This window comes from Kitasatospora sp. NPDC088548 (assembly GCF_044753005.1).
In the GTDB taxonomy this organism is placed as follows: domain Bacteria; phylum Actinomycetota; class Actinomycetes; order Streptomycetales; family Streptomycetaceae; genus Kitasatospora.
This window is the reverse complement of sequence record NZ_JBIVMI010000019.1, coordinates 58,804-116,474: the sequence shown is the minus strand read 5'-3', so window position 1 is coordinate 116,474 and position 57,671 is coordinate 58,804. Positions and strand designations below refer to the sequence as shown.

Here is a 57,671-nt window from a genome sequence, read left to right as displayed (position 1 = left end):
GGGCTCGGCTCCGGGACGCAGTACCCGCTCAAGCTGGCGGCGGCGCTGGTCTCCACCATCCCCGTCGCGATCCTCTTCTTCTGCTTCCAGCGCTACTTCGTGCGCGGCGCCAACTCGGGCTCGCTCAAGGAGTGAACCCGGCCGCCCGTCCGCCGTACCGACCGACCCCTGAACCATCCTGGAGAACCACGTGGCCGCCCGTATCGAGGACTACGCGCTGATCGGCGACATGCAGACCGCCGCCCTGGTCGGCCGGGACGGCTCGGTCGACTGGCTCTGCCTGCCCCGCTTCGACTCCCCCGCCGTCTTCGCCGGCCTCCTGGGGACGGACGAGCACGGCTTCTGGCGGATCGGCCCGGCCGGCGCGCCGTCGGCCGACGCACCGCCCGCCGGCCGGCGCCGCTACCGGGGCGACTCGCTGGTGCTGGAGCAGGAGTGGGACACCGCCGAAGGCACCGTCCGGGTGGTCGACTTCATGCCGCCGCGCGGCACCGCCCCGCAGCTGATCCGGATCGTCGAGGGCGTGGCCGGCACCGTCCGGATGCGCTCGGCGCTGCGGATGCGGTTCAGCTACGGCCGGATCGTGCCCTGGGTGCGCAAGGTCTCGGACGGTGACCAGACCCGTACGGTCGCCGTCGCCGGGCCCGACTCGGTGTGGCTGGACGGCGAGGCCGAGACCTACGGCCAGGACCTCACCACCTACGCCGACTTCACCGTCACCGCCGGTGAGCGGATCGCCTTCGCGCTCACCTGGCAGGCCTCCCACCTGGAGGCTCCGAAGGCCCCGGACGCCGAGGAGGCGCTGGCCGTCACCGAGGAGTTCTGGCGCGACTGGGCCGGCCAGTGCACCTACCAGGGCCCCTACCGCGAGGCCGTGATCCGCTCGCTGATCACCCTCAAGGCCCTCACCTACGCCCCGACCGGTGGCATCGTCGCCGCCCCCACCACCTCACTGCCCGAGTCCATCGGCGGCGTCCGCAACTGGGACTACCGCTACACCTGGCTGCGCGACGCCACCATCACCCTCTCCTCACTGCTGCGCACCGGCTACCGCGACGAGGCCCGCGCCTGGCGCGAGTGGCTGCTGCGCGCGGTGGCCGGGGACCCGGAGAACCTGCAGATCATGTACGGCATCGCCGGGGAAAGGGAGTTGGCCGAGTCCGAGCTCGACTGGCTGCCGGGCTACGAGGGCTCCCGGCCCGTCCGGGTCGGCAACGGCGCGGCCGGGCAGCTCCAGCTCGACGTCTACGGCGAGGTCGTCGAGGCCCTGCACCTCGCCCACAGCACCGGACTGGCCCGCGACGACCACGCCCACCTGCTGCAACTCCGGCTGATCTCCTGGCTGGAGGAGCACTGGCGCGAGCCGGACGAGGGCATCTGGGAGGTGCGCGGCCCGCGCCGCCACTTCGTCCACTCCAAGGTGATGGCCTGGGTCGCCGTCGACCGCACCATCAAGCTGCTGGAACAGACGCCCCACGAGGGCCCGTTGGAGCGCTGGCGCACGCTGCGCGACACCATCCACCAGGACGTCTGCACCCACGGCTACGACGCGGAGCGCAACACCTTCACCCAGTCCTACGGTTCGCGGGAGCTGGACGCCTCGCTGCTGCTGATCCCCCAGGTCGGCTTCCTCCCGCCGGACGACAAGCGCGTCATCGGCACCGTCGAGGCGATCCAGCGCGAACTCTCCACCCCGGACGGCTTCGTGCTCCGCTACCCCACCAGCGGGGGCGTGGACGGCCTGCCCGGCGACGAGGGCGCCTTCCTGGCCTGCTCGTTCTGGCTGGCCGACGCCCTGGCGATGATCGGGCGGGCCGACGAGGCACACGAGCTCTTCGACAAGCTGCTGGCCATCCGCAACGACCTCGGCCTGCTCGCCGAGGAGTGGGACCCGCGCGAGAAGCGCCAGGTCGGCAACTTCCCGCAGGCGTTCAGCCACGTCCCGCTGATCGACACCGCCCTGCGGCTCAGCTGAGCCCGGCCTGGAACGAGCGCGCGGAAGGGGAAGTCGGCCGGTCCGACTTCCCCTTCCGCGTTTCCGGCGGAGTCCGGGGGTGTCAGGCCGACGGGTCCACCAGTCCGGCGCGGTAGGCGGTGATCACCAGTTGGACGCGGTCCCGGGCGGCGAGCTTGGCCAGCAGGTGCCCGACATGGGTCTTGACCGTGCCGGTGCTGACGTACAGCTCCTCGGCGATCTCGGTGTTGGTCAGCCCGCGCCCGATCAGCGTCAGCACCTCCGCCTCCCGCCCGGTGATCACCCGCAGCAGCCGCTCCTGTTCACCGCCCCGGGCACCGGCCGACGACGGCGTGGGCCGGGCGGCGAACTCGCGGATCAGTCGGCGGGTGACGCTGGGGGCGAGCAGGGCCTCACCGGCGGCGACCACCCGGATCGCGGCCAGCAGGTCCTCCGGCGGGGTGGACTTGAGCAGGAAGCCGGAGGCCCCGGCGCGCAGCGCGCCGTAGATGTACTCGTCGAGGTCGAAGGTGGTGAGGATCAGGATGCGCACGCCGCTGTCGGCGGTGATCAGCCGGGTGGCCTCCAGACCGTCCGTGCCGGGCATCCGGATGTCCATCAGCACCACGTCCGGGTGCTCGACGCGGGCCAGCCGGACGGCCTGGGCGCCGTCGGCGGCCTCGCCGACGACCTCGAAGCCGTCGGCGGCGGCGACGATCCCGCTCAGGCCGACGCGCACCAGGGTCTGGTCGTCGGCGACGACGACGCGGATCGGCGGACCGTCGCTCATGCCGCATCCGCCCCGGGCGCACCGGCCGGCCCGGCCAGCGGGAGGACGGCGCGGACCCGGAACCCGCCGCCGGGCAGCGGACCGGCGTCCAGCGTGCCCTCGTACAGCCCGACCCGCTCGGCCATCCCGGCCAGGCCGTGCCCGCCGGCCTCGACCGGCCCGCCGCGCCCGGCGTCGGTCACCTCCAGCGCCAGCGCCTCCTCCCCGTAGTCGACGTTCACCCGGGCCGACGCGGCGTGTGCGTGCTTGACGACGTTGGTCAGCGTCTCCTGGACGATCCGGAACGCGGACAGCTCCACCCCCGCAGACAGCTCCCGGACTTGGCCGCGCACCCGCAGCTCGACCTTCAGCCCGGCCTCGGCGCAGCTCGCCACCAGCCGGTCCAGGTCGGCCAGGCGGGGCGCGGGGGGCGGCACGGCGGCCTCGGCACCGGCGTCGCGCAGGACGGTCAGCAGTCCGCGCATCTCCACCATGGCGTCCCGGCTCACCGCCTGGATCGCGGCCAGCGCCTGCTCGGCCTGTGCCGGGTCCCGGCCGATGACGAAACGGCCGTAGCCGGCCTGGACGTTGACCACGCTCATGCTGTGCGCGATGACGTCGTGCAGCTCCCTGGCCAACTGGATCCGCTCCTGGGCGAGTTCGGCCTTGGCGACGTCGGCCTGGTGCTCGCGCAGCGCGGCACTGTACGAGCGGTAGCGGGCCAGCGCGGAGCCGAGCGACCAGGCCGTGACCACCGCCAGCGCGGCCAGCACCAGGTTGTTCCACAGCTCCCGCGAGCCGAACTCGCTCAGCCCGGCGCCGACCAGGCCGAGCACCATGACGGCGGCGCCGAGGCGCGGCGGGCGGGTCGCCGCCACCAGGTAGACGGTCGTCATCGCGGCGATCTCCACCTGGAAGCCGGCCAGGTTGGCGACGGTCAGCTGCCCGGCCACCGCGACGACGACCGCCCACGCGGCGAAGACCGCCCCGGCCGCGAACAGCGGGCCGAGCCGGCGCAGCCCCATGGCCACGCCCACCGCCACCACGCACCCCAGCACCGTCACCAGCTCGGCCGGGGCCGGCTTCGGGTATCCCCGGTGGTGCGGGTCGAACACCCGGTAGGCGTCCAGCACCCGCACCCAGGTGATCAGGGTCAGGACCAGGGAGAACATCACGTCGATCGCCACCCACTGGCCGCGACGCAGCCTCTTGGTCACCGGCGGGTGCGGGGCGTTGGACATTTCCCCAGGCTATCGGCGGGCCCGCGGTCGCGGCATCCCCCGGCAGGCCTATGACCACGGGCGGAGGCCGGGCCCCGCGGGAGGCGGCGGTTCCGCCCGCGGTGGGACGACCGGGCCGGGCGTGGACGGGAGCGTGGAGCCGTCAGGGGAGCCACGCCAGTGGAACCACGTCGACGGAAAGGCACGACGATGATCGAGGTACGCGACCTCACCAAGCGCTACGGGGACGCCGTCGCGGTGGACGGGCTGTCCTTCACCGTCCGGCCGGGGCGGGTCACCGGATTCCTCGGGCCGAACGGCGCGGGCAAGTCCACGACACTGCGGATGATCCTGGGCCTGGATGCCCCGACCCGAGGTCGGGCACTCGTCAACGACCGGCCGTACGCCTCGATGCGGTACCCGCTGCGCGAGGTCGGGGCGCTGCTGGACGCCGGCGCCGTCCACCCGTCCCGCTCGGCCTACCACCACCTGCTCGGGATCGCCGTCACCAACGGCATCGGCGCCCGCCGGGTCCGCGAGGTGCTGGCCCGTACCGGCCTGGAGCAGGTGGCCCGACGCGGGGTCGGGCGGTTCTCCCTGGGCATGAAGCAGCGCCTCGGCATCGCCGGCGCCCTGCTCGGCGATCCGCCGGTCCTGCTGTTCGACGAGCCGGTCAACGGCCTCGACCCCGAGGGCGTCCACTGGATCCGCGGCCTGATGAAGGACCTGGCCGCCGAGGGCCGGACGGTCCTGATCTCCAGCCACCTGATGAGCGAGATGGCCGTCACCGCCGACCACCTGGTCATCATCGGCCGCGGTCGGCTCGTCGCCGACCAGCCCACCGCCGAGTTCCTCGGCGACAACGCGCGCACCGACGTCCTGGTCCGCACCTCGCAGCCGGCCGCGCTGGCCGGGCTGCTGCGCGGGGCCGGGGCGGCCGTGGCGGAGGAGCCCGGCGGAGCGCTGGCCGTCAGCGGACTGGAACCGGCGGCGATCGGCGACCTGGCCGCCACGCACCGCCTCGGCGTCCACGAACTCACCGTCCGGCACGCCTCCTTGGAGCAGGCGTTCATGGACGTCACCGGCGACGCGGTCGACTACCGCGCCGCCCGGACCGGCGCCGCCGCGATGTTCAGGAGGAAGCAGACATGACCGCCCCGACCACCCGTGGCGCCCTGGCCGGAGAGTGGGTCAAACTGCGCAGCGTCCGCGCGACCTACCTGTCCGCGCTCGTCGCGCTGGCCGCCGCACTGTTCATCGGCCTGATCGACTACGGCAGCGCCGCCGACAACTGGGACGCCTGGACCGCCGAGCAGCGCGCCCGCTTCGACCCGGTCCGGTACGGCTTCTCCGGCGGCTTCTACGTCGCCGTCCTGGCGATCGGCACCCTGGGGACCCTGGCCGCCTCCAGCGAGTACACCACCGGCCAGATCCGCACCACCCTGGCGGCCGTGCCCCGGCGCGGCCAGGTGCTCGCCGCCAAGGCCCTGGTCGTCGGCGGCGCGGCCACGCTGCTCGGACAGGTCCTGGCGTTCCTGACCTTCCTGCTCGGTCAGCGGGCCATCGACGGCAAGCACCTCGCGGTGTCGCTCTCCGCCCCCGGCGTGCTGCGCGCGGTCGTCGGCTGCGGGGTGTTCCTGTCGGCGTTCGCCCTCATCGGCCTCGCGCTCGGCTTCGTCATCCGGCACACCGCCGGCGCGGTCGCGGCGCTGTTCGGCCTCTTCTTCCTGTCGCCGATGCTGCTCGCGCCGTTCGGTGACGGCGTTTCGAGGTTCGGCCTGCAGAGCGCCTTCGAGGGTCTGGGCACCACCGTCGCCTCGGCGGGCGGCGACACCCGGCTCGGCGCGGCCGGCTGCTTCGCGGCCCTCGCCGCCTACCTCGCCGCCGCCCTCACCGCGGCCGCCCTCACCCTCAGCCGTCGCGACGCGTAGCCGGCCGGCCGGCTGCTGCCTGGAGGAGCCCCCGAACGGGAAGTCGGACCCGCCGACTTCCCGTTCCGCGTTTCAGGCGGCTCGCCGGCCGTGGGGGCGGAGGAGTTCAGCCCTGGCCGGCCTGTCGCTCATGGAGCAGGCCCTTTCGCAGGAGTTCGGTGATCCGCAGGACCTGGGAGGTACGGGCCGAGCCGAGGTTGATCAGGTAGGCACCGGTCAACCGCCCGTAGTCCCAGTCCACTTCGAGGGAGGGCAACTTGGCGTCACCGAGAGCGAGGACGGCCGTCAGCTCCTCGACGGCGAAGGCGGCCTCGCGGCGCTGCTCGGCGGTCGCCCGGTTGAGGATCGGCCCCATCAGACCGTCTCCCGGTGCGACTCGAACCCCCGCCAGGCCTTCTCCGCGACGGAGAAGGAGGAGAAGCCGCACAGCGATCCGTCGCCGTCTCTCAGCCACTCCCCCGTGATCTCGTTGCGCACCCGGTAGAGCCGGGCGGCGGGATCCCAACGGATCCCGTAGCCGTGGAGCCTGGTGGCCTGAACTCGGACACGATCCATACGAACCCTCCGTACTCGGAATTTCACGGTCTGTGTCCATGTTGGCCTGAAGGCAGCTACCATCGGAAGCCGCGATCTACTTGACCTCGGCCTCGGCGAATGTTGGGGAAACCGCCTTGAACAAGAAGACCCTTGACCCGACCTCATCCCCCTGGGCCCCCTTCGGCGTGCAGCTCCGCAGGTCACGCGAGGGCCGCGGACTCACGCAGGCCCAACTGGCCCGCAAGTGCAAGTACGACCCGTCGTACGTCTCGTTCGTCGAACTTGCGCAGCGCCCGCCGAGTGAGCAGTTCGCTGCCCGGGCGGACGCGGTCCTGGAAACCGGCGGGACACTGTCGCTGATGTACTGGCAGCACCGGCACACGGCCCTGGTCCCGGGCTTCCCGGAGTACGCCAACTACGAGTCGCGGGCCGCCGAGATCCGGCTGTTCGAGATCGGTGTCATTCCAGGGCTGTTGCAGACCAAGGAGTACGCGACCGCTTTGGAAGCGGGGATCGTCAGGAACGGCGGTGCCACCCAGGAACAGGCCGACGAGCGGGTGAACTTTCTGATGACTCGGCAGCAGTGTCTGGAACGAACGCCGCCGCCCCTCGTCCACGCGGTCCTCGATGAGAGTTGCATCCGGCGACCAATCGGGGGGCGGGAGGTGATGATCGCGCAGCTCCTGCACCTTGAGGAGTCGGCCAAGCGGCCAAACGTCCTCATCCAGGTGGCGCCGTTCAGTCTGGGCGAAGACCGACCGTTCATGCGCATGGTGTTCCTCCTTACCATGCCTGATCGCAAGGTGCTCGGATACACCGAAAACGAGCAGCGCGGACACCTCACCCGCGATATCGAGAGCGTCATGCCGCTGGTCAAGGGCTACGATCGGCTGCAGATCGAGGCGCTGAGCCAAGCCGCATCCGTGGCGATGATCCGCGCGGTACGGAAGGACTTTGAGGATGGACATTGACCTGGGCAATGCCCTCTGGAGGAAGAGTTCGTACAGCGGTGGCGGTGGTGCATGCATCGAGACTGCCGAGGGGTACATCAACGTCGTACCTGTCCGTGACTCCAAGGACCCGAGCGGCCCCGCCCTCCTCTTCCCGGCATCCTCCTGGCAGTCCTTCATCACTGCCGTCCGCACTGGCGAGTTCGACACCCACTGACCGCCCCGGCCCCGCCGCGCCAGGCGGTGGGGCACCCCGGCCTCCCGGAGTGGATAGTCGAACCCGTCGGTGTGCACGTAGTAGATCTGTACGAAGATCCGCCACCGGCATCGCCCGACCGAGCCGGACAGGGGCCGGCGACGGTCAGCGCATCCAACGCCGTACGCACGCTCTCCCCGGCCAACCCCAACCGGTTCAAATCCCGTACCGCGCCGATGACCTGAGTAAGTCCGTGTACTGCTTTCCCCCGACGGTGATCAACCCGTCCTCGCGGCCGTGCTCGACCGACCGGGCCCGGAACTTGGCCGGCATCGTGAAATCGAACTCTCGATCCACAGATTCCAGGCCAAGAGCATATTTCCGGTCGATCGCGCGGACCGCCGGCTCCGCAGTCTGGCGGTCGGCCAGGGTCTCGGCGAACCGCGACACCGTGACCGCGGCGACAGACCCGGCATTCCACACACCCCGAACGCGAGTGCGAACGGCTCCGCCCGAGAACACCTCCTCGGGCTTCTCCCGCAACCACATCGCCAGAGTCCCCTGGGGAACGCGCCGCAACCTGCGCCGCGTGTTCAGGGACCTCTGGCTGCCCCCCAGCGACCGTCTGTCCACGAGACGCCCACACGAACGTCCCAGCGGCATCACGGCCGAACTTCAAAGCCGCCATCGGGCCACCAGGAGACAGTCCCGGGGGCCTCGGCCCCCCGGACGCCCCGCCCGGCAAGAGCCAGGCGGGGGCGTCCGTGAGGCAACAGAGCGCCGATCGCGGCGTGGTCCAGCTCCCCGGCGATGTCTCGGTGTCGGTCAGACCACCGTGTCGTGACGCCGGACCACGCTATTGCCGCTCGCGGAGAAAGGTCTGGACCGAGCGCGTTCCCGATCCATCAGGGTGTCCGAGGACTGCGGCCCTGGCCTTCTGGAGAAGGCCTGGATCAGTAGTCCTCGTAGCCGCCCTCGTGGCCGCCCTCGCGACCACCCTCGTGGCCTCGGACTACCCGGAAGCTGGCCACCACTCCGTGCTCGACGAAGACACCCTCGGTGCAACGCGGGTCCACACCGTCGCTGGAGCTGCGGGGCCCAACGGTGGCGATGGGGGCACCATCGTCACAGACCGCCCCGCGGAAGACCTCGACGGTCTTGTGGCTGTCGTTGCGGATGTTCAGGCTCTTGGCGCCCAGGCCGCTGACCACGGTGATGCAGCCGCCCGAGTGAGCGGAGTAGGTCCGCTCGTTGATGTGGATGCGGCCCTCCTCGTGGTGCTTCCGGTGCCCCTTGCCCTCGTGGCCCTTGCCCTCGTAGCCCTTGCCCTCGTGGCCCTTGCCCTCGTTGCCCTTGCCCTCATTTCCCATGCCGTCGTTGACGAAGGACGCCTGTGCGGGAGCGACCGCCTGCTGGACGACCGGGGCCGCCTGGGTCATCGGCTGGGAAGCGGCCGAGGCGTAGGTGAGGCCGGTCGCGGCCAGGGCCGCGGCGGTTCCTACGGCCGCGGTGATGACGGTTGCGCGGGTGATCTGCATGGAACTTTTCTCCTGATCCTTGTACTGGTCGACTGGGCCGCCGACCTCGTGATTTGAACGTACCGAGGGCGGTCATATCGGGCATATCGAAGGACCGGCACAGGGGGGGCCGAACGGGTGGCGGGGCAAGGATTCAGAGAACTGATGGATCGTCATATAAGTTAGAAAATATGACGATTGACTGGCGGTTGATCCTTCCGAGTGATCCCTGATGCCCACTCACTCCTCCGGCGGCAGAACGCCCGAAACCGCCGACGCGACGAGGTGAGCCGCCTTCAGGGAACGAGACGCCCCAAGGGGGAGAGCTCTGCCCGCCGACGCCGGCGGCGGGCAGGGCTCGGAGGCCGGACCCACGTCGCGCTCGCCGGCTGTTCCCGCAGGTCACCGCCATCAGCCGGGCGGGCCAGGCCCCGGCCGACGACGTACGGAGATCACATCCGGGGTGTCAGGCCACAGCCGAAGCGTCCCGGTAGAGCACGGTGCGGAAGATCCCGGAGACCGTGGCCCCCACCAGGAGCGCGCCCATCAGGAGCAGGGCGGCGAGCAGTCCGCCCGCGATGGCGGGCCCCGCGCTGTTCGACTCCACCCCGAGCATGAATGCCACGAATCCGATGACCACGGCGAGGGCCACGGGCAGCGCGATCCACAGCGAGCCGTACACCTGCCGGGAGAAGGTCCCGCGCACCATCCACGCCGACCGGCGGGTGCCCTCCGCCACCCCGACGAACGCCCTGGTCAGCGCGGATCCGGGCCCATTGACGCCGGGCGGTCCTTCGTCACTGCCGTCCGCACGGGCGGGTTCGGCTCTCACTGGCCGCCCTGGCCCGCCACCCCGGGCGCGGCGTTCGACACGAAGAGGCTCAGCCGGTAGGTGGTCGGCTGCGTCAGGCGCCCGCAGAACGTGTCGATCCGCACCGCCGTCCAGTCGATCTGCGTGTCCGACGCTTGGAGACGGCGGAGGTGAGCGCGCCACTCCGGCTCGTCCTGGGTCTCGAAGAGCACTTCCCAGGAGCCCGTGTCAGGCGCAAAGCGAGCGGCAGCCCTCTGCATCTCGTCCTGCTGCTGACGTCTTCTCTTCCGCTGCCCTGGCATCGGCCCAGCGTCGCTGACCTTCACCGTCGCAGCAAGGCTGTCCGACCCGGCGCGGGACGGCAGGGCCCACACGAACCGTCAGCACGAGAAGTCGGGATCGTCGACTCCCTGCTCCACCCTTCGCTGACGGGGGCGGCGTCAGGGGCGGCCTTCGGTGATGCCGAGGCGGTGTGCCGTCGGCAGCGGCAGCAGGTAGGGGCGCTCGGGTGGGAGGAGGCGCTGGGCCTTCGCCGGGTGGCCGTTCTGGACCAGGGCGGCGATCTTGCGGACCTGCGGGGTGAGGTCGGTGAGGTCGACGATCCAGTCGTCGACGTAGCTGCGGATCAGCGATCTGCCGATGCCGACCTGGATGCTGTAGTGGTTCAGCGCCGCACCCCTCGGCGACCGCTCCGGGTCCCACTGGACGTGGACCTCGGCCTGGGCCACGGCGGCCGGATCGGCGGTGGTCAGGACGGCCCGGGAGAGCGCTTCCTCCCATCCCTCCCGGGTGATCCGAACGGCGAGGATGCGTTCCTGGCCCGGCTTCCGGCCCCAGTTGCTGCGGTGCATCAGCCAGGTGAAGGACGGCTTGATCCACGTCATCCGCTGGAACGAGAACGGCGGCACGAACCGGCCCGCCTTCAGGGCCGGCTCGGCGACGACGGGCGCGTACGCCTGGTAGACGACGATCGTCCGGGCGTCGTGGTCGGCGCGGATCCGGTGCTGGGGCTGCATGCGCGCCTACCGCCCCACCGGGCCGGCCTCGGCGGCCAGCCGGTCACGGGTGCTCATCAGGATGCGGCCCAGCATGTTCTTGCCCGTCCCCGTGCGGCCGCGCCCCCAGTAGTGGTCGGCGCCGGTGTCCTCGACGATCCGGTCGGTGCCGGTGGACAGCAGGACGGCCCGGATGTCCTCGTGGGTGCGGAACTCGGCGTCCACGACCCGCCGCATCACGTCGTCCTTCACCCGCTCCCAGTCGCGCCGCAGCGGCTTGGACGTGTCCCGCCCCAGCTGGGCGGCGCGCAGCGGCGTCGGGGCCTTGCGGATGAGGTCGGCGTGGCGGGTGCCGGTGAACTTCTGCGCCTGGAAGCAGTGCTCGGAGGTGGGCCAGAACCGCCCGTCGAGCTCGACCCCGTGTGCCGAGAAGTTCGAGAAGCAGCCGTACGGCACCTCGTCGGCTCCGTAGAAGTAGATCGGCATCGGGTCTCCGTCCGGGCGCGCGGCACCCATCAGGATGCGGCGGTGAGCGGCGGTGAGATCGTATGCCGCGCCCACGCCCGGGCGCGTCTGCTTTTCCACCCGCCCCCGCTCCCGGCGCTTCCGCAGAGTACGGAAGCAGCGGGAGCGGGAACGGAACGGCCCGGATCAGGCGCCGTCAGCAGCCGACCAGCCGCAGCGGAACAGCGGGTCGCGGGTGTCGAACGGCACGTCCTCGCGGGAGGCCTCGACGGCGGCCATCGAGGAGGGCAGGTCGAAGGGCAGGACCCCGCGCGCCGGGGCGAGTCCGAGGGCGGCCTCCAGCACCAGGTCGTCGTCGGCGCCGAACTCGCCGATCAGCATGGCGGCTTCGCCCGCGAGCGGGGTGAGCACGGCGGGCCGGTCGAGATGGACGACGAAGCAGGTGGGCACGGTGGCGGCGATCGCGCGCAGACGCTCCGCCTCCTCCGCCGGGAACTCCAACGACCCGCTGTGGAAGAAGCGTTCGAGGAGGCCCTCGCGCTGCTCGTAGGGCGCCTTGAGCCGGACGACGGCCGCGTCGGCGTCCTCCGGGCGGGCGACCACCGCGCCGTGGCGGGCGGCGACGGCCGGGTCGATCTCCTCCAGGTACAGCCGCCGACCTGCCAGTGGCCGCCCGGCGATGTGGACCAGCGAACGCTCCTGCACCCGGCGGCCCAGCTCGCGCCCGGCCGGGGCGCCGACGAGGGCGGCCGCGGCGTCGGGGTCGACGTACGGGTCGTCGAAGAGGCCGAGCCGGAACTTGTCACGCAGGATCCGCCGGGCGGACTCGTCGATCCGGGCCTCGCTCACCGCGCCCGAACGGACGGCGTCGAGGACGAGCCCGGGGTCGGTCTCGCCGCCGAGCTGGTCGGCGCCCGCGTCCAGGGTGAGCACCACCTGCTCGGCCACCGACAGCTCCTCGACGCCCCAGTGGCGCGGCGGGAGGGCGGCCATGCCGGGGATCGCCATGCCGGTGATGGCGTTGAAGTCGGTGCAGACCACGCCGTCGAAGCCGTACTTGCCGCGCAGCAGGCCGGTGATGACGTCCCGGTTGAAGTTGGCGCCGACCTCGGCCAGCCCGGTGCCGGAGGGGATCGCGTAGGCGGGCATGATCTGCGCCGTGCCCACCGCGAAGGCGGCCTCGAACGGGCGCAGGTGCTGGTCCAGCGCGCCGCCGGGGTAGACCAGCCGGCGGCCGGCCGCGAAGTGCGAGTCCTCGCCGGCGGCCTGGGGGCCGCCGCCGGGGAAGTGCTTGGTCATGCAGGCGACGCTGTCCGGGCCGATGCTCTCGCCCTGGAGGCCGCGGATGTAGGCGGTGATCATCCGGACGGCGCGCTCCGGGTCCTCGCCGAAGGTGCCGCTGATCCGCGCCCAGCGCGGCTCGGTGGCGAGGTCGGCCATCGGGTGGATGGCCAGGCGGATGCCGACGGCGCGCAGCTCACGGCCGATCAGCCGGGCGTACTCCTCGACCAGCGCCGGGTCGTCGGTGGCGGCGAGGCCGATCGGTTCGGGGCCGGCGCTGAAGCCGCCGCCGACGAAGGCGGTGGCGGGGTTGGCGGTGAAGCCGTGCCGGGGGTCGGAGGCGAGGGTGACGGGGATGCCGAGGCGTTCGGCGGCGGCGAGGTCCTGGACGTGGTTGTTCCACTCGGCCATCGCGCGGGCGTCGGGGACGGCCATCATGGCGAAGGCGGTGAGGCCGCGTCCGTTGATCAGCTCGGCTCCGGTGGGGAACGGGAGTTCCGGGCTGGTACCGGGCATCATCCGGCCGTGGAACATCAGGGCGGCCTTCTCGGCGAGCGTCATCCGGCCGAGCAGGTCCTCGACGCGCTCCTCGACGGGCAGCCTCGGGTCCTCGTAGGGCTCCATGGTGCCGTTGTGGTTGAGGTCGCGGAACGGGGTGCCGTCGTGATGACGGAGCCGGGCCGTCATGCGACGGCCTCCGTCCCAGCGGCGGCAACGGCCGCGTCGGCGGCGACGCCGGCCTTGGCGCGGAAGGCCTCGATCGTGGCGGGGACCACGCCGCAGTGCGCCAGGAAGGCCTCCGTACCGCCGTACCGGGTGTCGACCAGCTCCAGGAAGGCAACCATCGCGCCGGCGGGGGCCTCCAGCAGCGGGGCCGGGACGGTGAGCGTGCCGGCCTGGTAGTCGTTCATGGCGCTGCGGTTGCGATCGGCGAGGTTGGCCCAGATCTGCGTCAGCGCCTCGTTGGTGCGGGCGTAGTCGGCAACGATCTCCTCGGCGGGGACGCCGACCAGGTCGAGCAGCAGGGCGATCAGCAGGCCGGTACGGTCCTTGCCGGCGGCGCAGTGCAGCAGCACGCCGCCGGGGCGGGTGGCGGCCTCGACGGCGGCGACGACGGCCTCGGGCGCGGACTCGGCCATCAGCAGGTAGAAGGCGCCGAGGTCGGCGGCGGTGGTCATCTCCCGCATGGACGCGTCCAGGGCGTCGCTGGTGGGCTGGATGCGCGCCGCGACGACCTGGATCCCGGCGGCCTCGGCCTCGGCCCAGTCGGCCGGCCTGGCCTCGGCGTCGCCGCGCAGGTCGACGATCGTGCGGATGCCGGCCTCACACAGCTGGGCGAGAATCGCCGGGGCGGCGGCCGCGTGCGGCTGGGCGGAGCGGTGGACGGCGCCGGGGCGGATCCAGCGGCTGTCGGGGTCGGCGAGGACGGCGGGGTCGCGGAAGTTGACCAGGGACATGGGGGGCCTTTCGGGTGGCACTGGCTTTCGGGTGGAGCTGCGAAAAACGAAGACATCTAGATGTCTAGATGTGTAACGGCTACCGGGGGTGCCCGGCAAGCGGCGGCGAGATGAACATCGGGTCAAGGGCTGGTGCTTCTACGGGCGGACGGCATCCCGGGCGCCCGGCTCCGTAGGATCTGGCGCGTGGCAACGCACCGAACCAGCACCCCGCTGTACCGCCGGCTGGCCCGGCAGCTCCAGGAGCGGATCGACGCCGGGACGTACCCGGCCGGCGCCCGGCTGCCCAGCGAGCCGGAGCTGAGCGCGGAGTTCGACGTCAACCGGCTGACCGTCCGACAGGCCGTGGCCGAGCTGGAGCGGGCCGGGACCATCGAGATCCGGCGCGGGGTGGGCACCTTCGTGCGCCCGCCCGCCGTCCGGGTCTCGATCGACGTGGACCCGCGCAGCCAGCGGGTGGACCTCGGCAGCGTCCACGCGGCGCTGCACTCCCGGGACGGCGAGGAGGTGGTCGCGGCGCCGCCGGTGACCGGCTCCGCCGAGGACCTGGAGGCGGCCGGGCGGCTGGGCCGGGCGCCGGGCGAACTGTCCCGGCTGGAGAGCGTGATCCGGCTGGGCGCGGAGGTCCGGACGGTCAGCAGCTACTGGCTGCCGTCCGCCCTGCTGCCGCCCGGCTTCGACCGGCCCGGCCTCCGGGGCAATCTGGTGCCGGAGCTGGCCCGGGCGGCCGGGATCGAGCTGGAGTACGACTGGCGGGCCTTCGGCGCGATCGGCGCGGACCTCGCCGACGCCGAACTGCTGGGCCTGCCGGTCGGCACGCCGCTGCTGGTCCGCGAGGGCGTCAGCTGCACACCGGACGGCGCCCCGGCGCTGTACGTCCGGCGCCGGATCGTCGGCAGCAGCGCCCGGTTCGTGCTGCACTACCGCGAGCACCCCGACCGCTAGCGCCCCCGGCCCGGGTACCGCGGGACCGGCCGGCCTCACCCGTCCGCCCGGGGGCCGGGACCCGGCGGCACCAGCGTGCGGAACGCCTCCTCCCAGGCCTCCGGCAGCCATGGCTCCGAACTCCCGACCATGATGTGGCGCCGCGTCATCGCCCCGAGCGCGGCCCCGAGCGCGTGCGCCCGCAGGTCCTCGTCGGGATCGGTGCCCAGGCGCCCGGCCGCGGCCTCGATCGTCCGCTGGACGAACGTGTCGACCTGGAGGATCGCGTGGTCGTGCACGGACCGGACGTCGAGGAAGCGCCGGCGCAGCAGCCGGCGCCGGGCGGTGTGCTCGGCGGGCTCCTCCAGCCGGCCGCCGGTCGCGGTCAGGGCGTGCCAGAACGCCTCCCAGAGGCCGAGGGCGGCGGGGGCGGCGGCGAACTCGTCGATGATCTGCCGACCGAAGTCCCAGCCGAAGAGCAGGGACTCCTTGCTGGGGTAGTACCGGAAGAAGGTGCGGTGGGCGACGTCCGCGCGCCGGCAGATCTGGTCCACGGTGGTGCGCTCGAAGCCCTGCTCCTCGAAGAGGTCCAGCGCCGCCGTGCGGATCGCCTCGCGCGTCCGCGCCTTCTTGCGGTCGCGCAGCCCGGTCTCGACGACGGCCTCCGCCCCGACCACCACCCCGTCCACGGTCTCCGCCACGGTTTCGGCCCCCTGCCCCTGCATGTTCCCTGGCCCTGCCCTTCTCCGACGGTTCTCCGTCACTCGTACGCAATCACGCCTGGCGCGGCCCGCTCAAGGCGAGCGCCAAGTCGTCGACACCTCGTCACGTGAAGTTTGCACAACTGCCTTTTGGCAGTTGTGCCACTTCCGAATGGTGGTCTGCGGCGGCAGCCCCACGCTGTCGGCCCCCACCTTCGATCCGAGGAACACCGAGGAACCATGAAGCGGAACAAGCACGTTCTGGCAGCGGCCATCTGCACGGTCACCATCGCCCTCACCGCCGGCGCCTGCTCGGCCTCCGACACCGCGGTGTCCGGCGGCTCCGCCCAGGCCGCCCCGGCCACCGACGGCCAGGCGACCGACGGCGGCACGCTGAAGATCGGCCTGGACCGCCCCTTCGCCAAGCTCGACCCGGCCGACAGCACGCTGACCTCGCTGCCCGTGCTGGTCCTGGCCAACGCGCTGTACGACCCGCTGATGGTCAACGGCGACAACGGCACCGTGCAGCCCTACCTGGCCAAGGGGTTCACCCCCAACGCGGACGCCACCGCCTGGACCCTGGAGCTGCGCGAGGGCGTGAAGTTCAGCGACGGCAAGCCGCTGGACGCCCAGGCCGTGGTCGACCACGTCAACCGGCTGGCCAAGCCGGAGAGCAAGTGCTCCTGCGCCACCGACGCCGCCACCATCGGCGGCATGACGGTGAACAGCCCGACCAGCGTCGTCTTCACCCTCAAGACCCCGAACGCGGCCTTCCCCAACCTGTTCACCCGCTCCCTCGGCTACGTCTCCGAGGCCCCGAACGGGGACGCCCCGGCGGTCGGCTCCGGCCCGTACACCGTGGAGAGCGTGCAGCCGGGCGTCTCGGTGACCGTCGCCCGCAACGCCTCCTACTGGGGCGACAAGGGTCACGCCGAGAAGATCGTCTACCGGGTGCTGGCCGACTCCGACAGCCGCTACCAGTCGCTGCGCTCCGGCGACGCCGACCTGATCTGGGCCGAGACGCCCGCCCAGCTGAAGCAGGCCGCCGGGGACGGGCTGCGCGTCGCCACCGGCCCCAGCTCCACCTCCACCATCCTGTTCAACACCAAGGCCGCGCCCTTCGACGACCCGCGCGTGCGCCAGGCCATCCAGTACGCCATCGACCGCGAGGCCCTGGAGAAGGTCGTCTACCTCGGCCAGGGCAAGGTCTCGGACGGTCCGATCGGCTCCGTCTCCCCCTACCACTCGGCCGCCGCCACGTACCCGGCCCGCGACGTGACCAAGGCCCGCGCCCTGCTCGCCGAGTCCGGCCACCCGGACCTCTCCTTCGAGTACCAGGTCGACAACCGCCCCGAGGGCCAGCAGCGCGCCACCGTGATCCAGCAGATGCTGGGCGAGGCCGGTGTGAAGGTGACCGTCAAGCCGATGGACCCGGCCACCCTGGGCACCTCGCTGATGCAGCGCACGTTCCAGGTGCAGGACTTCATGACCAGCCTGTTCGGCGACACCGACACCGCGCTGGCCAACCTGTACGCCCCCGGCTCCCCGTACAACTTCACCGGCTGGAGCAACCCGCAGGCCACGCAGTCGATCGCGGCCGGGCGCGCCGCCCTGGACCCGGCCCAGCGCACCGCCGCCTACAACGAGGCCGCCAAGGCCGTCGTGGCCGAGGCCCCGATGCTGTTCCTCACCGAGAACGCGGCCGGCTTCGTGGCCACCAGCAAGGTCGGCGGCCTGCCCGACCTCTCCAAGCGGGCCGTCGTCAACGTCTCCCCGGCCACCCTCTGGGTGAAGAAGTGACGCCCCGGATCCTCGGCCTCGCCGGACGGGCCGGCCGCGCCGCCGCCGTCCTGCTGCTGGTCACCGTCGCGGCGCTCAGCCTGCCGCACCTGATGCCCGGCTCCCCCGCCGTCGCCGCCCTCGGCCCCACCGCCACCCCCGAGCAGATCGCCGCCTACGAGGCCAAGCTCGGCCTGGACGAGAACGTGCTCACCGCCGCCTGGCGATGGCTCGGCGACGCCCTGCACGGCGACCTCGGGCACTCGCTCACCAGCGGCGCCGCCGTCACCTCCGAGCTGGCCGACCGGATCCCGGTCACCCTCGAACTCTTCGTCTCCGCCCAGCTGGTGGCGCTCTGCCTGGCCGTGCCCGTCGCGCTGCTCTCGGCCTGGCGGCCGGGCGGCGCGGTGGACCGGATCGCCACCGCGGGCGCCTTCGTCTGGCTCGCCGTACCGGGCTTCGTGCTCGCCCTGCTGCTGATCTGGATCACCGCCGTACAGCTGCGGATCCTGCCCGCCACCGGCTGGGTGCCGTTCGCCGAGGACCCGGTGGAGAACCTCCGGCACCTGGTGCTGCCCGCACTCACCCTGGGCCTCACCGAGGCCGCCGTCTTCACCCGCACCCTGCGCGGGCAGCTGCTGGACACCCTCGACCAGACGTACGTCGCCGCCGCCCGCAGCCGGGGCATGGGCACCGTAAGGCTGCTGCTGCGGCGCGCGCTGCGGCCGTCCTCGCTGCCGCTGGTCACCCTGCTCGGCATCGGCGTGGGCACCTCGCTCGGCGGCTCGGTGCTGGTCGAGACGCTGTTCGCGGTGCCCGGCGTCGGCAGCCTCGCCTCCAACGCCATCGGCGCCCGCGACTTCCCCGTCATCCAGGCCGTGGTGGTGGTCAGCGCGCTCGGCGTGGTCGCGGCCACCCTCGCGGTGGACCTGCTGTACCGCAAGCTCGACCCGAGGATCGCCCATGACCACCGTTGAGAGCACCCTGGCGCCGCCGACCGCGCCCGCCCGCAAGCGCCGCCGGCGGCCCCCGGCGGGTGTCCTCGCCGCGGCCGCCTGGCTGGCCGTGGTCGCGCTCGCCGCGCTGCTGCTGCCGCTGCTGCCCGGCTTCGACCCGCTGCACGGCGACTTCGCCGCCCCCTCGGCCGCGCCCGGCCCCGGGCACTGGCTGGGCACCGACGCCTCCGGGCGGGACGTCCTCCAGCGGACGATCGCCGGGGCCCGCGCCTCCTTCGCGGTGGCCGGGCTGACCGTCGCCGTCGGCCTGCTCGGCGGGGGCGCGCTCGGGGTGGCCGCCGGCTGGTTCCGCGGCCCGGTCGACAAGGCCATCGGCTTCGCCACCGACCTGCTGATGTCCGTCCCCACCCTGATCCTGGTGATGATCGCGGTCTCGCTGCGCGGCCCCAGCCTGCCCGTGATCGGCACGCTGATCGGCCTGTTCACCGTGCCGGCCTTCACCCGGGTGGTGCGCGCCGTGGTGCTGTCGCTCAGCGAGCGCGGGTTCGTCCAGGCCGCCCGGATGATCGGCACCTCCCCGGCCCGCATCCTGCGCCGCGAGGTCGTCCCGCACGTCGCGTCGGCCGCGCTGACCTTCGCCTTCACCGCCACCACGGTCGCCATCGTCGCCGAGGGCTCGCTCAGCTTCCTCGGTTTCGGCCTGCGCCCGCCGGAGCCGTCCTGGGGCGGCATCATCGCCGAGGGCCGGACCACGCTGGGCAGCGCGCCGTGGATCTCGCTCGCCCCGGCGGCGGTGCTCTGCCTGACCGTCCTCGCCCTCAACTACCTCGGCGAGCGCCTGCGTTCGCCCGCCCAGAAGGGACAGTCCCGCTGATGGCCACCCCGGTCCTGGACGTCCGCTCGCTCAACACCGTGATCCACGCCCCCGACGGCCGCGCGCTGCACATCCTGCACGACGTCAGTCTCACCATCGACGCCGGCGAATGCCTGGGCGTGGTCGGCGAGTCCGGCTCCGGCAAGTCCGTGCTCGCCCGCACCGTCCTGGGGGTGCACGGCCGCACCACCCGGGTCGAGTCCACCGGGCAGGTGCTGCTCAGCGGCGAGGACCTGCTCACCGCCGCCGCCGCCCGGCGCGCCGAACTGCTCGGCACCGGCGTCGCCATGGTCCACCAGGACCCGATGACCTCGCTCAACCCGGTGGTGCGGATCGCCGACCAGGTCACCGAGTCGCTCACCAACCGGAAGCGGCTCGGCCGCCGCGCCCGGCGGCAGACCGCCACCGAACTGCTCGCCGCCGTCGACGTCCCCGACCCGGCCCGGCGGGCCCGCGCCTACCCGCACGAGCTCTCCGGCGGCCTGCGCCAGCGCGTCGGCATCGCCGCCGCGCTGGCCGGCAGCCCCGCCCTGCTGCTCGCCGACGAACCCACCACCGCCCTGGACGTCACCGTCCAGCGCACCGTGCTCGACCTGCTCGACCGGCACCGCGAGACCCGCGGCCTCGCCACCCTGCTGATCACCCATGACATCGGCCTGCTGTACGGGCGCGCCCGCCGGATCGCCGTGATGTACGGCGGCCGGGTGGTGGAGAGCGGCCCCACCGAGTCCATCACCGAACGGCCCGCCCACCCGTACACCGCCGCACTGCTGCGCTCGGTGCCGCGCGTCACCGGGCCGCTGCGGCGCACCCTGCCCGCCATCGCCGGCTCCCCGCCCGACCTCGCCAAGCCGGCCACCGGCTGCCCGTTCGCCCCGCGCTGCGAACGCGCCGCCGCCGTCTGCACCACGGCCGCGCCGCCCGTCCACCGGGCCGGGCCCGCGCACACGGCCGCCTGCCACTTCCCCCTCTCCCCCCTCGCTCCTCTCGGCACCTCGGAGGCCGCCGCATGACCACCGTCCTGCACGCCACCGGCCTGACGGTGGTGCACCGCACCCGGTCCGGCCCGCTGCACGCCGTCAGCGGGGTCGGCCTCGAACTGCGGCAGCGCCGCACCCTCGCCCTGGTCGGCGAGTCCGGCTCCGGCAAGAGCAGCATCGCCAAGGCCCTGCTCCGGCTGCCCCCGCCCACCTCCGGCACCGTCACCCTGGACGGCACCGACCTCGGCTCGCTCTCCGCCCGCGCGCTGCGGGCGCTGCGGCCCCGGATGCAGATGGTGTTCCAGGACCCGATCTCCTCCCTCAACCCCCGCCGCCGGGTGCGCGACCTGGTCGCCGAACCGCTCGACGCCCACCCCGACCCGGCCCGCGACCGCGAGGCCGTCATCGACGAACAGCTGGACGCCGTCGGCCTCTCCCCCGCCCTGTTCGGCGACCGCCGGCCGGGCCAGCTCTCCGGCGGCCAGGCGCAGCGCGTCGCCATCGCCCGGGCGCTGGCCGCCGAACCGCGGGTGCTGATCGCCGACGAGGCCGTCTCCGCGCTCGATGTCTCCGCCCAGGCCACCGTGCTCAACCTGCTGCGCCGGCTCACCGACGAGCGCGGCCTGGCCAGCCTGTTCATCTCGCACGACCTCGGTGTGGTCCGGGCGGTCAGCGACGACGTCGCCGTCCTCCAGCTCGGCCGGATCTGCGAGCAGGGCCCGACCGAGGAGGTGCTGGCCGCCCCCGCCCACCCGTACACCGCCGCCCTGCTCGCCGCCGTCCCCGAGCCCGGCCGCCCGCTCGGCGACACCGGTCTGCTCCCCGCCGACCCGCCGTCCCCGCTGGACCCGCCGTCGGGCTGCCGCTTCCGCACCCGCTGCCCACTGGCGGACGAGCGCTGCGCCACCGAGGCACCGGCCCTGCGCGCGGTGTCCCCCGGGCGGACGGTCGCCTGCCACCGGCCACTGCTGCCGGTCGACTGAGGCGGAGGGTGCCGACGCTCCGGGTTGCCTGCGATTCCCCCCGGCAGGTCCGACCGTCCACCGCTGCGGACAGGATGCGAAAACCGGCCGGTCATCCGCCTCCGGACCCCCGCCACCACCGGGCCCCGCACCCCGCTCCAGGCCCCGCCCCGGCGGCGGTCCGGCCGTGGGAATCCGGTAAAATTCCGGCCGGATCATCAGGCGTTTTCCGGGGCGGAGCAGAGCGGCATGGCGGCGGGAGACAATCAGGACACACCCGCCGAACTGAGCCGCTGCTACCTCGGCCTGCTCGCCGACGTCTCCCGCACCGGACGGCTGCTGCGCCGCGCCGAGCTGGAGAGCCTGCGCGCGCTCGGCGAGCGCAGCGCCGAGGCCGGGCACGGGCTGCGCGAGGTGGTCGCCCAGTGCCTCGCCGCCACCCGGCAGGCCTGGCAGACGCTCCCCGGCATCTCCACCGCCGCCACCGTCAGCGAGCTGCGCCGGACGGGCGACGCCGTACTGGCCGCCACCGAAGCCGCGCTCGCCGCGCTCGGCGAGGGCCACGAACGGGCGCAGCGGCTGGCGGTCCGTCAGGAGGAGTCCGCCCGGCGGGAGTTCATCGACGACCTGCTGCACGGCCGCAGCGACCTCGGTCTGCTGGCCGAGCGCGCCGAGCGGTTCGGGCTGCGGCTGGCGGGCGCGTACGCCGTCGCGGTCGCGGTCGGCGACGATCCGTACCCTGACGTCCATCCGCTGGCGCACCGGGTGGAGCGGGAGCTGGTCGGCCGGTTCGGCGAGCGGGACATGCTGCTGGCCGGCAAGGACGGCCGGCTGGTCTGCATCGCGCCCGACAGCGAGCGCGCGGTGCTGGAGGCCTTCGCCGAGCTGGCGCTCCGCCCGGGCCCCGGCTACCGCCCGGTGCTGCGGGTGGCGACCGGCCGCCGGCACTCGGGCGCCAGCGGCGTGCTGCGCAGCTACGAGGAGGCACTCGGCGCGCTGGACTACGCCGCCCGGCTCGGTCTGTCCGCCCAGCAGCTGAGGGCCGAGGAGCTGCTGGTGTTCCCGGTGCTGATGCGGGACCGGGCGGCCATGGCCGACCTGGTGCGCAGCGTGCTGGGCCCGCTGGTGGAGGCCCGGGGCGGCGCGCGGCCGCTGCTGGACACCATCGCGGTGCAGGCCGAGGCGGGGTACGTCAACGCCGAGGCGGCCCGCCGGCTGGGGCTGAGCGTCCGCACGCTGGGCTACCGGCTGGAACGCATCAAGGCGTTGACCGGTTACGACCCGGCGGACGCGCTGCACCGCTTCACCCTGGAGACGGCCGCGATGGGCGCCCGGCTGCTCAGCTGGCCGGAGCAGCCGCTGTAGGGCTTGTCCGACACGCCCCGGGCGGGCGGTACGGCCCGGCCCGCGCGTTCCAGGGTGTCAAGAGGGCGTCAAGATTGCCGGATCCTGGCAATGTGCGAACAGCCCTTCGACTGTCACGATCTCCGTGGCGCCGAGGTGGCGCCGCCGGAGAGAGCACGGGGGGCGGGGCGCGATGGGGGGATTCGTCGAGGCCGCGCTGGGCTTTCCGGCGGCGCTGTTCAGCTTCGCGCTGGTGGTGGTCATCGGGTACTGGTTGCTGGTCGTACTCGGTGGCATCGGGGTCGACGCCCTGCACGGGGGACATGGCGTCGATCCCCACGTCGGCGCCCCGCATGTGGGGCACGGTGTCGGCCACCACGACGGCGTCCCGCACGGGGGCGACGACGCCGGCCACCACGGGGGCACGGTGGCCGGGCTGGGACTGGGCGGGGTACCCGTGACGGTGGCGGTCTCGCTGCTGGTCGCGCTCGCCTGGTTCGTCAGCCTGGCCGGCTCCGCCCTCACCTCGGGGGCCGTCGAGCGCGCCGGTGTGCTGGTGGTCGCCCTGGCGGCGTCCTGGACCGGTACCCGGCTGCTGCTGAAACCGATCTCGCGGCTCTTCCCCGAGGACCGGCCCGCCACCCGCGGCGACTTCGTCGGCCGGGTCTGCGTGATCCGCACCGGCCGGGTGACGGCCGACTTCGGGCAGGCGGAGGTCACCGCCGACGACGGCTCCACCGCCACCGTCCAGGTCAGGTCGCTGACCGACGAGCCCGGCCTCGCGGCCGGCCGGACGGCCCTGATCTTCGACTACGACGCCGACGGCGAGCACTTCCTGGTGGCGCCGTTCGATCCGGCGCACCCCGGCCGCTGACCCCGCCCGGCTCCACCGGGCCCGCTCCACCCGACCCGCTCCACCCCGCCTTCTCCGCAGAGCTTCTCCGCAAGGCCTCTTCGCAAGACCTCTTCTGCAAAGGACACCGTGATGGACACCATCGCTGTGGGATTCGGCGTACTTGTCGCCGTCGTGCTGCTCATCGTGCTCGCCATGCTGCTGTTCGTCGGCCGGCTCTTCCGGAAGGTCGAGCAGGGCAAGGCGCTGATCATCTCCCGGACGAAGAAGGTCGACGTCACCTTCACCGGCACGATCGTCCTCCCGGTGCTGCACAAGGCCGAGCTGATGGACATCTCGGTGAAGACGGTGGAGATCCACCGCACCGGCCGGGACGGCCTGATCTGCCGGGACAACATCCGCGCCGACATCCGGATCTCCTTCTTCGTCCGGGTGAACAAGACCGTCGAGGACGTCATCAAGGTCGCCCAGGCGATCGGCACCGTGCGGGCCAGCGACCCGAACGCGGTGCAGGAGTTCTTCGCGGCGAAGTTCTCGGAGGCGCTGAAGACCGTCGGCAAGCAGCTCGACTTCACCGATCTCTACACCCACCGGCACGAGTTCCGGGACCAGATCATCGCGGTGATCGGCACCGACCTCAACGGGTACACCCTTGAGGACGCGGCCATCGACCACCTCGAACAGACCCCGATGAACCAGCTGGACTCCAACAACATCCTGGACGCCCAGGGCATCCGCAAGATCACCGAGCTGACCGCGATCGAGCACGTGCGCACCAACGAGTACCAGCGCACCGAGGAGAAGGAGATCACCCGGCAGAACGTGGACGCCCGCGAGGCCGTCCTCGAACTGGAGCGCCGTCAGGCGGACGCCGAGATCCGCCAGCGCCGGGAGATCGAGACCCTGCGGGCCAAGGAGGAGGCCGCGGTCGCCCGCGTCCAGGAGGAGGAGCGGCTCAACGCGCAGAGCGCCTTCCTGCGGACGGAGGAGCAGCTCGGCGTCCAGCGGGAGAACCAGGCCCGTGAGGTCGCGGTGGCGCAGAAGAACCGCGAGCGGGTGATCGCGGTGGAGACCGAGCGGATCGAGAAGGACCGCCTGCTGGAGGTGATCGGCCGCGACCGGGAGACCGAACTCGCCCGGATCGCCAAGGACAAGGAGGTCGAGTCGCAGAAGCGCGAGATCGCCGACGTGGTCCGCGAGCGGGTCGCGGTGGACCGGACCGTGGCCGAGCAGGAGGAGTCGATCAAGTCGCTGCGCGCGGTCGAGGAGGCCGAGCGGATGCGCAAGTCCGTGGTCATCCAGGCCGAGGCCGAGGCGCAGGAGAAGCTGGTCAAGGACATCAAGGCCGCCGAGGCCGCCGAGCAGGCCGCCGGCCACAAGGCCCGCGAGTCGCTGCTGCTGGCCGAGGCCCGGCAGCAGGCCGCCGAGCTGGACGCGGCCGCCAAGATCCGGCTCGCCGAGGGCATCCGGGCCGAGGCCGCCGCCGAGGGCCTGGCCCAGGTGCAGGTCCGCGAGCAGGAGGCCGCCGCGATCGAGAAGGTCGGCCGCGCCGAGGCCGTCGTGCTGGCCGAGAAGGCGCAGGCCGCCGCGCTGGAGATCGGCGCCAAGCTGAAGGCCGAGGCCGAGGGCCTCACCGAGAAGGCCGCCGCGATGGCCAGGCTGGACGAGGCCTCCCGCGGGCACGAGGAGTACCGGCTGCGGCTGGCCGCCGAGAAGGACGTCCGGCTGGCCGGTCTCGACACCCAGCGGCAGATCGCCGAGGCGCAGGCCACGCTGGTCGCGGCCGGGCTGGAGAAGGCCAACATCGACATCGTCGGCGGGGACGGGATCTTCTTCGACCGCCTGGTGCAGTCGGTGACGGCGGGCAAGAGCGTGGACGCGTTCGTCGCCCACTCCGACACCGCGCGCGCCCTGGCCGGGCCGTGGCTGGACGGCAGCGCCAGCTTCACCGACGACCTCACCCGGGTGCTGTCCTCCGTCTCCACCGCCGATGTGCAGAACCTCACCGTGTCCGCGCTGCTGATGAAGCTGATCGGCTCGGGGGCCGGCGAGCAGGCCGGTCAGCTGCGGCAACTGCTCTCCTCCGCGCAGAAGCTGGGCATCGCCGAGACGCCGATCGCGGCGCTCGCCGCGGCCAACGGTTCCAAGTAGCGCTCGCGGCAAGGGGAGAGACCAGCGTGGACGTCCTCGACACGGGCGCACGGCCCGACGCGGGTACCCGGCTCGACGCCGGCACCTACGAGGTGCTGCGGGACCGGCTCGCCCGGGCCGCCGCCGAACTGGCCGAGCGCGCCGGGGAGCTCAACGCCCGCCGGGCGGAGGAGTTCGGCGGGCGCGAGCTGCGGCTCACCGGCACCGGCCGGCTCACCACCGCCCGGGCCTGCGTCGCCCGGGACCTCACGGCGGCCGGCGGCCTGCTGCTGCTCGGCCACCGGCCGGCCGACGGCGCGGCCGCGGGCGGGCCGCCCGGCGTCGAGGACGTCCTCACCCTGCACCACCCCGACCTCACCGAGGCGGGCCCGCCGTCCGAGACGCAGCCCGGAGCACCGTCCGGATCGCCGTCCGCCGCTTCCTTCCTGGCGGACCCCCGGCTGCGGCAGGACGTCGCCGAACTCCACCGCTACTACCGCGACGCCCGGCTGGAGCAGCTGCGCCCGGTCGGCGGCCGTCTGCTCGCCGTCTTCCGCACCGGCCCCGCCGCCGGGGACGTCCGCGTGCTGCGCTGGCGGACCGGCGACGGCGACACCCCCGCCTACCTGGACGGGCACGGCGAACGCGACCACACCCCCGCCGACGGCCGGCAGGTCGGGTGGACCGCGCTCACCCGGGACGACCAGCTCCCCGGCCGGCCGCCCCGGGTCTCCCTCGGCGGCGACCTGCTGCTCGCCACCGAGGGCGGCACCCTCACCCTCACCACCCCCGCCGGCGACCTCCTCCACCGGGAGCCGCTGGACGAGGCACTGCAGACCCTCGCCGACGCGCAGATCGCCCACGCCCGGATCGGCACCCTGCTGCTGGTACGGGTCCGCCCCTACCAGGAGGAGACCGTCCGCCACCTGGTCTGCCACCTGCCCACCGGCCGGGTCACCCGGATCGACGCGCTCGGCCAGGCCTGCCTGCGGCTCCCCGGCGACCAGGGCGTCGCCTTCCCCGGCGGCTGCCACCTCGCCGACGGCACCGTCCGCACCTTCGACCAGCCGGTCGACGGGCTCGCCTACGAACGGACGATCGCCGCGCCCAACGGCGAGGACGTGCTGTACGTCTTCCGCGCCCCCGCCGACGGCCGCACCCTGCTGCTCCCCTACAACAGCGTCCGCCAGGAGGCCGCCGCCCCGCTGCTCTGCCAGGGCTTCGCGCTGCTCGACGACGGCACGCTCACCGCCCTGCGCCCCAACACCGACGGGCCCACCCGCCTCCACCCGGTGCAGCTCTGGCAGACGCCGTTCACCAGCGAGCGGTACGCCGCCGCGCAGCCCGCCGGCGCGGGGCCGCTCGCCCGGATCGGCAACGCCGACCTGGTCCGCGGCCTCGCCGACTGCCTCTCGCTGGCCCGGCTGGCCGCCGCCGGCGCCGACACCCCGGCCGGCCACCAGGCCGTCCTGGCCGCCTGCACCCGCACCGCCGACCGCCACCACTGGCTCGGCGAACCGGGCCTCGGCGACCTGCACCGGCCGCTCGCCGAGATCCGCGACACCGCCCGGCAGGTCATCGCCGAGTACGAGACCGTCGCCGAACTCACCGCCCACGCCGCCCGGCAGACCGAACAGGCCACCGAACACGTCGAAGGCCTGCTCCGGGTCGTCCGCGGCGAGACCCTCGCCGACGCCACCGCCTGGGTCGACCGGCTCACCGCCCTGCGCCGGGCCCAGGGCCGGGTGGAGGCCCTGCGCGACCTGCCGCGCGCCGACCCCGAGCGGATCGACCGGCTCGCCGCCCACCTCGCCGGGGGCCTGACCGAGGCCGCCGAACGCGCCGTCACCCACCTCGCCGAGCCGGACGCCTTCACCGGCCACCGGCAGCGGGCCACCGCACTCGCCGACACCTGCGCCGCCCTCACCACGGCCGCCGGGGCCGGACCGCTCGGCGAGGAACTGACCGCGCAGAGCGAGGCCCTGCAGACCGTCTCCGAACTGGTCACCACCCTCGACCTCGCCGACGCCACCACCCGCACCGGCATCCTGGACCGGCTCGCCGACGTCCTCGGCCTGCTCAACCGGGCCCGCGCCACCCTCACCACCCGGCGCCGCGAACTGCGCACCCGCGAGGCCGCCGCCGAGTTCGCCGCCGAGACGGCCCTGCTCGCCCAGGCCACCACCGCCGCCCTCGCCGCCGCCGACACCCCGCAGGCCTGCGACGACCAGCTCGGCCGACTCCTGCTGCGGATCGAGCAGTTGGAGACCCGCTTCGCCGACGCCGACCCGGCGCTCACCGAACACCTCACCGACCGCCGCACCGAGATCCACGACGCGCTCACCACCCGCCGCCAGCACCTGCTCGACGACCGGGCCCGCCGGGCCGACCGGCTGGCCGCCTCCGGCGACCGCATCCTCGACACCCTGCGCCGCCGCCTCGCCGCCCTCACCACCGCGGCCGAGATCGACGCCGCGCTCGCCGCCGACCCGACCGCCGTCAAGCTGCGCGAACTCTGCTCCCAGCTGGCCGCGTCGGGCGACCAGGTGCGGTCCGAGGAGCTGGCCGGCCGGCTCCGCGCCGCCCGCGGCCAGGCCCACCGGGCCCTGCGCGACCGCGCCGACCTCGCCGGCGACGGCCCCGGCACCCTGCGGCTCGGCCGCCACCTGTTCGCCGTCACCACCCAGCGGCCCGAACTCACCTTCGTCCCCTGGCAGGGCCGCCCCGCCTTCGCCCTCACCGGCACCGACTACCGCTCCCCCGTCACCGACCCCGCCTTCGCGGCCACCGAGCGGTACTGGGAGCAGCCGCTGGTCTCCGAGAGCGCCCGGATCTACCGGGGCGAGTACCTCGCCGCCGGCCTGCTCCTCGCCGCCGAGTCCGACGGCCTCGACCCACTGCACGAGGCCGCCGCCGACGGCACGCTGGACGAACTCGTCCGCCGGGCCGCCGAGCAGCGGCACGACGAGGGCTACCAGCGCGGCGTCCACGACCACGACGCCACCACCATCCTCCGCGCGCTGCTGCGACTGCACGCCGAGGCCGGCCTGCTGCGCCACCCCGCCGGGGCGCGCGCCGCCGCACAGCTGTACTGGGCGTACGGCGCCGACGAACGGCAGCGGCTGGTCTGGCGCACCCGGGCCCGGTCGCTGGGGCTGGCCCGCAGCGCCTTCGGGCCGGTCCCCGCGCTGGACGCACTGGCCCGTGAACTGGACGCGGCCGTGGGAGAGTTCACCCAGGCCGCCGAGCCCGCCGGACGCTACCTCGTCGAGGAACTGGCCCGCGCCGACCTCGCCTTCGCCACCCCGCCCGCCGTCACCGCGCTGCTCGACAAGTTCCACGCCGCGCCCGAGGCGACCGGCCTCACCGAGGCCCTCGCCGCCCTGCCCGACGACCCGGCTCTCCTCCCCGCCCGGCGCCAGCTCGCGCACGCCTGGCTGGAGGCCGGCACCGCGGCCACCGGCGTCCGGGCCGCCGCCGACGACCTCGCCGAGGCGGCGGCCACGCTGCTCTGCCCCGGCCTCCCCCGCTACCCCGCAGGCGGCGCCGTCACCACCCGGCTCACCGGCCTGCTCGGCGACCACCCCCGGCTCCCCGGCGGCGGCCTCGACCTCAGACTGGACGAACTCCTCGCCCGGGCGACCGACTTCACCACCCACGACGTCCCGGCGTACCGCGCCTACCAGCGCCTGCGCACCGACCTGCTGGCCGCCGAGCACGACCGGCTCCGGCTGGAGCAGTACCGCCCGGCACCGCTCAACGGCTTCGTCCGCAACCGGCTGATCGACGAGGTCTACCTGCCGCTGGTCGGCGACAACCTCGCCAAGCAGCTGGGCACGGCCCAGGCCCCCGGCAGCCACGCCCCGGCGGACCGCAGCGGCCTGCTGCTGCTCGTCTCCCCGCCCGGCTACGGCAAGACCACCCTCGTCGAGTACCTGGCCGAACGGCTCGGTCTGCTCCTGGTCAAGGTCGACGGCCCCGCCCTCGGCCACCGGGTCACCTCCCTCGACCCGGCCGAGGCCCCCAACGCCACCGCCCGCCGCGAGGTCGAGAAGCTCAACTTCGCCCTCCACGCGGGCAACAACGTGCTGCTCTACCTCGACGACATCCAGCACACCTCGGCCGAGTTCCTGCAACGGTTCATCCCGCTCTGCGACGCCCAGCGCCGCGTCGACGGCGTCCGGGACGGCCGGGCCCGCGAGTGGGACCTGCGCGGCAAGCGCTTCGCGGTCGTCATGGCCGCCAACCCGTACACCGAGACCGGCCGGCTCTTCCGGCTGCCCGACATGCTCGCCAACCGCGCCGACGTCTGGAACCTCGGCGACGTCATCGCGGGCCGCACCGACCTCTTCGCGCTGAGCTTCGTCGAGAACGCGCTCACCGCCAGCCCCCACCTCGCCCCGCTGGCCACCGCCGACCGCGCCGACCTGGACACCCTGCTGCGCCGCGCCGCCGGCGAACCGGCCCCCGGCGAGCTCAGCCGGCCCTGGCCGCCCGCCGAGACCGACCGGATGACCGCCGTCCTGGCCGGCCTGCTGCGGCTGCGCGAGACGGTCCTGACGGTCAACCGCGCCTACATCGCATCCGCCGCCCAGGACGACCGCACCCGCACCGAACCCCCGTTCCGGCTCCAGGGCTCCTACCGCAACATGGCCAAACTCGCCCAGCGCCTCGCCCCCGCCATGACCGACGCCGAACTCGACGCCCTCCTCACCGACCACTACCGCGCCGAGGCCCAGTCCCTGGGCGCCGAAACCGAGGCCCAGCTCCTCAAACTGGCCGAACTCCGGGGCACCCTGACCCCCGAACAGTCGGTCCGCTGGCAGGAGTTGAAAGCCACCTGGACCGGCGCGCAATAGTCCGACTTTCCCGGCCCGGCGGCACGACCGCGCCCTCACGCGATAGGTTCGGCCCGCCCGGCCGGAAGGGCCGGGCGGCGCTGCGGGGGTGCGGTTACTGGACGGTGGGGAGCTTCGCGGTCAGCGCGGTGGGCACCCGCACCACGTCGTCGAGGCTGTACTTGCCCGGGCCGAAGTCCGCGGCCGTCAGGCCCTTCTTCGCCCCACCGGTCACCAGCCAGACCGTCGTGCTGTCCGGCGAGACCAGCAGCGTCCCGTTCACCGGAGCGGCCTTCGCCGCCGCCTGCGACAGCCACGCACCCGGAACACCACGCAGCGGCAGCTGGTCGTACCCGAAGGCCGTGTAGTCCGCGCCGCTCAGCGGCACCGCCACCCCACCGGCCGTCACATAGATCGTCGAGTTCCCACCGGCCGCATCCCGCACGATCGTCCGGTTCGGAATCACCGCACCCGCCCGACCCGCGAGCCACTGTCCCGGAACACCCATCAACGGCCGGATGTCATACCCGTTGGCGGTCCACTCCGCACCACCGATCGGCAGCGCCACACCGTTCTGGATCACATACCGGCTGGAATCGGTACCCGCCTGGTCCATGACCACCGTGTCGTCCGGGACGGAGCGCTGGACGGCACCCCGGAGCCACTGGCCGGGGACGCCCATCAGCGGGCGGACGTCGTACCCGTTGGCGGTCCACTCCGCGCCGCCGATGGGCAGCGCGGCGCCGCCCAGCATCACGTAGCGGCTGGAGTCGGTCCCCGACTGGTCCATGACCACCGTCCCGGACGCCACCGGGTTGGCCAGCGCCCCCTGCAGCCAGGAGGTCGGCACGCCCATCAGCGGCCGGGTGTTGTAGCCGTAGGCGGTCCACTCCGCGGCGCTGATCGGCAGCGCGGTGCCGCCGACCGTCACGTAGCGGCTCGGGTCGTTGCCCGCCTGGTCGTAGACCACCGTCCCGGCCGAGGGTGCGCCGGCGAGCGCGTTGAAGGACGCGTCGGTGACGTTGACGATCTTCGAGAGGTCGTAGCCGTCGGCGGCCACGTCCGAGCCGGTGATCGCCAGGCCGGCACCGTCGACGATGACCTTGACCGTCGAACCGCCCGGCGCCTTGACCAGCGTTCCGGGCGGCAGCGCCGCCGGGTTGTCGTTCAGCCCGGGTGCGGTGGGGCTGTCGACGACGCCGTTGTCGTGAACCGGGAAGTAGGTTCCGTGGCCGGCGAAGTAGGGGTAGGGGATCGTCCGGTGCCAGACCCCGGAACCGCTGAACTCGTACCCGACGTAGGAGGCGTGCGACGAGTCGACCCAGTGGTCGAAGATGACGATGTGGCCGTTGTTGCCGGCGGCGTCGTTCAGGAGGGCGTCACCGGGCTTGAGGGCGTCCTTGCCGATCCTGGACGCGACACCGCTGGGCACGAAACTGGTGGTGTCCAGGCCGGGGGTGCTCAGCTTCCAGGCCATCGAGGCGTAGCCGGAGCAGTCCGTCCGGTAGCCCTGGTAGGAGCCTTGCTGGTTGTACTTCAGCCCCTTGTCGACCCAGCTGTTGGCCCGGCTGAGGACCTCGCTGCGGGTGAGCTGCACCGCGTTCGTCGACGTGACGGCCGCCTGGGCGGAAGCGGTCGTGAAGGTGGTGGCGACCACGGCGCCCGAGGTGGCGATGGCGGTGGCCAGGACGATACGCAGGGTCTTGGAAGGCTTCGAAGACATGACTGTTCTCCTCTACGGGCGGAAAAGAGCCGGCCTCTTCAGATCAGGACGGGCCGGAACGGGGCATTTCGGAGCTGCGAATTCAGGGCGGGGTATTCCGGAACAGCGCGTGCGGAACAGGGCTTTCGGCGCTGGGCTTTCCACGCTGAAGGTCCGGCCCGGGGCAGTGGACACTGCGCGGTGGCGGACGGCTGCCCTGCAGGAGCAGCCGGTCGGCGGGGACCTGCGGACGGACGGGGCGGGCGGTCAGCCCCAGATCATGTCGCTGGCCAGAACGGTCGTGGGGATGCCGGTCGGCACGGGGGTGCCGGTCGCGGCGGCGGGCAGCGCCGGGGTGGCCTGCTCGGCGGCGGCGAGGGCGGGGACCAGACCGGAGAGGGCGAGGGCGAGGGCGGCGACCGCGGCGGCCCTGGCGGTGACGGTACGGAACATGGTGGTATCCCCTTCGGATGCGACGTGGCAATGGATTCCGGTGCTCGCGTCCCGCGGTGACGCTTCGACCGGTGTGCCGTTCGGGCGGTGCTCCCTGCCGGCGATCACCAGTTTGGTTCCAGTTCCAGCCCTCCGGAAGAGTTCTCCGGTGGACGGAAACGTCCCTGGACCGTTCCGTCCCGCGCTGCCGGAAGCGGACAACGGCCGGTGCGCGGCGGGGCCACAAGGTGATGTAGCCATGACATCTGGAGCGAGGCCACCGAACGGGACAATTCGCTTCCGGGGCGCCCCTCGGGCGGCTTTCCCCTTGGCCTGAACCGTCCAGCACGCTGGCCCGGGGATGCCTCATATGAAATGATCGCGTGCGACTCGAACAAGATTTATTACCGGGGGGGGCGGCAGGTGCTCACAACACTTGGCCTGGACAGCACGTCAGAAACCGTTTACCGCGCGATGCTCGCCCGCCCGCACGACGGGGTGGACGCCCTCGCCCTACGCCTCTCGCTCCCGGAGCAGCAGGTCAGAGCGGCGCTGGACACGCTCAGCGAGCTGTCCCTGCTCCGCCCCTCCGCCGAACGGCAGGGCGAGCTGCGCGCGGTCTCCCCCGACATCGGGATGGAGATCCTGATGGCCCGCCAGCAGGCCGAACTCGCGGCCCAGCAGCTGCGCATCGAGGCCTCCCGGGCGGCCGCCGCCCAGCTCATCGCCGAGTACGCCGACCTGCGCCCCAGCACCGGCCACCCCGACGTCGAGCACCTGGTCGGCCTCGACCAGATCCGCGACCGCCTGGCCTCACTCACCCGCGGCATGCGCGAGGAGGTCATGACCTTCTCCCCCGACGGCGGGCAGAAGCCCGAGAACATCGAGGCCGCCAAACCCCTCAACCAGACGCTCCTGGAGCGGGGCATCCGGATGCGCACCGTCTACCTCGACAGCGTCCGTAACAGTCCGCACACCGTGGACTACGTCAACTGGCTTGCCTCGCACGGAGGTCAGGTCCGCACCGTGCCGGTGCTGCCCACCCGGATGATCGTCGTCGACCGGACGACCGCCGTCATCCCCGTCCAGAGCGACGACACCGCCGCCGGCGCCGTCGTCCTCAACGGGCAGGGCATGCTGACCGCCCTCTGCGCCCTGTTCGAGACGGTCTGGGCCGGTGCCCAGCCCCTCGGCAGTGCCACCCCGCTGGACAAGCACGGACTCAGCGCCCAGGAGAACACCGCGCTCACCCTTCTCGCCGACGGCCACACCGACGACGCCATCGCCAAGCGCCTCGGCGTCTCCTCCCGCACGGCCCGCCGCATCGCCACCGACCTGATGGAACGCCTCGACGCCCGCAGCCGCTTCCAGGCGGGCGCGCGCGCCGTGCAGAACGGCTGGCTGCCCGGCACGGCCTGATCCGCCAACTCCCCGGCACCATCGCCGGCGGCGCCGGGGAGCGCGGCTCAGGGCGTCGGCGGCGGCGTCGGGAACAGGCTGGCCAGCGGGTTGCTGTAGGTCTTGCTGGGCATGCACGTGGGGCCGGGGGTCTTCATGAGGTTGGCCTCCATCTCACGGAAGCCGTTGGCCGGGTCGACCTTGGCCATGGGGAGGTAGATGTAGAGCTGGACGCCGGCCGGGATGGCGCTGGGGCGGATGGTCAGGACGTGCTTGAGTCCCTCGCTCTCGATGTTCCAGCCGTGGGTGGCGAGCCAGTCCGGGTTGCCGTCGCCGTCGCCCGGCGGGTCGGCGGGGCTCTCCGGCTCGGGGGCGTGGCAGTCGGGCTCGCCGGCGTAGACGTGGGTGCGGGCGCCGAGCCGGTCCAGGTCACGCTGCAACTGGGCCGCGTCGACCGGCTTGTACGACTCCAGGACGGTCAGCCTGACGAGGTCGTCGCCGCCGCTCTGCAGGGTGTACGCCGCGTTGGTGATGTCGCCCAGCACCTGGCTCCCGGCGGTGGCACCGGCACTGCCGGGCGTGGACGTGACGGGGCGGCCCGCCGTGGCGGTGAACGCGATCCCGGCCGCGGCGGCGGCCAGGCCCAGCGGGAGCGCCACCCGCACGGTCAGGGTCCGTCGCCTGGCCGCGCGCCGGGATTGCTCGGTCACGGTGTCCATCAGATGCTCCTTCAGCAGGACATGGCGGTCGCGAGGGAGCTCCGGATCGGCCACGGCCGGCAGCAGCCGGGCCAGTTCCTCCCGCTCGGTCTGCCGAGACCGGGACTGGGGGGTGGCGTTCATCGGATCGTCTCCTTGCTCGACCGGACCGCGAACCCGCGGTCACCTGCTACCTGTCCGTCGGCAGCCGTGCGTTGCACGCCTTTCTCCGAGGCGGTCTTCCGGGAGGCCGCCAGCTCCTTCGCCGCGAGGTCCCGCAGCCTGCCGCGGGCGCGCGACAGCCGGGAGCGGACCGTCCCGACCGGCTTGCCCAGCGCTTCGGCGACGGCCGCGTGGTCCATGCCCTCCCACACGCACAGGGCGAACACCTCCCGCTCGGCCGGGCGCAGCTGTTCCAACGCGGCTTTGGTGGCGGCGAGTTGCTCGGTATCGGCGAGCCGTCCTGCCAGCTCGGCGGCGAAGTCCGGGACCACCTCGCGCGGCGGCAGTTTCGCGAGCGCCCGCTGGTGCCGCCGGGCGGCCCGGCGGATGTTGCGGATGACGTTGGTGGCGATACCCAGCAGCCAGGGCCGGAGGCTCTCGCCCTCCTCCTCGACCTTCGCCCGCAGCCGCCAGGCCTCCAGGAAGGTCAGCGAGACCACGTCCTCGGCGACGGTCCGGTCACCGGTCATCCGGACGGCGTGCCGGTACACCGCGCGGGCGTGATCCTCGAAGATCTGCCCGAACGCCACCGCGTCCCCGGCCCGTATCCGGGCTCGAATCGATTTCTCCACACCGCGTCCTGTCCGCCCGCCCACCACCGTTGCCGTGATCCGCACCACACGGCGGCCGGGCGGTGCCGCGCGGTCGACGGTACTGGCAGCAGGGCCCCCACCCGGCGCAGGCAGGTCCAGCCCTCTGCGAACCCACGGAGGGCCGGACCGCGTTCAGGGCCACGGGACAGCATCCTGGTCAGACACGCCGGCCGCCCGGAGCCCACCATGAAAGTTTTCTTCTGATGCCAGGTGAAAGAGAATTGACGGTACGTCAGATGAAATGGGCGAGGGAACCCGGCCCACCCGGGGACCGCCGGCGCTGCCAGAACGGGCGGCTGTGCCACCGCTCCTCGCCGATGTGGATCTGGCGGTGGCCGTACCGGTAGGCGTCGAAGGTCTCGCCCAGCCGCGCCGCGTAGCCGTCCAGCGCGCCGGCCTCGCCGCGGAGCCGGGCGTCGATCGCCTGGCCGGCGCAGAGACCCGAGTAGAGGGCGGTGAGGATGCCCTGCGAGGAGAGCGGGTCGAAGGCGATCGCCGCGTCCCCGGCCGCGATCCAGCCCTCGCCGGCGAGCGGCTCCAGCCGCGCGGTGTGCGCGGCGCAGCGGCGCGGTGAAGCCCCCGCGAGGGGCGAGCGGCCGACGGCGAGCCGGGCCGTGTGGCGGGTGGCGGCGAGCCGGTCGAGGAAGGCCCCGGGGTGGCCGAGGCCGGGCGGGGCGAGGTCGGTGTCGGTGAAGTAGGTGACGAGCCGGTGGGCGGGGGTGTGGGGCGCGGTGTACCACCAGCCGTCGGGGGCGGACTCGACGAGCGAGGCCCCCTCGCTGTCGGCGGGGCCGGCGGTCAGGCGCAGGTGGACGGCGATCAGCCGGTCGTAGCGGTGGCGGCGGGCTCCGCACCTGGTCGCGAGCGAGGCGCGGCGGCCGGTGGCGTCGACCAGCCACCGGCAGCGCACCGGGCGGGCCGCACCGTCGGCGCGTACGGTCACCTGCCATCCGCCGCCGGGGTGGGGGGCGGGGTGGGTGACCGTGGCGCGTTCGGCGACGTCCGCCCGGTGCGTGCGGACGGCGGCGCGCAGCAGGCGGTCGAAGGCGGGCCGGTCGAGGTGCCAGCCGTGCCCGTACGGGTCGGTGATGAAGTCCGTCCGGTGCAGGTGCGGTGAGCCCCAGGCGGAGAGGGTGGCGCGGCAGGGGCGGTGATCGGCGTCGAGCGACCGGATGTCGACGCCGAGGTCGTGGAGGAGCAGCCGGGCGGCGGGCACGAGGGACTCGCCGGTCTTGGACGGGCCGCCGCCCGCGTCGGCGAGCAGGACGGTGCGTCCGGCCCGGGCCAGGGTGAGGGCGGCGGCGGCGCCCGCCGGGCCACCGCCCGCGACGACGGCGTCGTACCGGTCGGTCCCGTACCGTTCGGCGTACGGACCGTCGTACAGGTCGGCGTACGGGTCGGTGTCCGGGTCGGCGTACGGACCGGCGTACGGGTCGGTGTCGTACCGGCGGGCCGTGCGGCTCTCGGTGGGCGCCGCCGCCGTGGTCACCGGGTGTCCCGGAACGGGTCGACCTTGGCGAGGTAGCCGGCCGAGATCTCCTCGGGCCGGAACACGCTGGTGCGGGCGACCTCGTCGGCCGCGTGCTGCTCGACGGTGGCGCGCTGCTCCTCGGCCAGCCGGGGGTGACCGGCCTCGCGCACATGGATGTTGACGAGGTTCTGGCGGTCGTCGACCGGGCCGAGCGAGGGGTCGGGCGTGGACTCCACCAGGATCGCCTTCGGGAACTTGTCGTCCACCGTGTAGGGGTTGGTCTCGACGACGCCGAACTTGGACCAGTTGTCGACCATGTTCCGCAGGCCGGTCTGCTTGTCCGGGCTCAGGAACCGCAGCCACACCGCCCGCTTCACGAAGGCCTCTTCACGCCGGTCCTCGGTGATGGTGCCGTTCGGGGCCTGGTTGACGATGTCGAAGTCGGTCTTCTTCAGGACGTGGTTGGGCACCCGGGCCGGCCAGAAGGACGGCAGGTAGGGGCTGTAGCGGGGGCCGATGTTGGCCCGGAGTTCGTAGCCGGAGCGGCAGCTCGCGGTGTCGGTCTGCCAGGGGACGCCCATCCAGCGGGTGAGGCCGCCCGGCATCTGGGCGTGCAGGGGGCCGTTGGCCGACAACGCGCGTTCCGGCAGGAGGTACTGACCGTAGTCGGGTTCGGGATCGTCGCCCGGGCGGTGGCTGATCCGGAACGGCTCGGCGTAGAGGGTGTCGTGGCGGATCGGCCAGGTGACCTCGCAGCCGGGGTGGAAGGCGTCGGCGAGACAGTAGTCCAGGGCGGCCCGGTCGAGCAGCCCGGGCTGCAGCTCCACGGGAGCGCCGTCCAGCGACTGGTAGGCGGTGTGCTTCGTCTTGTCGTCGAAGTTCCCGTCCACCCACTGGGCGAGCATCTGGTCCTGGGTCGTCGTCAGGACTCCGTACTGGCGGGGGGACTTCGCGGGGACGGCCATGGCGTCCCCGTAGAGCCAGGGCCAGGGCAGCGGGGACAGGCCGTCCCGGTCGTAGCTGCGCATCTGGTAGTACACGCGCTGGCGGAGGTCGTGGTACTGGTCCTTCTTGCTGCCGAGGACGGCGAGCAGTCCGGGCGAGGTGAAGTCGTTGGGGCCGTTCCAGCCGTACTCGGCGGCGAAGCCCTGGTTGACCCACTGGTGTCCGTTGAACCGCTGGAGCAGCGGCTTGATGTGCTCGTCGAAGACGACCGTGGTGGGGGCGGGCAGGTCACCGGTCTGGACGAAGAGGTCGTACAGCAGGTCGTGGAGCGTCACGATGCCCTTGACGTCGGGCGCGTAGTTCGGGGGCGCGACCACCACCCAGGCCGGTTTCACCTCCACCGACGTGCCGTCGATGGTGACCTCGGCGGTCACCGGACCGTCGGAGATGTCGTCGTACCAGCCCTCGTTGTTGCCGAAGGTGGTGAGCGGGGACGGCGGGCTGGTGAACGAGGCGGAGCTGCCCCTGCCGCCCAGGACGACGAGCCGGCCCTTGTCGTCGGTCCGCAGCTCTCCCAGGTGGACGGGGATGTTGTTGATCTTCCCGGTGTCGAAGCTCTGGCCGCTCCGGCCCGCGCCCGTGATCGTCCGGGGGCCCGGGTCGATGGTCAGCACGTCCCTGGCGAGCGCGTTGTTGCGCCGTTCGTACTGGTCCTGCGACAGGCTCTGGGCCTCGGGGATGTCCAGCGCGAGCGAGAACTTGTACCAGGCCGCCTTCCGGTTGGCCAGGTGGACCGTCCACTCGACACCGGCACCGCCCTGTCCGTCCAGGATCTCCCGGACGACCTTGCCGTCCTTGTCGTAGCCGTAGACGCGGAAGCGCGCCGCCTGCCGTTTGATCCTGCCGGTGCCCTCCTTGTAGGAGCCCGGGCTCCTGGGCGGCTCGTCCGGTGTCTCCGGTCCGTAGAAGAACGTGTCACCGTTGCCCACCCGCGCGACACCGATCGCGGGGTGGATCTTCACATAGGCAATGGCGGTCATCTGGCTGGCTCCTGGAAGCTCGCGGGCTCCGGCGGGACGACGGGGCCTCGGACGCGGACGCCCCGGGGTCGGGCGGTGGCCGGCGGCCGCTTCGGGCGGAACCGCCGGGGTCCGTACCGCCGGCTTCGCGCCCTCCCCACCGTGGGAGCGCGTGGGCCGCACACCGGCTGACGGGTGCACGAAGGGATGCCGCGCGGGGATGTCCGCGTCTCCAGCATGTGACCGGGGCCATCGCCCGTCACGCCGGGTACGGCCAATCAAGGGAGCCGGCGTTCGAATGCCCGGTCGACGCCGGCCCCCGCCCCCGCACGCCGGGGGCTACGCCGCCCACGCCCCGGCCGGACGCGGCGAGGCCTCGGCGGAAGCGGCCAGCCGGTCGAGCATGGCGCGGGCGGCCGCGGTGCGGCGGTAGGGCGCCAGGCAGGCGCGGAGCAGCTCCAGGGCGGCTGTCACGCGGGCCGAGCGCAGACAGGGATAGTCCCGGCAGAAACCCTGCGCGGTGACGCAGGCCGCCTCGATCAGGCCGACCCGGATCTGGAGTTCGGCCAGCCGGGCCGCGGTGAGGGCGCGGGAGCGCCGCTCGGACGGCGGGTGGTGGCGGAGGGACCGCTTGAGGGCGCCGATCGCACCGGTGACGTCGCCGGTCGAGGTCAGCACCTCGGCCTGATGACGGGCCAGTTGGGCCGGATGGTAGGCACCGGGGCCACTGTCGCCGGGATCGGCTTTCGCCAGGTGGCGTTCAGCCTCGCGCAGCTGGGCCAGCGCGCGGTCGCGGTCCCCGTTCGCCGCCGTGGTCACGGCGAGTTGGCCGATCAGGAAGGCGGCCGTCATGTGGGCCGTCCAGCTGTGCTGTTCGGCGGCGCGCTCGGCGAGGAGGTGGGCCTCGCGCAAGTGGCCCAGACCGTAGGCGTGTTCACTCATACCGCGAAGCACGATCGCGCCGGTGACACCGTCCCCGCTCTCGCGGGCCAGGCCGAGGGAGGCGAGCTGGTAACGGCGGGCAAGCCCGTGCAGGTGCTCGTCGGAGCACATGGACCCGGCGAGGCAGACCAGCAGCGCGGCGGACGACAGCAGGCGGTCGGGAACGGTCGCGACACGGTGGGTCCGCAGCCACAGCGTGACGTCGCCCGCCAGATAGGCGACCAGGGCGGTACGGGTGTGGCCGCCCCCGAAAGCGGCGTCCGCCCGGGAGAACATCGCGGTCATCGTCTCCACCATCTCGGCCCGCGACAGCCCGAACCGGGTACTCGGCCCCGGCCGGTTCCTTGCCGCCGGCCTCGCGGGCGTCTCCTCGGCCCGGCTGGGCGCGGCGAGTTGGATCTCGTGGTAGACGGTGTGACGTAACGCCGGGCGACGGGCGGGATCGGCGTCGGCAGCACACAGTTCGACCAGCTGGCGCACGCCGCACCGGTCGCCGAGGACCGGAACCGCACCCTCCGGGGCGGTGAGGCCCGTGAGACCGGTCAGGCCGGTCTCCGCGATCGCGACCGGTCGCCCGATCCGGCGGGTGAGCACCTCGGCGACCAGTACCGCGATCCGCGCGGGCGGCCGGGTACCGGCCAGCCAGCGGCACACCGCGGCCCGGCCGTAGGTGAGCACCAGGCCGCTCTCCCGGCCCGCGCCGTTGACGGCCTCGGCCAGACCCCGGCCCGTCCAGGAGGCCTCGTCCAGCAACGCGCGCAGCCGGACGTTGGGAGGGCGTGCGGTCATGGCGTTCTCCCTGCTCGGGCACGGCCCGCCACCCTTCGCGGCGACCGGAGGAGGCAACGACCTCAAGAGCGCCTCGCCGCTCGAACCGCCGATATGAAAGGGGTGCCGGGCCCCGGGCGGCAATCCGCCGGACCCGGCCTGGAACGCCGTCCCGCACCCGGCCGATTTCACAAGTTCACAACATGCAACGCCCTCAACGTATCCGTCCGCCGAACTCCTTGTGCCCGGGTGGCCGCCGCCGTCTACTGGCAGGTATCGACCCTCGGAGGAGGAGCGGCCCCGGCGGACGGAGAACGCACCGTTCGAGCGTCCTCCCGTACAGCATCTGCGTGGGCTACCGGTCGCCCGGGGCGATCCACTGCTCTCCCCTCTGCCCCAGTGCCCGGTATTCAGGAAAAGCGGAGTCCGAAATGGCGAGATCCGCATGGATGTTCACCAGTCCGGGGGCGCACCTGGCAGGCGCCTTCCGGCCACATGCCAACGGGATCCAGGAGCATCGCATGCTCCTGAAGGAGGTGGACAAGGCCGCCGCCGAGTACGGCTGGGGGCCGGTCTCGCCACTGCTGCTGCAGAGCACCGACGCCCGGATCCCCAGGACCCCCGAGGGCCCCGAGACTCCCGAAGGCCCCGAGCACCTGTGGCTCGGCTTCTACTCCACCTCCCTCGTGCTGGCCGACATCCTCGAACAGGCCGGTGTCCGCGCCGATGTCCTCCTGGGACACAGCAGCGGCGAGGTGACGGCGCTGGTCGTCGCGGGTGCGCTCGGCGTCGCGGACGGTGCGCGGCTGCTCTGCGAACGGTTGAAGGCCGTGACCGAGGCAGACCTGCCACCGGGCGCGATGCTCGCCCTCGACACCGATGTCCACCGGGCGCGGCACCTGTGCGGCGCCGCGGGCGACGGCTCGCTGACCGTCGCCGTCGACAACGGCCCCCGCCAGGTGGTGGTCTCCGGGCGCGCCGACGCCGTCGACGTGGTACGGCAACTGGCCGGGACGGCCGGGGTGAAGGCCACTGTGCTCGGCATTCCCGGCGCCTACCACAACCCGATGCTGGCCGCGGCGGCCCACCGGTTCGCGCTGGCCACCGCGGATGTGCCGATCCGGCCACCCACGACGCCGGTGTACTCGCCGCAGCTGGGCCGGTACCTGTCCAGCCGGGCGGAGGTCCGGGAACTGCTGGACGGGTTGCTCATCCTGCCCGTCGGCTTCCGGGAGACGTTGACGCGGCTGTACAGCGACGGCGTCGCGACGTTCGTCGAGTGCGGTGCCCGCAGTGTGCTGAGCGACCTGGTGTCCGCGAATCTTCCGGCCGGTGCGAGCGCGGTCCCCCTCCTGCCCGGACGGGCGGCGGCGTCGGTGCTGCGCGAGCGCGTCGGGTCGCTGCTCTCGGGGGACGGGGCCGTCGACGCGAAGCCCGTCGCCCTCGGGGCACCGGCCGACGAAGCCCCGCCGACACCGGCCGGCCCGGTCCTGCCCGCGTCCGAGCCGCCGGGCACCGCACCCGCAACAGCCGGCACCGCACCCGGACCGGTGCCTGATCTCACGCCTCACCCGGGTGCCGTGCCCGCGGCCACAACCGCCGAGGCCACGGGCGCAGAGTCCGCAGCCGCCGGGCTGCCTCCGCACGACGAGCTCGTCACGCGCATCCGGCAGGTCTACGCCGACGCCCTCCAGTACCCCGTCGAGGTCATCGAGGAGGACTCCGAGCTGGAGGCCGAACTGGGGGTCTCGTCCCTCAAGCACACCCAGGCGTTCGTCCGTCTCCTGGACCTCTTCCGCCTGCCGACGCCGCCCGAACAGGTACGGGTCGCCTCCTACCGCACCGTCGGCCAGGTCGCGGAGCTGCTCCGGCAGCTCGCGGCAGGGCGACCGGCGGCCGAAGGTGACGGATCATGACATCGCGTACCGGACCTGCGGACCGCTCGGTCGCGGTTGTCGGGATGGGGGCCGTCGCACCGGGCGCGAACAGCCCCGAGGAGGTGTGGCGGGTCCTCACCTCGGACGAGCGCCGGTTCCGCCCGCCGGTCCGCTTCGACGGGGACCTCATCCACTCACCGGACCCAGAGGCCGAGGACCGCACCTTCGGCCGCGACGGCGGGTACATCTCCGGGTTCCGCCCCCATCCCGTCCTCGCCGCCGAGATCGAGCGCGGCGACTGGGGGCCGAGCGACAGCGAGGTGCTGTGGCTGCGGCACTGCCTGCTTCAGGCGCTGGACGGCGCCGGCCCGCGCCCCGGCCGGCGCGCGGGCTGCTACGTCGCGACCTGGACGGGGGCCACGCTGGCCGCCGAGGACACCCTGCTGGCCTCGTACCTGGCACGCCACATGGCACGTGGACTGGCCTCGGGGAGCGCCGCCCGCACCGCGTACGAGCAACGGCTGCTCACCCGGCTGCGTGGCCGCTACACCAACGCGAGCCCCCGCCCGCGTCTGGTACTGCCGGATCTGGTGGTGCGCCGGGCGGCGACCGGGCTGCTCCCCGAGGACAGCGACTGGCTGGCGGTCACCGCCGCCTGCGCCTCCTCCCTGTACGCCGTCGACCTCGGCATCGCGAGTCTGCTGGCCGGTGACTGCGACATCGCCTACTGCGGATCGCTCAACGGCATCGGCCGGCTCATGGCGGTCACCGCGGCCAAGTTCCAGGGCATGTCCGGGAGCGGGGATGTGCGGGCCTTCGACGCGAACGCGGACGGCACGCTGTTCTCCGAGGCCGCCACCATGATCGCCATCAAGCGGTACGACCGGGCCGTCGCGGACGGCGACCGGGTGCTCGCGGTGATCAGCGGCACGGGTCTGGCCACCGACGGACGCGGCACGACCATATCCACGCCCCACCCCGACGGGCTCCGCCGCGCCATTACGCTTGCCTGGGCCGACGGCACGGTGACGGCGGACGACGTCTCGTGGGTGGTCGCACACGGCACCGGCACACTCAAGGGCGACCAGGTGGAGATCGACGGCCTGGTGGACGCGGCAGGGCCCGGCCGGTGCCTGCTGTGCACCTCGAACAAGTCGCTGCTCGGACACGCCGCCTGGGCGGCCGGCGGCCTCTCCGTCATCCATGCGGTGAAGGCCCTCGAACACGGTACGATCCCCGGCCAGCGCCGGTTCACGACCCCGCACCCGGCACTCGCCGGTACGTTGGTACACGTACCGACCGGGGATGTCAGCTGGCCCGCCGGGGACCGGCCGCGGGTGGTCGGGATCAGCGGATCCGGAGTCGGCGGGGCCAACGCCCACCTGCTGGTCCGTGACCGTCCGCAGGCCCCCGCACACGACGGGTCCCGGCCGCAGCGGGAACAGGACGACCCGCTGGTGCTCACCGCGTGGAGCGCCTGGCTGCCCGGCCGGCCCGAGCCGGAGGACGTGCACCACTGGCTCGCCACCGGCGAGGGCCCGCCCCCGCACGGCTTCGGGGACGCCTACCCGGCGTCGGACTTCGCCGCGACCCGGCTGCCCCCGGTCGTCACCGACGTCATCGACCGCAGCCATCGCATGGCCCTGGACGTCGCGCACCGGTTCGTCCTTGAGCACGGCGAACTGTGGGACGGCCTGCGGGAGGACACCGGCATCCTGTCCGCCCACTACGGCCCCTCCGAGAGCTGGGCCGACGCCACCGTCCGCGCGGCCTCGGGAGACCTGGAGGCCGTGCCGTGGAACGACGACGAGCAGGCCGCCTTCGACGCGGTACTGGCACAGGTACGCGCCAGGCAGCGGATCACCGACGAGTCGCTCACCGGCAGCGTTCCCGACCTGGCCGCCTACCGCATCGCCAACCGCTGGGACCTGCACGGCCCCACCATGTCCATCGACAGCGGCGCCACCTCGGCTCTCACCGCCCTCCACGTCGCCGCGCGCCACCTGCGGCAACGACGGATGAAACTGGCCCTGGTACTGGCGCTGAACAGCTCCACCACCCCGGAGACCGCGGACTTCACCGAGTCCGACCGGGCCCGGCTCGCCGAAGGCGCCTTCCTGCTCGCCCTCACCCGGGCCTCGGTCGCCCGCGAGCGGGGCTGGCCCGTGCTGGCCCACCTCACGACGACCACACTGCGTGAGGCGAACGACACCGCCCGGCCCACGGCGGACAGCCATGACTACCTGGGCGCGCAGGGCGCCGTCGAGCTGCTGCGCCGCCTCGTCCGCGGCGAACGGGCCGAGTCGGTCGGCGCCTCGCCCGGCCTGCTCGTCACGCTCACCCCGCCCGGCTCCCGGCAGCACGACGGCGATCCGGCACGCAGCAGCCGGGGCGCGATCGCCCTGCGGCGCAGCGATGCCCGGCCGGCGGCCGAGGCGGGAGCGGCCGTCCCCCCGTCGTCCGTGATACTGGTGGGTTCCGCGCGACTGGCCGCGCAACTGGCCGGCACGGCCGCAGCCGCGGGCGCCCTGCTGGTGAGCACCGATCCGGCCACCCCGGCCTCCGTCGCCGCGGTGGTCCCGGAGATCACCGACGAGTCGAGTGCGGACGCCGTCCTCGACCGGATCGCCGCCCAGCGCCCCGACATCCGCGTCTTCGCCGCCGTCCACCGCCCCGTCGAGGACTGGTACCTCCAGGACCCGGCCCTGGACCGACTGCTGGAATTCGCTCTGCTCGCCGCCAAACGCTGCGGTGAGCGGCTGACCCGGGGAAGCTTCGCCGTCACCGTGCTCGATCCGCTCCCCGATCTCCAAGTCCACCCCGACACCGCGCAGTTCACCGGATTCGTCCGCGCCCTGGGCTGGGAGATCCCCCGGGACCGGGCCTTCGCGCTGGTCACCGACGCACCACTGGACGGCGCGCTGCACGAGCTCGCCGCCGAGAGTGCCGCAGACCGCGACGCCCCGGTGGCGTACTACCAGGGCGGGCTGCGGCACACCGAACTGCTCTGCCCGGCCCCGCTGCCCGTACCGGGCCCCGGCGATCCGGTGGACGCGCTGGGACCGGAGCCGGTGGTCGTCGCGGTGGGCGGAGCCCGCGGCATCGCCGCCGTGGCCCTGGCCGAACTGGCCCGCAGACACCGGCCGGTGATCTGGCTCCTCGGCCGCAGCGACCCCGGCTCCGTACCGCCGGAACTCCTCGACGCGGCGGACGGCGACGAGGCACAGCTGCGCGCCGACTTCATCCGACGCGGCACCACCGAGCGCCCCGGGCCCCCGATCGCGGAACTGAGCCGCACCTTCGACCGGAACTGGCTCGCCCGGGAGGCCGCCACGAACCTGCGCCGACTGCGCAGGCTGTGCGGTGCGGAGCGGGTCCACTACCAGCAGTGCGACATCACCGACCGGGCCGCCGTGGAGCGGGTGGTCGCCACCATCACGTCCCGCCACCCGCGGATCGACCTCCTGCTGAACTCGGCGTTCAGCCAGGAGTCGGCCCAGTACACGACGAAGACACTGGCCGGCTTCCGGCGCGTCAAGGACACCAAGATCGCCGGATACCGCCACCTCAAGGCGGCGTTCGCCGCCGCGCCGCCCCGGCGCTGGTGCAACTTCGGGTCCTCGATCGTGCTGTTCGGCCTGCCCGGCGAGACCGACTACACGGCGGGCAGCGAGTACCTCGCCGCCGCGGCACGCTACGAGTCCCGGCTCCTCGGCGGTACGGCCGTGACCGTCAACTGGGGCCTGTGGGAGGAGGCCGGATCGGCCGCCGCCGAGGCGACCCGCCAACGCCTGGAGCGCACGGGAGTACGCACCGGGGTGAGCAACTCCGAAGGCTGCGCCTACTGGCTCTCCGAACTCGTCTCGGCCCGCCCGGCCGAGCCCGCCCCCGTCTACACGACCGGATACGACCGGCAGATCGCCGAGCGCCGCTTCCCCCGGGTACTCGCGACCTTCGACACCGCCGACGCCACCGACACCGCCGATACCCGCGGCGTCCCGGCCGGCCTGCTCGGCGAACCCGTCGAGACATCACCCGGCCGGGCACGCTGGGACTGGGCCCTGAGCCCCGGGCACGACCGCTACCTCCTGGAGCACCTCGTCGACGGGCGGCCGACACTCCCGGGTATGGCCATGGTGGCCATGGCCGCCGAGGCCGCAGGCCGGCTCCACCCCGGAATGCCGGTCCGCCAGCTGCGCGACATCCGCTTCCAGGAGTTCGTCCGGGCCGATCCACGCACCCCGGGCCCCACCAAGTACCGCATCGTCGCCGAGGACACCACCGCGCAGGACTCCGCCACCCACCGGACCGTCCGGGTCCGCGTGCTCTCCGATGTGCGTACCCCGGGCGGCCGGGTGCTGCGTTCGGACCGCTGCCATGCCACTCTCGAGGTGCTGCTGGGCCCCCCGCAGGAGCCACCACCGCACTGGGACACCCCGCCCCTGGCTGCCGGGACCAGGCAGACCGACCCCCTCTGCCGCTCCGACTCACCGATCCGCCTGACCGGAGTCTTCCGGAACACGGTCGACATCCTCGCCGACGAGGAACGGGCCGAGGGGCGCTTCCAGCCGCTGCTCGCCCACGAGGACGCCTTCAGCCACGCCGTCCTGCCCGTCCTGCTCCTCGACGCCCTCGGCCGTACCTGCTGTTTCCGGCTCACCGGTCCCGGCAAGGTCGCCGTGCAGGCCCCGACCGGCATCGACCGCCTGGACATCCGCACTCCCGGCCCGGACAGCGAACTCGCCACCCACCACCCGGCGGGCATCGGTCTGCACGGAGAGCTCACGCAGGACCGGTACACCGCGTTCGCCCCCGACGGCACCGTCCTCGCCCAAATCACCGGCCTGCACTGCCAGGTCTTCGCCACACTGGACGCGGTGCTCCTGCCGGACCGCGGACACCCGGACACGGAGGTCGCACCATGACTCCGGAAGCGGCCCCGCCCCGCCCCGCCCCAGCACAACTCCGCTGGTACGAGATGGAGCACATCGTCACCTTCGGCGAGACCAGCGGCGCCGGCTTCGTCTATTTCGCCCATCTCTTCAGGTGGCAGGGCGAATGCCGTGAGCGCTTCGGCTGCGCCTACTGCCCCCGCTACATGGGCGGTCTCACCGGTGAACTCACCATGCTCACCTCCTCCGCCTCCTGCGAGTACCTCGGGGAGATCTGGGCCGCCGACCGGATCCTGGTGCGGCTCACCATCCCTTGGGTGCGACTGCACTTCATGAAGGGCGACTTCGCCTTCTACCGGACCAGTGAGGGCCGGGAGGACCTGGTCGCCCGCGGCGAGCAGATGTGGGCCAACGTCCACCGCGACGGCAGCACCTTCGCCCCTGCCCCCTGGCCCGCGGAAATCCTCGACGCCTGCGCGCACTTCGGGACAGATCTGACCCGCGCTCTCACCTAGGAGTCCGGCATGGACCCACGACCCGCCACCCCCGAACCGGCCCGACAGCAGATGTCGCCGGTAGAGGCACGCAGCCGCCGGATCACCCCGGCGACCGTCTTCGCCACCCTGGGGGCACTGTTCCTCGCCCTGCAGGCATGGATCTTCATCCGCTGGGCCGCCGCGGGTGACGCCCACGCGGTGCCGTCCGCCCACGACAACATATCCGCTCCCCGCGAAGCGGCCGTCTGGGCGGTACAAGCCGTAGTCGTCCTGCTCGCGGCCGTCTACACCTGGATCGTCGTACGGCAATGCCGCCGCACCGGGCAGATCACCTTCGACGCCGCCCTGTTGCTGGGGTACGTCCTCGCATTCTGGCAGTCGCCTCTGTTCAACTACCGGGCTCTGTCGATCGTGGTGAACCGCCACACCGTCAACGTGGCAACCTGGGGCGAGCAGATCCCGGGCTGGCACAGCCCACCAGGCCAGCCGGAGACCCTTCTGGGCCTGAGCGGGCTCGGCTTCGTCGCCCTGATGACCTGGGTGTGGATCCAGGCATGGCTCACCATCCGCATCTCCCGGCGCTTCCCGCAGTGGGGCTGGGGGCGACTCCTCCCCGCCACGCTGGCCGCCGGATTCGTCGTCGACTGGGCAATCGAGGCCGTCTGGGGAAGCACAGGCTTCTTCTCGTACGCCACCCAGCCCACCGTCCTCACCCTGTTCGAGGGGCACTGGTACGGGATGCCGCTGCTGTACTACGCCGCGGTCACCCTGTTCATCTCCACCGGCGCCGTCGTGATCCGTCACCAGGCCCAGGCCCGCGGCACCGTCCCCTACATCTTCCGCGGAACGGAGCTCCTCACCGGCCGTGCCCCGGCCGCGGTCCGCCTCCTGGCGGGCATCGGACTGGCCAACATCCTGCTCCTCACCTACTTCGCTGTGACCCTCCTGATCAGCCACTTCCTCGGCGGTCCGATGCCGTCCGACACCCCCGGCTACATGTGGACGCCTTGATCTCATCTGGTAGTGCTTTGTTAGGTGGCTTGTCACATCGTGTAGTCGGTAGTTCTCCGGTCGTATGAGGGCTGGGGAGCTTGCGGTGTGGCGGGGTCGGTTGGAGGAGTTCGCGGCTGAGGTGTTCGCGCCCTTGGCCCGGTGTGATCAGCGGGTCAAGGGCGGACTGTATCTGCGGGGGCTGCTGCTGGACGGCCGGCGCAAGTCGATGCAGCCGATGGCCGAGCGGCTGCAAGTCGACCACCAGCGGTTGCAGCAGTTCATGACGTCCTCGACCTGGTCGGTCGGGGACGTGCGGGCCCGGCTGGCGCGGCGGGCGGTGCGGCCCGAGGTGTGGGCCGTGGACGACACCGGGTTCCCCAAGGACGGCCAGGCGTCGCCCGGGGTCGCCCGGCAGTACTCGGGCACCCTCGGCAAGGTCGGCAGCTGCCAGATCGGCGTCAGCGTCCACGCGCTCTCCGACACCGCTTCCTGCCCGAGTCATGGGACGGGCCGCAGGCGGCGTGCGGCCTGCCGGATCCCCGAGGACGAGCACCACCGGCCGAAATGGCGTCTGGCGCTGGACATGCTCGACGAGCTCGCGGACACCGCCTACGGCGCCAACGCCGACTTCCGTCACGGCCTGGAGGACCGCTTCCTGGCCTACGTACTGCAGGCCAAGGGCGAGATGACCGCCCACAGCGAGGACGCCGAACCGTACCAGCCGCCCTACGGAGGCCTCGGTCCGCGGCCACTGCCACTGCCACTGCCACTGCCACGCTACCGCTCCCGCCCGATCTCCCTGCGCGAGCACGTTCTGGCCGCCGGACGCCGGGCCGGGCGGAGCGTGACCTGGCGCAAGGGCTCCAAAGCCGCGATGAGCTCGCACTTCGTCCTCCTGCGCATCCGGCTCGCCGGGCGGCGTCCCAGGCCGGCCCACGACGGCACGATCCCCCTCACCTGGCTGATCGCCCAGTGGCCGGAGAACGAGGCGGAACCGGTCAAGTACTGGATCTCGAACCTGCCCGCCGACATCCCCGCCAAGGACCTGGTCCGGCTGGCGAAGTCACGCTGGCGGATCGAACACGACTACCGCGAGCTGAAGACCCGCCTGGGCCTGGACCACTTCGAAGGCCGCTCCTACATCGGCCGGCACCGCCACGTCACCCTCGTCAGCGCCGCCCACCTGTTCCTCACCGAACAGCGGGCCCTCCCCAAAGCCCTGGCCAGGGCCTGACCTTCTACCAGGCCCTGGACCTCCTCCAACACCTCATCGCCACCTGGACCGGCACCTGCCCCACATGCCGACAACCCATCCCATGGCAGACCTCCGACACCACCTGACAAAGCACTACCAGCTGTCGCCAAACTCCCTTCTGTGCACCGATGTTGGGGTGAGTGCGGGGCCGCCGAGGTCAGGGGCACGGCAGCCCGGACGCGCGGCCCGGGCCTCGAAGCGGACCCGGGCGGTCGCCCTGGCCGTCCGGTCAGCCGGTGGACCCCGGGACCACCAGACCGGACTCGTACGCGATCACCACCGCGTGGGTCCGGTTCTGCGCGCCGAGCTTGAGCAGCACGTTCCCGACGTGCGTCTTCACCGTCTCCAGACTCACCCTGAGCGCGTTCGCGATCTCCGGGTTGGACAGACCGGTCGCCATCAGCCGCAGCACCTCCTCCTCCCGCCCCGTCAGCGCCGCCCCCGGCAACGCCTCGGCGGAACCCAGCGGACGGGCCGCGACCATCCGGCGCAGCGCCGCCGGGAAGAGGATCGCCTCTCCCGCCGCGACCACCCGTACCGCCTGTGCGATCTGGCGGACCGGGAGCCGTTTGAGTACGAATCCGCTGGCTCCCGCGCTGAGTGCGGCGGTGACGTAGCCGTCGTTCTCGAAGGTGGTGATCATCACGACCTTCGGCGGCTCGGCCGAGGCGGCCAGCAACTGCCGGGTGGCCTCGATCCCGTTGCAGCGCGGCATCCGCACGTCCATCAGGACCACGTCCGGCCGCAGCAGCCGCGCCCGCTCGACGGCCTCGACGCCGTCGGCGGCCTCCCCGACCACCGTGATCCCCGGCTGTGCCGCGAGCAGCATGCGCAGACCGCTGCGGGTCACCTCGTCGTCGTCCGCGATCAGGAGGGTCACGGGGGTGTCGGCAGGGTCGGTCATGCCGGCAACCGTATCGGCAGCCGGACCGCCAGCCGCCAGTGCCGCGGCCCGTCCGGGCCCGCCTCGATCTCACCGTGCAGCAGCCGCACCCGCTCGGCCAGCCCCGGCAGACCGTGCCCGGACGTCGGAAAGACACCCGCGCCCGTGCCCGTCCCCGCTCCGGTCCCGGTCCGGTTGACCACGCCGAGCTCCAGCCCGTCCGGCGCGACCGTCACCCGGACCTCGACCGGACCACCCGCCCCGTGCCGCAACGCGTTCGTCAGCCCCTCCTGCAGAATCCGGTACGCCGCCCGGGAGAGCGTCCCCCGCACCCGCGCCAGGTCGCCCGACAGCACCGGCTCCACCACCGCACCCGCGCACCGCAACCGGTCCAGCAACTCGGGCAGATCCTCCAGAGTCCGCGCCGGCGCCGTCCCCGGCTCCTCCTCACGCAGCACACCCAGCACATAGTCCAGGTCCTCCAACGCGGCCCGGGCCGACTCCTCGATACCACGCAGAGCCGCCCGCGCCGCCACCGGATCGACGGAAAGCACCTCACCCGCCACCGCCGCCTGAATCGTGGCCGCCGTCAGCGTATGCCCGATCGAATCGTGCAACTCACGCGCCAGCCGGTTGCGTTCGGCCAGCAGCAGCTCCCGCTCCGCCGCCAGCGCAAGCCGCTCCGCCGACGACGGACCCAACAACCCCGGCGCCAGCCACCGCAAAGCACCCGTCACCACCACACACACAACCGGCACCAGCACCAGACAGACGAGCGCCACCACCCAGCTCCAGACACCCGCCACCTGTACCGACCAGCCGGACCAGCTCACCCGTGCCTCACCGGAGGTCCAGCCCCCCGGCAGGGCCAGGCCCGCGCCGAGCAGCACCGTGCTCGCCAGGCCTCCCGTCCACCCCAGCGCCACCTGCAGCAGCAGCCAGAGCGGCGTCCGCCAGCGATCGGCACCGGACGGCACGGCAGGGGCCGACGCGGTGCCGGGTGAGCGCGCGGACCGACGCGCGGCCACCGGATCCGGCAACGGAACCCCCAGCAGCCGACGCGCGCCGACGATCAGCACCCGCCGCGTGGTGCGGGCCAGCCCGACCACGACGATCAGTGCCGCCCAGACCAACAGGGTCAGCACGAACCGAACCCCATAGGGAGCGGACCGCCACACCAGCGCCGGCAGCATGGCGAAAGGCAGCAGCGGCAGGCTCGCCAGCGCTCCGCAGTAGGCGAACAGCGCACCCGCGTACGTGGAGCCGCGCAGCAGCGGCCGGATTCCCCTGATCATGATCGTCAGTATGGCCGGGCAGCCCACCGGCGGCCTCCCCCGATCGAGGGAGCGTTACGGCCACCGTGAGCCCGGCCACCGCCGACACCTCCTTGATCATCAGATCCGCCGTCGACCGGACACTCCCCCTCGACGCCCGTTCAGGGCGACTCCGCGAGGTCACCCCATTCAGTCGGAATCCCGGTATCTGTGCGACAGGCCGGCCGGAGCTCTCCACGCCGCTGTGACCTGCGGGTTCACGCGATCACCCGGGCTTTGAACCCCTCCTGTTCACACGGTTGGCAGCGCGCGGAAAAGGTCGCTGGATGGCGAGGACGATCCCTGTCGCATAGAAATAGCCCCATGGGCGGCGATCCCCAAGAACCATTCCGGGGCCCGGCTCCCTCACCGTCTCCCGCCCGTACACGAGGGGGCGGAAGGGGCGGAATGCGCCGACGAACTCGTCGCACGACCACTGGAACCGCCTGTTGAGCCGTCGTCGGCAGATGAGTCCGCAGGCGGGCGGAACGAGCGACCGGCGGGATGCCGTTCGACCAGGGCGAGGAGCCGGATCTCGCTGCCATCGCTGATCAGGTGGTGCTTGCCACCGGTCCGGGCGGGCTGCGCAGGCATGCCCCCCTCCATGAAGCGCATGGCTACCCGGAGGCCTGTTCCACTGCATCACCTCGACAGAAAGGACTGTCCGTGCTGCATTCGATCTCAGCTGTCATTTTCCTCGGCCTTGTGTTCCTCGCACTTGTCCTCGTCCACCACCGGCCGGCCGTCGTATTCACTGGGATCGTTGGCGTACTCTTCGGTTTCGCATTGGCGACTTCCTCCCTTGCCCCCGCCATCGACAACGTCCTGTGTGTCATCTTGTCGGCTCTGGAGAACTTGTCGCGGTAGCGGCTGTCGGCGTACGCGCGAGGCCCCTCACGATTTCGTGAGGGGCCCTCCGCGTCCACGAACACCAGAACGGCCGGTCAACCCGACATCCCGTCGGACTGACCGGCCACATGGGGTCGGCTGACCTGACCCTATGAGGGCCGATCCCCCTCCCACTGGCCGCAGGCCGCTTCGACGCAGGGCCCGGCGAAGCGGAACCGTGCCTCCGGCGGGCGCAGGCCGGGGGCGGAGGCCCGGGGCGCACAGGCTGCTCGGGCACGTCGCCCCGGCCCGGGCCGCATCGGTCTCGGCGGTGCCCACCACTCCCCCGGCGCCATCACGATCCCGATCGGACCCGGCCGCCGCACCAACGCGTCCACCGCGTCGTGCGGTGAGCCGGCGTTGCCGAACGGCGCCTCACGCGGCGGCGGCGCGAGGTCGAGCCCCGCGACCTCGTCGAGGACGGCCCTGCGCACCGCGTCCCCGATCCTCTCCAGCACATCCCATCGACGACGCTGCCACCGGGGCCCCGGACCGGGCGACCGCTGCTGACCGATTGGAGTGAGATGGTCCGCACCGGGCCCGCTGCCTGGTCGTTTCGGGGGTACGTCGGCGCGCCACCCCTCGCAGGTCTGTGCACGCTTGTCTGGGATCCGGAAGCCGCGAGCGGCATCGCCCGAAGCGACCCGCCGGCCCCGACCCACCACCGCACCGACGGGAGCACAGCATGACCGGGACCCCCGAGCCCTTCGACGACACCGCCGGGCTGCCACCCCTGCCGGGCTGCGCCGAGAACGCGGCCGGCGCACTGAAGCAGATGTTCGTGGACCTGACCCAGGGCGTGCGGATGGCCCGCGGCCAGGACCCCGTCAAGCGGCCGGTGTTCCTCAAACCGCACGGCGTGGCCCGTGGCACGCTCACGGTCGCCGACGACCTGCCGGCGGACCTGCGCGTCGGGTTCCTGGAGAGCACCCGCACCCAGGCCGGCGGCCTGTCCGCCTGGGTGCGGTTCTCCAGCGACACCGTGCCCGGCAGTCCCGACCTGATGACCACCCTCGGCATCGGCATCAAGCTGTTCGGTGTGCCCGGCCCGAAGCTGCTGGAGGGCTACGCCGAGGCCGGCACCCAGGACCTGCTGCTGCAGAACTTCGACGTCTTCTTCGTCGACACCGCCCAGGACATGTGCGAGTTCACCAAGGCCGGTGTCATCGACGGCAGTTACGACAAGTACCTGGAAGCCCATCCGGTCACCCGCGAAATCCTCGACGCGATGGCCAAGTTCGAGCCGAGCGTGCTGACCGCCACCTACTGGGGTGTGCTCCCCTACGCCTTCGGACCGGATCGTTTCGTCAAGTACAAGCTGGTGCCCGCCGGTTGCGAGACCGGCGACCCGGCGGCGACTCCGCCCGACGAGAACCCCACCTACCTCGGTGCCGACCTGGTCCACCGGCTCAAGGCCGGTCCGGCGGCCTTCGACCTGATGCTCCAGTTCCGCACCGACGACGAGAAGATGCCGCTGGACCGGGCGACCGTGCGGTGGGAGGAGTCCGAGAGCGCCCCCGTGAAGGTGGCCCGGCTGACCCTCCAGCAGCAGGACGTCACGGCCCGCGGCCAGGCCGCGTACGGTGAGAACCTCGCCCTCAACCCGTGGCACGGTCTCGCCGAGCACACCCCGGTGGGCAGCATCGCCGAGGTGCGCAGGACGGTGTACCTGGCCTCGGCCGAACAGCGCCGCGACGTGAACGGCGTCCCGACGGCCGAGCCCGGCCCCGCCCGTCCGCAGATCACCCCGCCGGCGGCCCGCGACACCCGGATCGTCCGGGCCGCCGTGCACCCGGCCATCGGCGTGGCCCGGGTCGGCGACAGCACGATGGACGACTTCGTCCTCGCCCCCGAGGTCGACGATCCGGCCCCGCTGCCCGCCGGGAGCTACAAGGACGTCACCGGCGCCCTGAAGCGCCAGGCCGTCCGGTTCCGGGTCTACGGTTACAACGCCGCCGGCCAGCCGGTCGCCGAACTGACCGCCGACAACGCCGACCTGCGCTGGACCGTGCACGTCGCCAACTCGAAGGCGGCCTGGTACCAGTTCCAGATCGCCCTCGACATCCCGGAGGCGAACCAGTCCGACGCCAGCAACCTGCGCAACCCCAAGATCCAGGCCGACCAGCGCAAGGACCTCCTGGTCATCGACCCCGGCCCCCGTTCGGTGCGCGGCCGCGACCGCTCCGACAAGCCCGAGTACCGCTTCGACACCGGCACCTTCATGGGCAAACCCGTCTACCTCGGGGAACTGCGCACCGACGACAGCGGCCGGCTGATCTTCCTCGGCGGCCACGGCGTCTCGGCCTCGTCGACCGGCACCCCCGCCGACACCTTCGCCAACAACGACGGCTGGTACGACGACACCTCCGACGGCCCGGTCACCGCCGAGGTGAGCATCGACGGACGGCCGATCCCGGTCGAGCCGGGCTGGGTGGTGACCGCGCCCCCCAACTACGCGCCCGAACTCGCCTCGGTACGCACGATGTACGACCTGGTGCGCGACTCCTTCTTCAGCGCCGGGCAGCTCCCCGAGCCGCAGCAGGTCTCGTTCACCCGTGACGTGCTGCCCGTGCTGCGCCGGCTGTCCGGCCTGCAGTGGGTCAACAAGGGCCTGGCCACCCAGTTCGGCTTCGGCGGCCGCGAGTTCCTCCTCGACCCCGCCCGGGTCGCCGCGCTGGCCGACCCCTCGCCCGTCCAGCGGGAACTGCGCCGGCAGATCTGGCTCGCCGTCCGCGACTACGACCGCGACGGCATGTCACCGGTGCCCTGGCCGCCGGTCTACGGCGACGCGATGAACCTGCCGCCCCAGTCCGTGCGCCAGCACATGACGCTCTCCGCGTTGCAGTACCGCCTCCTGCAGCGCTGGGCCCGCGGGGACTTCGTCGACGACTACGACCCGACGGCCGCGCCGCCCGCCACCCTCGACGACGTCCCGTTCGCCGAACAGCCCGGGACCCTCGACCGGGCGGCCCTGTCGTTCTGCCTCGCCGACGCCTTCCACCCGGGCTGCGAGCTGACCTGGCCGATGCGCCACATCACCCTGTACAGCGGCCCGTTCCGGGTGCGGCACCGCGACCCGGCGGCGCCTCCCCCGCCCGACTACGGCCAGACCCTGACGCCGGAGCTCGCGCTCTCCCTCGACGGCCCGCTGCACGCCCAGGGCCCGGGCGACCTGACCCGGTGGATGGCGGTGCCGTGGCAGACCGACACGGCGAGCTGCCGGTCGGGCTACGAGTACGGCGTCTCGCTCGGCTTCGGCCCGTACGACCCGTACCTGCCCACCTTCTGGCCGGCCCGGGTGCCCAACCACGTGCTCGCCGAGGAGGACTACGACGTGGTGATGGACACCTCCCGCCCGATCGCCGATCGCCTGGCCGCGTTCCAGAACCGGCGGACCTGGCTCCGCTGGCTGCCCCGCGACTACACGGCCGCCATCAACGCGATGGTGCAGGACTTCGGCAGGCTCGGGGTGGTCGAGCGTCGGCCCGGCCCCAGCGACGATCCCCGTCTCCCGGCGGAGGTCCTGGTGGAGTCCGAGGTGAGCTTCCCCGCCGAGCCCGCCCCGCCGGCCGGGCGCAACCTGGTCACCGTGCACGTGGACCGCGGCGCGGACCCCGTCCTGGGCGCGGCCGCGCTGGCCACCGCGGCCACCATGGCGGACGCTCCCGACGAGGAGGTCTCGGCCGGGTTCATCGACAAGGTCAAGCGCCTGCGGCCCAGCCGGTGAGCCCTCGCCCGCCGGTTCGCGTGCGCCCGTCCGGACCCGTCGACGCCGTCGTGGCGGGCGGCGGTCCGGCGGGCGCCGTGGCGGCGCTCGTCCTGGCCCGGGCCGGCCACCGCGTCGTGCTCCTGGACGACGGCGGCCACTCCCCGCCACGCGCCGCGCCCCCCGCCCGGCCCGCGTTCAAGATCGGGGAGTTCCTGCCGCCCGCCGCCCGGCCGCTGCTGGGCGGCCTCGGGCTGCTGGACGCCTTCCTGGCGTCCGGTCACCCCGTCTCCACCGGCACGTACGCCGCCTGGGGGTCGGAAGCGCTGCACGGCCGCAGCCACCTGTTCGACCCGTACGGGCACGGCTGGCACCTCGACCGGCTCCGCTTCGACGCCTTCCTGCGGGACACGGCCGTCGCGGCCGGCGCCGAACTGCGGCAGGCCACCGCACTGGAGCGGATCGACGACCGCCTGATCGTCCGCGAGCGGACCACCGGCGCCGTGGCGGAGCTGTCCGTCCGCTGGACGGTCGACGCGACCGGCCGACGCTGCGTCATCGGCCGACGCGGCGGCCACCGCCGACGGCAGGACCGGCTCGTCGCCGCGTACGCCGTGTTCCCCGACCGCCACCCGTCGGGCCCGGCGCAACCGGCCGCCCCGGAGGGCCCGGAGGGCCCGGAGGGCCCGGAGGGCCCGGAGGGCCCGGAGGGCCCGGAGGGCCCGGAGGGCCCGGAGGGCCCGGAGGGCCCGG

General features: G+C 73.0%; 47 protein-coding genes (1 of these 47 running past the window's edge). 25 read left to right on the top strand and 22 right to left on the bottom strand.

Annotated elements, in window-relative coordinates:
- Together ACIP82_RS23790 and ACIP82_RS23785 are read left to right on the top strand one after the other, a co-directional pair.
- Window positions 1-135, top strand: partial view of a carbohydrate ABC transporter permease gene (locus ACIP82_RS23790; protein ID WP_400655938.1) — the final stretch only. 759 nt of this gene lie to the left of the window's left edge; 135 of the gene's 894 nt are visible here — the last part of the coding sequence; its start codon lies beyond the left edge, outside the window; the stop codon is at window positions 133-135.
- Window positions 136-190: 55 nt separating this feature from the next.
- Window positions 191-1,975 carry a glycoside hydrolase family 15 protein gene (locus ACIP82_RS23785; protein ID WP_400655936.1) on the top strand — a complete coding sequence of 595 codons (1,785 nt, stop codon included), beginning with the start codon at window positions 191-193 and terminating at the stop codon, window positions 1,973-1,975.
- Between the two features lie 82 nt (window positions 1,976-2,057).
- Here ACIP82_RS23785 and ACIP82_RS23780 read toward each other — a convergent pair whose 3' ends face one another.
- Both ACIP82_RS23780 and ACIP82_RS23775 read right to left on the bottom strand, forming a co-directional pair.
- Window positions 2,058-2,744, bottom strand: coding sequence for a response regulator (locus ACIP82_RS23780; protein ID WP_400655934.1), 687 nt, complete (start codon window positions 2,742-2,744; stop codon window positions 2,058-2,060).
- Complete coding sequence (locus ACIP82_RS23775) at window positions 2,741-3,964, bottom strand: sensor histidine kinase (RefSeq protein ID WP_400655932.1); 1,224 nt, start codon at window positions 3,962-3,964, stop codon at window positions 2,741-2,743. Before ACIP82_RS23775 ends, ACIP82_RS23780 begins: the two co-directional genes overlap by 4 nt.
- Window positions 3,965-4,153: 189 nt before the next feature.
- Between ACIP82_RS23775 and ACIP82_RS23770 the strand changes: the two genes are divergently transcribed.
- Together ACIP82_RS23770 and ACIP82_RS23765 are read left to right on the top strand one after the other, a co-directional pair.
- Window positions 4,154-5,095, top strand: a complete 942-nt coding sequence (locus tag ACIP82_RS23770; protein ID WP_400655930.1) for an ABC transporter ATP-binding protein — start codon at window positions 4,154-4,156, stop codon at window positions 5,093-5,095.
- Window positions 5,092-5,874 carry a hypothetical protein gene (locus ACIP82_RS23765; protein ID WP_400655928.1) on the top strand — a complete coding sequence of 261 codons (783 nt, stop codon included), beginning with the start codon at window positions 5,092-5,094 and terminating at the stop codon, window positions 5,872-5,874. Before ACIP82_RS23770 ends, ACIP82_RS23765 begins: the two co-directional genes overlap by 4 nt.
- A 106-nt stretch (window positions 5,875-5,980) precedes the next feature.
- On the opposite strand, the gene ACIP82_RS23760 is transcribed toward ACIP82_RS23765, so the two are convergent.
- Window positions 5,981-6,229 (bottom strand): hypothetical protein, encoded by a 249-nt coding sequence (locus ACIP82_RS23760; protein ID WP_400655926.1) that lies wholly within the window; start codon window positions 6,227-6,229, stop codon window positions 5,981-5,983.
- Window positions 6,229-6,429: a hypothetical protein gene (locus ACIP82_RS23755; RefSeq protein WP_400655923.1), complete on the bottom strand. Its 201-nt coding sequence runs from the start codon at window positions 6,427-6,429 to the stop codon at window positions 6,229-6,231. Before ACIP82_RS23755 ends, ACIP82_RS23760 begins: the two co-directional genes overlap by 1 nt.
- A 116-nt stretch (window positions 6,430-6,545) precedes the next feature.
- On the opposite strand from ACIP82_RS23755, the gene ACIP82_RS23750 reads away from it, so the two are divergent.
- Together ACIP82_RS23750 and ACIP82_RS23745 are read left to right on the top strand one after the other, a co-directional pair.
- On the top strand, window positions 6,546-7,382 hold the full coding sequence (locus ACIP82_RS23750) for a helix-turn-helix domain-containing protein (RefSeq protein WP_400655921.1): 837 nt from the start codon (window positions 6,546-6,548) through the stop codon (window positions 7,380-7,382).
- A complete protein-coding gene (locus ACIP82_RS23745; RefSeq protein WP_400655919.1) occupies window positions 7,372-7,578 on the top strand; it encodes a DUF397 domain-containing protein in 207 nt (68 codons plus the stop codon). Before ACIP82_RS23750 ends, ACIP82_RS23745 begins: the two co-directional genes overlap by 11 nt.
- 195 nt (window positions 7,579-7,773) lie before the next feature.
- On the opposite strand, the gene ACIP82_RS23740 is transcribed toward ACIP82_RS23745, so the two are convergent.
- The 8 genes from ACIP82_RS23740 to ACIP82_RS23705 form a co-directional block, all read right to left on the bottom strand.
- Window positions 7,774-8,100 carry a hypothetical protein gene (locus ACIP82_RS23740; protein ID WP_400655917.1) on the bottom strand — a complete coding sequence of 109 codons (327 nt, stop codon included), beginning with the start codon at window positions 8,098-8,100 and terminating at the stop codon, window positions 7,774-7,776.
- Between the two features lie 410 nt (window positions 8,101-8,510).
- The gene (locus tag ACIP82_RS23735; protein ID WP_363608021.1) at window positions 8,511-9,095 is read right to left on the bottom strand and encodes a hypothetical protein; all 585 of its coding nucleotides are present in this window, start codon (window positions 9,093-9,095) and stop codon (window positions 8,511-8,513) included.
- Window positions 9,096-9,540: 445 nt separating this feature from the next.
- Window positions 9,541-9,906 carry a hypothetical protein gene (locus tag ACIP82_RS23730; RefSeq protein WP_363608022.1) on the bottom strand — a complete coding sequence of 122 codons (366 nt, stop codon included), beginning with the start codon at window positions 9,904-9,906 and terminating at the stop codon, window positions 9,541-9,543.
- Window positions 9,903-10,211 (bottom strand): hypothetical protein, encoded by a 309-nt coding sequence (locus tag ACIP82_RS23725; RefSeq protein WP_400655914.1) that lies wholly within the window; start codon window positions 10,209-10,211, stop codon window positions 9,903-9,905. The genes ACIP82_RS23730 and ACIP82_RS23725 overlap by 4 nt, the downstream gene beginning before the upstream one ends.
- Window positions 10,212-10,325: 114 nt before the next feature.
- Window positions 10,326-10,901, bottom strand: coding sequence for a DUF4291 domain-containing protein (locus tag ACIP82_RS23720; protein ID WP_400655912.1), 576 nt, complete (start codon window positions 10,899-10,901; stop codon window positions 10,326-10,328).
- Between the two features lie 6 nt (window positions 10,902-10,907).
- Window positions 10,908-11,366, bottom strand: coding sequence for an NADAR family protein (locus ACIP82_RS23715; protein ID WP_400655911.1), 459 nt, complete (start codon window positions 11,364-11,366; stop codon window positions 10,908-10,910).
- A gap of 165 nt (window positions 11,367-11,531) precedes the next feature.
- Window positions 11,532-13,313, bottom strand: a complete 1,782-nt coding sequence (locus ACIP82_RS23710) for a glycoside hydrolase family 3 N-terminal domain-containing protein (protein WP_363608026.1) — start codon at window positions 13,311-13,313, stop codon at window positions 11,532-11,534.
- The gene (locus ACIP82_RS23705) at window positions 13,310-14,083 is read right to left on the bottom strand and encodes a tyrosine-protein phosphatase (protein ID WP_400655910.1); all 774 of its coding nucleotides are present in this window, start codon (window positions 14,081-14,083) and stop codon (window positions 13,310-13,312) included. The genes ACIP82_RS23710 and ACIP82_RS23705 overlap by 4 nt, the downstream gene beginning before the upstream one ends.
- Before the next feature lie 186 nt (window positions 14,084-14,269).
- Between ACIP82_RS23705 and ACIP82_RS23700 the strand changes: the two genes are divergently transcribed.
- The gene (locus ACIP82_RS23700) at window positions 14,270-15,028 is read left to right on the top strand and encodes a GntR family transcriptional regulator (RefSeq protein WP_400655908.1); all 759 of its coding nucleotides are present in this window, start codon (window positions 14,270-14,272) and stop codon (window positions 15,026-15,028) included.
- A gap of 35 nt (window positions 15,029-15,063) precedes the next feature.
- On the opposite strand, the gene ACIP82_RS23695 is transcribed toward ACIP82_RS23700, so the two are convergent.
- On the bottom strand, window positions 15,064-15,708 hold the full coding sequence (locus ACIP82_RS23695; RefSeq protein WP_363608029.1) for a TetR family transcriptional regulator: 645 nt from the start codon (window positions 15,706-15,708) through the stop codon (window positions 15,064-15,066).
- Window positions 15,709-15,948: 240 nt separating this feature from the next.
- On the opposite strand from ACIP82_RS23695, the gene ACIP82_RS23690 reads away from it, so the two are divergent.
- The 9 genes from ACIP82_RS23690 to ACIP82_RS23650 all read left to right on the top strand — a co-directional run bounded on the left by ACIP82_RS23690 (window position 15,949) and on the right by ACIP82_RS23650 (window position 30,445).
- Window positions 15,949-17,508, top strand: coding sequence for an ABC transporter substrate-binding protein (locus tag ACIP82_RS23690; RefSeq protein ID WP_400655906.1), 1,560 nt, complete (start codon window positions 15,949-15,951; stop codon window positions 17,506-17,508).
- Window positions 17,505-18,464, top strand: a complete 960-nt coding sequence (locus ACIP82_RS23685; RefSeq protein WP_363608031.1) for an ABC transporter permease — start codon at window positions 17,505-17,507, stop codon at window positions 18,462-18,464. The genes ACIP82_RS23690 and ACIP82_RS23685 overlap by 4 nt, the downstream gene beginning before the upstream one ends.
- The gene (locus ACIP82_RS23680) at window positions 18,451-19,317 is read left to right on the top strand and encodes an ABC transporter permease (protein WP_363608032.1); all 867 of its coding nucleotides are present in this window, start codon (window positions 18,451-18,453) and stop codon (window positions 19,315-19,317) included. Before ACIP82_RS23685 ends, ACIP82_RS23680 begins: the two co-directional genes overlap by 14 nt.
- Window positions 19,317-20,330, top strand: coding sequence for an ABC transporter ATP-binding protein (locus ACIP82_RS23675; protein WP_400655903.1), 1,014 nt, complete (start codon window positions 19,317-19,319; stop codon window positions 20,328-20,330). Before ACIP82_RS23680 ends, ACIP82_RS23675 begins: the two co-directional genes overlap by 1 nt.
- Window positions 20,327-21,280: an ABC transporter ATP-binding protein gene (locus ACIP82_RS23670; RefSeq protein WP_400655901.1), complete on the top strand. Its 954-nt coding sequence runs from the start codon at window positions 20,327-20,329 to the stop codon at window positions 21,278-21,280. The genes ACIP82_RS23675 and ACIP82_RS23670 overlap by 4 nt, the downstream gene beginning before the upstream one ends.
- A 228-nt stretch (window positions 21,281-21,508) precedes the next feature.
- Window positions 21,509-22,624 carry a PucR family transcriptional regulator gene (locus ACIP82_RS23665; RefSeq protein ID WP_400655899.1) on the top strand — a complete coding sequence of 372 codons (1,116 nt, stop codon included), beginning with the start codon at window positions 21,509-21,511 and terminating at the stop codon, window positions 22,622-22,624.
- Between the two features lie 172 nt (window positions 22,625-22,796).
- Complete coding sequence (locus ACIP82_RS23660; RefSeq protein WP_363608036.1) at window positions 22,797-23,477, top strand: hypothetical protein; 681 nt, start codon at window positions 22,797-22,799, stop codon at window positions 23,475-23,477.
- A 111-nt stretch (window positions 23,478-23,588) separates the two neighbouring features.
- Complete coding sequence (locus ACIP82_RS23655; RefSeq protein WP_363608037.1) at window positions 23,589-25,607, top strand: flotillin family protein; 2,019 nt, start codon at window positions 23,589-23,591, stop codon at window positions 25,605-25,607.
- 26 nt (window positions 25,608-25,633) lie between these two features.
- Entirely contained in the window at window positions 25,634-30,445 is a 4,812-nt protein-coding gene (locus ACIP82_RS23650) for a DNA repair ATPase (protein ID WP_400655896.1), read from the top strand.
- Between the two features lie 94 nt (window positions 30,446-30,539).
- Here ACIP82_RS23650 and ACIP82_RS23645 read toward each other — a convergent pair whose 3' ends face one another.
- Both ACIP82_RS23645 and ACIP82_RS23640 read right to left on the bottom strand, forming a co-directional pair.
- Window positions 30,540-32,147 (bottom strand): hypothetical protein, encoded by a 1,608-nt coding sequence (locus ACIP82_RS23645; RefSeq protein WP_400655893.1) that lies wholly within the window; start codon window positions 32,145-32,147, stop codon window positions 30,540-30,542.
- A 246-nt stretch (window positions 32,148-32,393) separates the two neighbouring features.
- Window positions 32,394-32,579 carry a hypothetical protein gene (locus tag ACIP82_RS23640; RefSeq protein ID WP_363608040.1) on the bottom strand — a complete coding sequence of 62 codons (186 nt, stop codon included), beginning with the start codon at window positions 32,577-32,579 and terminating at the stop codon, window positions 32,394-32,396.
- Between the two features lie 402 nt (window positions 32,580-32,981).
- Here ACIP82_RS23640 and ACIP82_RS23635 point away from each other — a divergent pair, with 402 nt between their 5' ends.
- Window positions 32,982-33,977, top strand: coding sequence for a LuxR C-terminal-related transcriptional regulator (locus ACIP82_RS23635; RefSeq protein WP_363608041.1), 996 nt, complete (start codon window positions 32,982-32,984; stop codon window positions 33,975-33,977).
- Between the two features lie 47 nt (window positions 33,978-34,024).
- Here the strand turns inward: ACIP82_RS23635 and ACIP82_RS23630 are convergent, their stop codons facing one another.
- The 5 genes from ACIP82_RS23630 to ACIP82_RS23610 form a co-directional block, all read right to left on the bottom strand.
- Complete coding sequence (locus tag ACIP82_RS23630) at window positions 34,025-34,798, bottom strand: hypothetical protein (protein WP_400655890.1); 774 nt, start codon at window positions 34,796-34,798, stop codon at window positions 34,025-34,027.
- Window positions 34,795-35,448, bottom strand: coding sequence for an RNA polymerase sigma factor (locus ACIP82_RS23625; RefSeq protein ID WP_400655888.1), 654 nt, complete (start codon window positions 35,446-35,448; stop codon window positions 34,795-34,797). Before ACIP82_RS23625 ends, ACIP82_RS23630 begins: the two co-directional genes overlap by 4 nt.
- Window positions 35,449-35,701: 253 nt before the next feature.
- Window positions 35,702-36,958: an NAD(P)/FAD-dependent oxidoreductase gene (locus ACIP82_RS23620; RefSeq protein WP_400655886.1), complete on the bottom strand. Its 1,257-nt coding sequence runs from the start codon at window positions 36,956-36,958 to the stop codon at window positions 35,702-35,704.
- On the bottom strand, window positions 36,955-38,925 hold the full coding sequence (locus tag ACIP82_RS23615) for a LodA/GoxA family CTQ-dependent oxidase (RefSeq protein WP_400655883.1): 1,971 nt from the start codon (window positions 38,923-38,925) through the stop codon (window positions 36,955-36,957). The genes ACIP82_RS23620 and ACIP82_RS23615 overlap by 4 nt, the downstream gene beginning before the upstream one ends.
- A 318-nt stretch (window positions 38,926-39,243) precedes the next feature.
- Complete coding sequence (locus ACIP82_RS23610; protein WP_400655881.1) at window positions 39,244-40,635, bottom strand: tol-pal system YbgF family protein; 1,392 nt, start codon at window positions 40,633-40,635, stop codon at window positions 39,244-39,246.
- A 500-nt stretch (window positions 40,636-41,135) separates the two neighbouring features.
- Between ACIP82_RS23610 and ACIP82_RS23605 the strand changes: the two genes are divergently transcribed.
- The 5 genes from ACIP82_RS23605 (at window position 41,136) to ACIP82_RS23585 (ending at window position 50,107) form a co-directional block, all read left to right on the top strand.
- Complete coding sequence (locus tag ACIP82_RS23605; protein WP_400655878.1) at window positions 41,136-42,530, top strand: acyltransferase domain-containing protein; 1,395 nt, start codon at window positions 41,136-41,138, stop codon at window positions 42,528-42,530.
- Window positions 42,527-47,416, top strand: coding sequence for an SDR family oxidoreductase (locus tag ACIP82_RS23600; RefSeq protein ID WP_400655876.1), 4,890 nt, complete (start codon window positions 42,527-42,529; stop codon window positions 47,414-47,416). Before ACIP82_RS23605 ends, ACIP82_RS23600 begins: the two co-directional genes overlap by 4 nt.
- Entirely contained in the window at window positions 47,413-47,898 is a 486-nt protein-coding gene (locus tag ACIP82_RS23595; protein ID WP_400655873.1) for an acyl-CoA thioesterase, read from the top strand. The genes ACIP82_RS23600 and ACIP82_RS23595 overlap by 4 nt, the downstream gene beginning before the upstream one ends.
- Window positions 47,899-47,907: 9 nt before the next feature.
- Window positions 47,908-48,891, top strand: a complete 984-nt coding sequence (locus ACIP82_RS23590; protein WP_400655871.1) for a spirocyclase AveC family protein — start codon at window positions 47,908-47,910, stop codon at window positions 48,889-48,891.
- Window positions 48,892-48,955: 64 nt separating this feature from the next.
- Window positions 48,956-50,107, top strand: a complete 1,152-nt coding sequence (locus tag ACIP82_RS23585; protein ID WP_400655869.1) for an IS701 family transposase — start codon at window positions 48,956-48,958, stop codon at window positions 50,105-50,107.
- 250 nt (window positions 50,108-50,357) lie between these two features.
- Here the strand turns inward: ACIP82_RS23585 and ACIP82_RS23580 are convergent, their stop codons facing one another.
- Together ACIP82_RS23580 and ACIP82_RS23575 are read right to left on the bottom strand one after the other, a co-directional pair.
- A complete protein-coding gene (locus tag ACIP82_RS23580) occupies window positions 50,358-51,032 on the bottom strand; it encodes a response regulator (protein WP_400655867.1) in 675 nt (224 codons plus the stop codon).
- Entirely contained in the window at window positions 51,029-52,306 is a 1,278-nt protein-coding gene (locus tag ACIP82_RS23575; RefSeq protein ID WP_400655865.1) for a sensor histidine kinase, read from the bottom strand. Before ACIP82_RS23575 ends, ACIP82_RS23580 begins: the two co-directional genes overlap by 4 nt.
- 522 nt (window positions 52,307-52,828) lie before the next feature.
- Here ACIP82_RS23575 and ACIP82_RS23570 point away from each other — a divergent pair.
- The 3 genes from ACIP82_RS23570 to ACIP82_RS23560 all read left to right on the top strand — a co-directional run.
- Window positions 52,829-53,191, top strand: a complete 363-nt coding sequence (locus tag ACIP82_RS23570) for a hypothetical protein (protein WP_400655862.1) — start codon at window positions 52,829-52,831, stop codon at window positions 53,189-53,191.
- 706 nt (window positions 53,192-53,897) lie between these two features.
- On the top strand, window positions 53,898-56,939 hold the full coding sequence (locus tag ACIP82_RS23565; RefSeq protein WP_400655861.1) for a LodA/GoxA family CTQ-dependent oxidase: 3,042 nt from the start codon (window positions 53,898-53,900) through the stop codon (window positions 56,937-56,939).
- Window positions 56,940-56,959: 20 nt separating this feature from the next.
- On the top strand, window positions 56,960-57,671 hold a 712-nt coding region (locus ACIP82_RS23560), incomplete at its 3' end, for an NAD(P)/FAD-dependent oxidoreductase (RefSeq protein WP_400655859.1).

Coding starts and splice junctions, on each gene's coding strand:
- ACIP82_RS23780 (WP_400655934.1), bottom strand. CDS start 2,744: ATGAGCGACGGTCCGCCGATCCGCGTCGTCGTCGCCGACGACCAGACC.
- ACIP82_RS23775 (WP_400655932.1), bottom strand. CDS start 3,964: ATGTCCAACGCCCCGCACCCGCCGGTGACCAAGAGGCTGCGTCGCGGC.
- ACIP82_RS23770 (WP_400655930.1), top strand. CDS start 4,154: ATGATCGAGGTACGCGACCTCACCAAGCGCTACGGGGACGCCGTCGCG.
- ACIP82_RS23765 (WP_400655928.1), top strand. CDS start 5,092: ATGACCGCCCCGACCACCCGTGGCGCCCTGGCCGGAGAGTGGGTCAAA.
- ACIP82_RS23760 (WP_400655926.1), bottom strand. CDS start 6,229: ATGGGGCCGATCCTCAACCGGGCGACCGCCGAGCAGCGCCGCGAGGCC.
- ACIP82_RS23755 (WP_400655923.1), bottom strand. CDS start 6,429: ATGGATCGTGTCCGAGTTCAGGCCACCAGGCTCCACGGCTACGGGATC.
- ACIP82_RS23745 (WP_400655919.1), top strand. CDS start 7,372: ATGGACATTGACCTGGGCAATGCCCTCTGGAGGAAGAGTTCGTACAGC.
- ACIP82_RS23735 (WP_363608021.1), bottom strand. CDS start 9,095: ATGCAGATCACCCGCGCAACCGTCATCACCGCGGCCGTAGGAACCGCC.
- ACIP82_RS23720 (WP_400655912.1), bottom strand. CDS start 10,901: ATGCAGCCCCAGCACCGGATCCGCGCCGACCACGACGCCCGGACGATC.
- ACIP82_RS23715 (WP_400655911.1), bottom strand. CDS start 11,366: ATGCCGATCTACTTCTACGGAGCCGACGAGGTGCCGTACGGCTGCTTC.
- ACIP82_RS23710 (WP_363608026.1), bottom strand. CDS start 13,313: ATGACGGCCCGGCTCCGTCATCACGACGGCACCCCGTTCCGCGACCTC.
- ACIP82_RS23705 (WP_400655910.1), bottom strand. CDS start 14,083: ATGTCCCTGGTCAACTTCCGCGACCCCGCCGTCCTCGCCGACCCCGAC.
- ACIP82_RS23690 (WP_400655906.1), top strand. CDS start 15,949: ATGAAGCGGAACAAGCACGTTCTGGCAGCGGCCATCTGCACGGTCACC.
- ACIP82_RS23680 (WP_363608032.1), top strand. CDS start 18,451: ATGACCACCGTTGAGAGCACCCTGGCGCCGCCGACCGCGCCCGCCCGC.
- ACIP82_RS23675 (WP_400655903.1), top strand. CDS start 19,317: ATGGCCACCCCGGTCCTGGACGTCCGCTCGCTCAACACCGTGATCCAC.
- ACIP82_RS23670 (WP_400655901.1), top strand. CDS start 20,327: ATGACCACCGTCCTGCACGCCACCGGCCTGACGGTGGTGCACCGCACC.
- ACIP82_RS23665 (WP_400655899.1), top strand. CDS start 21,509: ATGGCGGCGGGAGACAATCAGGACACACCCGCCGAACTGAGCCGCTGC.
- ACIP82_RS23660 (WP_363608036.1), top strand. CDS start 22,797: ATGGGGGGATTCGTCGAGGCCGCGCTGGGCTTTCCGGCGGCGCTGTTC.
- ACIP82_RS23655 (WP_363608037.1), top strand. CDS start 23,589: ATGGACACCATCGCTGTGGGATTCGGCGTACTTGTCGCCGTCGTGCTG.
- ACIP82_RS23645 (WP_400655893.1), bottom strand. CDS start 32,147: ATGTCTTCGAAGCCTTCCAAGACCCTGCGTATCGTCCTGGCCACCGCC.
- ACIP82_RS23640 (WP_363608040.1), bottom strand. CDS start 32,579: ATGTTCCGTACCGTCACCGCCAGGGCCGCCGCGGTCGCCGCCCTCGCC.
- ACIP82_RS23630 (WP_400655890.1), bottom strand. CDS start 34,798: ATGAACGCCACCCCCCAGTCCCGGTCTCGGCAGACCGAGCGGGAGGAA.
- ACIP82_RS23615 (WP_400655883.1), bottom strand. CDS start 38,925: ATGACCGCCATTGCCTATGTGAAGATCCACCCCGCGATCGGTGTCGCG.
- ACIP82_RS23610 (WP_400655881.1), bottom strand. CDS start 40,635: ATGACCGCACGCCCTCCCAACGTCCGGCTGCGCGCGTTGCTGGACGAG.
- ACIP82_RS23605 (WP_400655878.1), top strand. CDS start 41,136: ATGCTCCTGAAGGAGGTGGACAAGGCCGCCGCCGAGTACGGCTGGGGG.
- ACIP82_RS23600 (WP_400655876.1), top strand. CDS start 42,527: ATGACATCGCGTACCGGACCTGCGGACCGCTCGGTCGCGGTTGTCGGG.
- ACIP82_RS23595 (WP_400655873.1), top strand. CDS start 47,413: ATGACTCCGGAAGCGGCCCCGCCCCGCCCCGCCCCAGCACAACTCCGC.
- ACIP82_RS23590 (WP_400655871.1), top strand. CDS start 47,908: ATGGACCCACGACCCGCCACCCCCGAACCGGCCCGACAGCAGATGTCG.
- ACIP82_RS23585 (WP_400655869.1), top strand. CDS start 48,956: ATGAGGGCTGGGGAGCTTGCGGTGTGGCGGGGTCGGTTGGAGGAGTTC.
- ACIP82_RS23580 (WP_400655867.1), bottom strand. CDS start 51,032: ATGACCGACCCTGCCGACACCCCCGTGACCCTCCTGATCGCGGACGAC.
- ACIP82_RS23575 (WP_400655865.1), bottom strand. CDS start 52,306: ATGATCAGGGGAATCCGGCCGCTGCTGCGCGGCTCCACGTACGCGGGT.
- ACIP82_RS23570 (WP_400655862.1), top strand. CDS start 52,829: ATGCCGTTCGACCAGGGCGAGGAGCCGGATCTCGCTGCCATCGCTGAT.
- ACIP82_RS23565 (WP_400655861.1), top strand. CDS start 53,898: ATGACCGGGACCCCCGAGCCCTTCGACGACACCGCCGGGCTGCCACCC.